Genomic DNA, 57671 nt, shown 5'->3' on the forward strand with positions numbered 1-57671 from the left:
TGTGGTTGACGAACTTGAAGCCCAGGTAGAGGACCAGGACCAGAACCACGCTGAAGTAGGTCATGGCCATGTGTGACCAGTTCAGGCTGAGCAGGGAGGGGATGTCCTGTCCGGCGATGACGATGACGCAGAGCACCATGGCCAGGACCGGGCCGAACGGATAGAGCTTGGAGTGGTACTTGAGTTCGCTCAGGTCGTGCCCCTGGAGTTTGAAAGCCCTCCGGAAGCGGAAGTGGCTCAGGGCGATGCCGATCCAGGCGATGAACCCGGTCAGTCCGGTGGCGGTCACCAGCCACATGTAGAAGGACTGGCCGAAGATGCTGGAGGCGAAGGTGGCCAGGGACATGCAGACCGTGGCTACCAGGGCCGCCAGGGGGATGCCCCTCTTGGTGGTCCTGGCGAAGATGGCCGGAGCATAGTGGTCCTTGGCCAGTCCGTAGAGCATGCGGCTGGAGGCGTAGGCCCCGGTGTTGACGGCCGAGAGGATGGATGTCAGCACCACCGCGTTCATGACGCTGGCCGCCGAGGCCAGGCCGGCCCGCTGGAAGACAAGGGTGAAGGGCGACATGGCGATGTTCCCGTCGGAGGCTCCCAAAAGGTTGGGGCTGGTGTAGGGGATCAGGGCGGCGATGACGAAGATGGAGAGCACATAGAAGAGCAGGATCCGCCAGAAGACGTCATTGATGGCCTTGGGAACCGCCTTGCCGGGGTTCTCGGACTCGCCGGCGGTCACGCCCACCACCTCGGTGCCTTGGAAGGAGTAGCCGGCGATCAGAAAGACGCTCATGATGGCCGGGAATCCTCCCACGAAGGGGGCGTCCTTGTAGGTGAAGTTCTTCAGGCCGACCGCTGGCTGGAACATGATTCCGCAGATCATGGCCATGCCGATGACCAGGAAGACAATGATGGTGGCCACCTTGATCAGGGAGAGCCAGAATTCCGTCTCGCCGAATGCGGAGACCGTCAGGGCGTTGATCAGGAAGACGATGACCAGGACCAGCAGGCTCCAGATCCATCCTGGGGTATGGGGCAGCCAGTACTGGATCAGCAGTGCGGCGGTGGAGATGTCCACGGCACCCGAGATGGTCCAGTTCAGCCAGTAGTCCCAGCCCATGGCGAATCCCAGGGCCGGATCCACGTAGCGGGCGCTGTAGGCGGCGAAGGATCCCGACACCGGAAGGTGCGTGGCCAGCTCGCCCAGACTGGTCATCAGAAAGTAGACCATGACGCCCATGGCGATGTAGGCCAGGAGTCCTCCGCCGGGGCCGGCTGTGGAGATGGTGGAACCGGAGGTCATGAACAGTCCGGTGCCGATGCAGCCGCCCAGGGCGATCATGGAAATGTGGCGGGTCTTGAGGTTGCGCTTGACGCTGCCGCAGCCATGATGCTCTTGCCCGGCCCGGTCGGATTGATTGGTGTTCGACGCTGCATTGCTGGTGTTCCGCGTCATGATCCTCCTCCTTTTGGCTGGGCGACGCACCGGGGAGTCCGGGGTCGTACTGAAATTGCGATTCCTGATATGCCGGCTGGATGCCGGAACAGATTCATATGGCCGGGTCCTTGAGCCGGTCCTCGAACGCTTAGGGAGTCTATGCCATTGATATGGCCTTTCGGCTCCCGTGGTCACAATGTGTCATGTTAGCTGGCAAATCTTTCATGGCGATTCCGGGTCCCCGCTCAAATCCATGGTCTCCAGGGGCACGATCCGGGTATGGTAGTGGATCTTGTAGCCCAGATAGAGCGCAAGTACCAGGGGCACGCTGATGTAGGTGACGCCGATCTCCTGCCAGTTCCAGTTGACGAAGGCCTCGAAGTTCTGCCCGCCGATGACGATGACGCATAGGACCAGAGCCAGGATGGGCCCCAGGGGGAAGAGCTTGGCATGGTAGCGCAGCTCCTCAACCCGGTGGCCCTGGACCACCCAGGCGCGGCGGAAGCGATAGTGGCTGAGGGCGATGCCGATCCAAACGATGAATCCGGTCAGCCCCGAGGCGGCCACCAGCCACATGTAGATACGCTGACCGAAGATGCTGGCGGCGAAGGTGGCCAGGGAGACCACCAGAGTGGCGACCAGCGAGGCCATGGGGATGCCATGGCGGGTGGTGTGCCCGAAGAAGGCGGGGGCGTAATGGTCCTTGGCAAGGGCGTAGAGCATTCGGGTGGAGGCGTAGACCCCTGAGTTGGCGGACGAGAGGACCGAGGTCAGGATGATGGCGTTCATGACGCTGGCCGCCGAGGCCAGGCCCGCCCGCTGGAAGACCAGGGTGAAGGGCGACATGGCGATGTCCCCCTGGGCGGAGCTGAGCAGGTTGGGGCTGGTGTAGGGGATCAGCGCGGCGATGACGAAGATGGACAGAATATAGAAGAGCAGGATTCGCCAGAAGACGTCGTTGATGGCCTTGGGAACGGCCTTGCCCGGGTTTTCGGACTCGCCGGCCGTGACCCCGATCAGCTCGGTGCCCTGGAAGGAGAAGCCTGCTATCAGAAAGACGTTGAGAATGGCGGGGAATCCGCCCACGAAGGGAGCGTCCTTGTAGGTGAAGTTGCCCAGGCCCACGGCCGGGCGGAACATGATTCCGCAGATCATGGCCAGACCGATGACCAGGAAGACGATCACCGTCACCACCTTGATCAGGGAGAGCCAGAACTCGGTCTCGCCAAAGGTGGACACGGTCAGGGCGTTGATCAGGAAGATGACCACCAGGACCAGGAGGCTCCAGACCCAGCCTGGGGTGTGGGGCAGCCAGTACTGGATCAGCAGGGCTGCGGTGGAGATGTCCACAGCCACGGTGATGGCCCAGTTCAGCCAGTAGTTCCAACCCATGGCAAATCCCAGGGCCGGATCCACATAGCGGGCGTTGTAGGCGGCAAAGGAGCCGGAGGTGGGTAGGTGGGTGGCCAGCTCGCCCAGGCTGGTCATCAGGAAGTAGACCATGAGGCCCATGGCCGCGTAGGCCACCAGCGCGCCTCCCGGTCCGGCCTTGGCGATGGTGGAGCCGGAGGTCATGAACAGTCCGGTGCCGATGCAGCCGCCCAGGGCGATCATGGTGACGTGGCGGGTCTTGAGGTTGCGTTGAACACGGTCGGTGGATGCGGAGGGACTGGCCTTTCCGCCCTGCCTGGTCGCCATGACTGCTCTTCTCCTCGAACTGACCTGAGAGCCCTATGACAACGGTTCCGGCCGGTTCCGCTCAGGCGGAATCCAGACGTATTGCCTGTCCGTGACACTGCACATAGCGCTCCGCAACATCGGGTTGCGACAGTCCCGGACTTCTTCAACCCGGACCCAACGAGCCGGCTATGCGGGGCCGGACCGTTTCGGCCGAACGTCCTTTCGCCGGGGATGGTCGACACCGCACTGTCTGACCCCGGGTACTGATAGGTTCGGCAACCTCTTCAGTGGCTTGCAATCATAGACTAGCCTAGAGTATTTCTCCGACAAGGACCGCCCGTGTTCCGCATTCAGGCCCGAAGCTTGTGGATGCCTCCGGTGGTGGTTGGATCGCAGGCGATAATAAACCGGCCATGGCGGAACATGTACGGTGATGGCCGGTCGGGTATCGGTTTTATCGGTGGGTGCCAAATCCGGCAATTGCGAATTTGGCACCCACCGATTTGCTTATTTTTCGGTTTTCTGGCCCCGTTCTATAGTCCTGGTGATGATGCGAACGAAGTCGTCCCAGAGCGCTTCCGGCAGTTCGTGAGCCATGCCCGGGTATATATGCAATTCGGAGTTCTTCAGGAGCGAGGCGATATGGATGCCGGCTTTCGGGCTGAAGAAGGGGTCTCGTCTCCCATGGAGGACGGCGACCGGCAGATCGAGCGCAGCCAGTTTGTCCTCATCGGCCATGAAGTCCGCGATGGCCGCCTGCTGTCTTCTCCAGCCGTCCGGACGGTAGCAGCGGTCATAGGTGAGGATCCCCTGTTCCCGCACTTTCTCTTCATTGAAGGGATAAGCCGAGGTCGTATGGCAGGCTCGCTCGCGGGTGACGAATAGATTGACGGCTTCTTCCCGTGATGAGGCCACATCCAATCCCACGTTGCCACCCTCGTCGGCCGCGGATTCCTTGGAAGTCAACCATTCGAGATGTTGGGAGGGGGCGGTGAACCCGATGATGGCCGAGGATATCCGTTGGGAATACTCGGCCAGAATCTGCTGGGTAATCATGCCTCCCATGGAAACACCCATGATGTTGAACCGTTCAAGGCCTTCGGCGTCGGCGATGGCCAGAACATCCTTGGCCATGTCGGTCACATCGTAGAGTTTGCCGGTCTGGTCCGGTGACCCGGTCTGGCTGGACAGTCCGACGTCGCGGTTGTCGAAGACTATGGTCCGGATTCCTTGTTGATTGAGAAGTCTGGTCAGGTCCTTATCCCAGCTGACTAGTTGGGAGGTATACCCGGCGACCAGGATAAGGGGTGCCCCGTCCTTGGGGCCTTCAGATTCGTAGTAAATGGTTATATTGCCGTTCTTTGCGTAGGGCATGACGGTATTTCCTTTCTCTGATTATGGTTAGTGGCGGCTTGTGCGGTGGTTACCTGACCGAGCGAATCAGCATGGTGAATACGCCTCCCAGGAATGACGTGAGAATCCCGAAGACGAAGACTGCTGCGTAGGTGCCGGTGGCGCTGATCAGCATGGATCCGACCAGGGGTGAGAGGGCGGCCGGTACGGAAGTCGCAACGGCCAGAATGCCCAGGTCCCTGCCCTCGTCGGCCTTGGAGGGAAGGACGAGGGACATGACGGCTATATCGACGGAGAAGAAGACCCCGCCGGCTGCACCATTGATGATGGCGTAGATGACCATGCCGATCCAGTTCGGCATGACCAGGGGTACTATAAAGGAGACCATGTAGACGATTGACGACATGGCCACGACCAACTTACGGCGGTCCAGCATGTCAGCGAGTTTTCCGAAGATTATGATGGCGATGATCTGGGCCACGGTCTGTATGGATGAAATGGTTGCCACCGCGGTCGTCGGGTTTTGCCCCGGGATGTTCTTTGTGCCGATGTAGTCGGTCAGCACGTAGAAGGTGAAGCTTGAAATGGCAAAGGCGGCAAAGTAGAAGGTGAATCGGGAGATGAAGGCCATGCTGAAATCCCAATGCAGGAAGGCTGAGAAGAAATGGCCTATTTCTTTGAAGTTGAAGGTCTTCCGCTTCTTCTCCTTCGGTTCCTGGGGCAGGCTCTCCAATGATGAAGGTTCGGGGGCAAATATGCAGAACACCACTGCTGCTACAAGGAGGAAGAGTCCGACCAGGAGGTATCCCCAGTGCTGACCTGTTCGGGAGGCGAGATTGACAAAGACGAGGATTCCCACGGGAACCCCCAGTCCGGTCACCGATGATGCCACCCCGCGCTTGTCTTCAGGGATCCTGTCCGGAATGACTGCATAGATAACACCTTGGAACCAGTTGGCGAACAACCAGACCAGGCCGGCCATGACGACCAGACCTGCGATGCCGGTCATGAAGCCCATGCCTATGCAGGCCAGGGCTGTTCCAAGTGCGGAGATAATGAGCCAGGGAGTCCTTCTGCCGAACCTGCTCCGTGTCCGGTCCGAAATAGCGGCACCCACAGGGAGGATGATGGTTCCGACCAGTGAATTCACAAAGGAAATCATGGCTGTATCATGCACCTTATTTGTGGGGTCGATGCTGACGATCTGGGCCGGCAGCAGTACTTGTCCTATGGCCTGATAGACTCCATATACACCGATGATGGTTGGGAAAAGCAGTATTAGTATTCGATTGACGCTGACCTTGTCTCTGGCCGGTTTCTGGGTAGTTTCATTCACGACGAGCTCCTTTGGCCGTACATGGTATGAAGTGTGGTAACGCGTGCTACTAACACGTGTTACCACGTAATAATATACTAATTGACAGATTTGTCAAATATACCTCCGGGAAGGAGCGAACCAGTGGCGAAGAAGAGGGTGGTTCGTAGCCAGGATGTGGCCGATCAAGCTGGTGTCTCGCGTACCACGGTCAGCCTCGTTCTCAATCATCATGACGCATCGATCCCTGAGAAGACCAGGCAGAAAGTCATCAAGGCAGCCGATGACTTGGGGTTTGTTCCTTCCGCGGCCGGGAGGGTACTGCAACGTGGCAGGGGCACCGTTGTCTTATGCCTTACCGTGGATTCCGAGCCCTCGCTCAAGGCCGATGAAGCAACGAATGTACTGAGCCGGAGTCTCTACGACCGAGGGCTGACCTGCCTCTTTTCGAAGACCGCAGGATCGACCACTCCGTTGAAGCAGCTCCTGGAAGAAATCACACCCAGCGTTGTGGTTCCCTTCTTCCAGCTATCTAATGAAGACAAGGACCTTCTGAAGAGGCTTCATATTCCTCTGGTCGAGTTCTTCCGGCCTTCCAGGAAAAAGCACAACGGCCTGCCTCCCGTAGAGCTGTTTGGTGATTTTCAGGAATCCGTTGGCGCTCAACAGGCCGGATACCTCGTGGACAAGGGCTGCGAGCGCATTGCCTATGTCGGTACCACAACCTCGAGCAACAGCGCCATTTGTGGGTCGAGGCTGGCAGGTGTACGACGAGGACTCGCTGCAGGGGGGCGGAATCTGGTACTGAATGCCAATATCTCATTGCATGACCACGGCCAGTCGGCAGACGCTCTGGTGAATTGCTTGGTCGAGAACAAATGCGATGGGGTCTGCGTCTACAATGATCAGCTGGCCTCGCTTCTGATCTCCAGGGTCAAGGACAAGGGCATCGAAATTCCCCGAGGCCTGCGCATCATCGGAGTCGATAATGACCCCATTGCTGCCTATCTGCAGCCATCATTGACAAGTATCGATTACGACAATGTTGTCTTTGCCTATATCGATGCCATTGTTGAAGCCAGCGGATGTGGGGACAATCTCGGCAAGACATTGAATCATACGCCACGCATATGGGTCGTTGAGAGACAGTCGGCCTGATTTGGGCCGGGCCCCTTAGTCGCGCCTGTGCCGCTGGGTCAGCTGGTAGGCCACCAGGAGGACGATCAGCCAGATGGGCCCGGCGATGACGGCCACCCGGTAGCTGGACGAGAAGCACATGAGCACCACGATCATGGCCAGGAAGGCCAGGACCGCCCAAGGGGTCACCCGGGCAAAGGGCAGCTTGAAGTGCAGGGCGTTCAGAGCGTTTTCGCCGGTCTTGCCCGCCAGGTCGCCGGGTCCCTCGCCGCGGGCAACGGCACGCCGGAAGAGCATCTCGGTCACCATGATCATTGACCAGTTGATGATGGCCGAGATTGTGGCGATGCTCATCAGGTAGTTGAAGGCGAACTGGGGCCAGAGGAAGACCACGACCACGGCCAGGGCGATGATGCAGGCCGAGGTCAGCACTCCTGCGTAGGGCACCCCTCCCTTGGACAGCTTCCCCAGATACTTGGGGGCATTGCCCTGCCGGGCCAGGGAGAAGAGCATGCGGGAGTTGGAGTAGAGGGCCGAGTTGTAGACGCTCATGACCGCAGTCAGGCAGACGAAGTTGAGGATGCCTGCGGCCGCGTGGACTCCAACCGAGTCGAAGATCTGGACGAAGGGGCTGACGACCATGCCCTGGGCGTTGGGCTTGCCGATGGCATTCCAGGGGACTACGGCCATGATCACCCCAAGCGTCAGGATGTAGAAGACCAGGATCCTCCAGATGATGGCGTTGGTGGCCTTGGGGATGGTCCGCCGGGGATCGGAGGCCTCCCCGGCGGTGATGCCGATGAGTTCCGTGCCGCCGAAGCTGAACATGACCACCGCCAGCGACATGAGCAGACCGGTCCACTGGCCATTGGCCCCGTGACGCATGAGTCCGTTGGGCAGGAACCCGCCGCCCACGGTGAACCAGTTGGCGAAGGAGGCCCGCAGTCCGTTGGCCGTGGGCAGGGCCATGACCACGACGGCCAAGCCGCCGATGATCATGGCGACGATGGCTGCGATCTTGATGATGGCGAACCAGAACTCGAACTCGCCGAACTTGCTGACTCCCATCAGATTGGCTGCCGTGATGACCACCAGGAAGAAGGCCGCGGAGACCCAGGCGGGGATTGCCGGGAACCAGAAGTTGACGAAGGTGCCCACCACGGACAGTTCGACCATGGATACCAGCACATAGTTCATCCAGTAGTTCCACCCCGAAACGAACCCTGCCCGCTTGGACCAGTAGCGGGTGGCGTAGTAGCTGAAAGCGCCGGACTTGGGGTCTTCCACGCTCATTTCGCTCATGGCCCTGACGATCATGAAGATGGCCAGACCGCCTATCAGATAGGCGATGATGATGGCCGGCCCAGCCAATGAGATGGATTCCCCGGACCCGTAGAAGAGTCCCGTTCCGATGGCGCCGCCCAGCGAGATGAGCTGGATATGCCTGTTCTTCAGGGTCTTGCGCAGGTTCTTGCCCTGCAACTCCTTGGGTTGATCCATGGGGATGTCATTCCTTAGGTGGTGGTAGTGGCCAGCTGAATGTTGCCGGCTGACAGGGCCAACACTATAGGAGCCGACCCGAGCCGGATGACCATGCCTTTACATTGTGGAATAAAGGCGTCCGCCATGTGAGACGGTAAATTCACCGAATGATGACCGCCGGGCCCTACCATGGGCGTCGGTGCCCGCCGTCTGCTCCCGGTTATCGACACCTCTGTGGTATTGCTGACCTACCGGCCTCGATGGGCATCCCTTCCTGGGCGGCGATGATCAATGGGTTGTAAAGGCAAGGAGGTGCAGTCGCATGAACCGTATGGGCAATGGCCCTTTGGCGCAGCAGAATCAAGGTGACGGCACCTCGGCAGGCGACGGCATGGAACGCGGTCTGAGCAATCGTCATGTGCAGTTCATCGCCATCGGCGGCACCATCGGCACCGGGCTTTTCCTGGGGTCGGGCAAGTCCATTGCCCTGACCGGGCCCTCCATAATCCTGGTCTACATCGGCGTCGGCGTGATCATGTACCTGCTCATGCGGGCCATTGGCGAGCTCATGTATCGCAGCCCCGTCCAGCACACCTTCATCGCTTTCATCAGCCGCTACCTGGGCCAGGGGTGGGGGTCTTTCGCCGGTTGGTCCTACTGGATCGTGCTCATCCTGATCGGCATGTCCGAGCTGACCGCCGTGGGCACCTACTTCGTCACCTTCTTCGGCACCTTCGGCATCGATCTGAGCGCCTGGCGGGGTCTGATCGAGCTCTGCTTCCTGACGGCCATGGTGTGCATCAACCTGATTGCCGTGAGGGTCTTCGGGGAGACCGAGTTCTGGTTCTCCATGATCAAGATCACCCTGATTCTGGCCATGATCGTCACGGCTGTGGTCATGGTCATCACGGGCTTCCACTATCCGGCCGTCCGTATGCCCGGACAGGATCGGATCAGCCCGGCCGGGCATGCCGGTCTGGACAACATCACCACCGGTCTGAGTCTGGCGCCCAACGGGTGGATGGCCTTCTTCATGAGCTTCCAGATGGTCTTCTTCGCCTACGAGATGATCGAATTCGTGGGGGTGACCGTCTCCGAGACCCAGAATCCCCGCAAGGTTTTGCCCAAGGCCATCAACCAGATCATCCTGAGGGTGCTGATCTTCTACGTGGGCGCCCTGGTCGCCATCATGCTGATCGTGCCCTGGCGCTCCTTCCGGCCCAACGCCGACGGCAGCTTCACCTCGCCCTTCGTCATGGTCTTCCGTTACGCCGGGGTGGATTGGGCGGCTGCGCTGGTCTTCTTCGTGGTCATCACGGCAGCCAGCTCCTCGCTGAACTCCCTGCTCTACTCCGCTGGCCGCAACCTCTTCCAACTGGCCGCCGCCGGCCACTCTCCGGTGATGCGCAGCCTGCATACGATTTCGCGCCGCGGCAAGGTTCCCGCCCGGGCCATCGTCCTGTCCGGGGTGCTGATCCTCCTATCTCCGGTGTTGCATCTGCTGCCCGGGTTCGAGGATACCTTCGTCCTGTTCACCTCCTGCTCCAGCGCGGTCATCATCTTCATCTACATCCTGACCCTGCTTGCCCACCGCCGCTACCGGACCAGCAAGGACTTCATGCCCGATGGGTTCATCATGCCTGCCTACCGGGTGACCGGGGCCGTTGCCATCGCCTTCTTCGTCCTGATCTACCTCTCGCTCTTCCTGGCTCCTGACACCCGCTATCCAGCCATACTGGGATTGGTCTGGCTGCTGGTATTCGGCGGCATCTGCCTGTGGAAGCATAAGGGTGAGCCGTTGGCGGTCGACTGACCATCTGCGGGCGCGGGCGCATTATATGGCTTCAAAACGGTATAAACAAGTCTGTTTTTCCACTTGTGCCTGAGCTAGATTGATTTTCGGTAGTTGTCAAATCGGCCTTCGTTTCTCGCAGGTTCGATTACGAGGGACTGACGAAGGAGATCATCGCCCATGGTTGCACAGGTCGGCAGGACACGAGTGGCCAGGACCGCTGGCTCCCTGCTCTCATGCCTGCTCTTGGCCCTGATATTCCTGGTCCTGCAGACCCCGCAGTCGGCCATGGCGGCGAGCGGAGCCACGGATTATGACAGCTGGGCCCAGGTGGCTGGCTCAGTATCCCATCAGTTGGATAGAGGGTGTGAGGACTATGCCCGGGGGGATCATGCCGGGGCGGCCTCGCAATTCATGGGGGCCTACAACGTAAGCTATGTGGGATCCGGATTCGTCTCGGTGGTCGAGTCGACCCTGGGGCAGGATAGGCGCAACGCTCTGGATGGGCAGTTCCAGGCCCTGCAGAATCAGGCCTATGCCCCGGATGCCGGGCAGGCCCTGACCCAGGGCAGTGAAAAGCTCAAGGCCGATCTGGCTGCTGCGGCCACCCAGCTGGATGCCACCCAAGGGCTGGCCAATCCCCGTGCCTACGCCAAGGCCCAGCAGGAGCAGATCAAGGCGGATCGTCGACGGCTGGACGCAGCCAAGAAGCATCGGAACACCGGCAAGGGCGACCGGACCTGGACCCAGGTGGCCCACGAGATGACGCCCATTCTGGATCAGGCGCTCGCGCAGGCATCCAAGGGGCAGGGCCAGGCGGGATCCGACCTGGTCAACAAGGCCTACTACCAGTATTACGAAAAGCTGGGCTTCGAGAAGAACGTCATGAACGCCATCAGTGGCAACAGGGTCTCCCAGGTGGAATACCAGTTCAAGGAGACCCGGATGGCCATGGTGGCGGGCAAGCCGGCCAAGACCCTGGTGAACGACCTGAAGAGCATGCTGGTCGAGGACGCAGCCACTCTGGACGGGGGCGCCGCAGACCAGGTCAATGGGTGGACGTCCTTCCTGACTTCCGCCTTCGGCCAGGCTTTCGTGGTTCTGCTGAGGGAGGGTCTGGAGGCCATCCTGGTGGTAGCGGCCATCATCGCCTACCTGGTCAAGGCCGGCCATAAAGACAAGATTCGGCACATCTACTGGGGCATTGCGGCAGGTCTGGTGGCCAGCGGGCTGGTGGCCCTGCTCTTCACCCTGCTCTTCAACGGGAACGGTCCCCAGCAGGAGATCCTGGAGGGCGTGGTGGCCCTGGTGGCCATGCTCATGCTGCTCTACACCAGCAACTGGATGTTGTCCAAGTCCTCTGTGGAATCCTGGAACCACTACATTCAAAGCCGGACGGTGGCGGCCATCTCGAAGGGCAGCGTGATCTCCCTGGCCCTGCTCTCCTTCCTGGCGGTCTTCCGGGAGGGGGCTGAGACGGTCATGTTCTACCAGGCCATCTTCGCCATGGCCCCCGGCGGCAGGCGGGAGATTTGGACCGGTTTTGCGGCTGCCGCCGTGGTCCTGGTCATCGTCTTCGTGCTCATCCGCTTCACCTCGGTCAAGATTCCCATCCGGCCCTTCTTCATCATCACCAGCCTGCTCATGGCGGTCATGGTGGTCATCTTCGCCGGGGGCGGTGTCCATGCCCTGATCGAGGGCGACCTGGTGCCGGCCACCTACCTGCCCGGTGTGCCCACCAGCGACTGGATCGGGCTGTATCCCTACACGCAGACCATCGGCGCCCAGATTCTGGCGGCCCTGGTCGTGGTCGTGCTGGCAATTGTGTCGACCCACCGCCTGCACAAGCAGGAGCGGTCACGGTCGAATCAGGACTCCGGCGGGTCGCCGTCGGCAACCGTCCATCGGACGGAAACCGAGCAGGCCGCCGAAGGGGCTGTGCCCTCTGAGGTCACGGCATCCATGCAAACACCAAAGAGCGAAGGATAATCATGAAGAAGAGACAATTGACCGCCCTGGTCGCGCTGGTGCTCTCAGGCACCCTGGCCCTGGCGGGGTGCGGCTCCGGCGGGTCAGGCACCCGTGAGGCCCAAGCGCCTGAGGCCTCCGGTGCCTCCCAGTCCTCGGCAGGCAAGGGAGCCGGGTTCGAGGAGATCCCCATCCCGCCCGACGATCAGCAGAAGGGCCCTCTGAACATCGGCACGGTCTTCTTCCAGCCCATCGACATGGAGCCCGCCTCCATGGGGTTGAAGGCAGCGGATGCCAGCCTGCATCTGGAGGCTGATATCCACGCCCTGCCCAACAACAACCTGGGCTATGCCAAGGGCGAGTTCGTTCCGGATCTGACCGTCAACTACACCATCCAGAACAAGGACGACCCCAACGACAAGCAGTCCGGCACCTTCATGCAGATGAACGCCTCGGATGGCCCGCATTACGGAGCTAACGTCAAGATGGAGAAGGCCGGATCCTACAAGCTGACCTATTCCATCGACTCTCCCGAGAAGAAGGGTTGGATGCTGCACGTCGACCCGGAGACCGGCGTGAAGGGGCACTTCTGGACCGAGCCCATCGTGGTCAGCTGGGACTGGGACTACACGCCCCACCAGTGGTAAGCTGCTATGCACCATGCTTGAGCAATTTGTCACGGTCTTGCCGGGGACGCTGGCCCCGGCCCTCCTGGTCATGGTTTTCAGCGTGCTTCTGGGGGTGGGCGAGGGCCGCGATCGGCCCCGTTCCTCCTCCTGGCGACTGATTGGCCTGGGGGTCGGCGTGCTGGGGGCGTTGATCTTCGCCCTCCTGCGCGCCACCGTGATCATCAACCGCCGGACCATGGTCAACTACCCGACCCTGGTAGCCTGCGTTCTGACCGATCTGGCGGCCATCGTGGTGGTGCTGGCCTCCGACCGGCTGGTCTCGGACTGGCATCGCCGCCCCTGGGCCATGGATCTGGCCAACGCCCTGGCGGCCCTGGCCATAGCCCTGACCACCTTCCGTGCCCTGCCTGATGTCATCCTGCAGCTTACGGCCTTTGTTGAACCGGGGGAGCCTGTGCTGACCTCGGCCATGCTCCTGCGGGCCCTGGGCTTCCTGCTCGGCCTTGCCGCCGCTGTGACGGTGGCCGCCATTCTGAGGACCATGCATACCTCCTGCCCCCGGATAGCCTTCCGCCTGGCCGCCCTGCTCATGGTGGTCCTGTTGCTGGTCCGGCACATCGTGGCCCTGGTGGCCCTGATGCAGACCACCGGCCTGGTTCTTCTGCACGGCTGGGCCTTCCGGGTCATGGCCCTGGGTTACAACGCCGACCTGACCTTGGTTCTTGCCCAGGTGCTGGTCTTCATCATTCCAGTCCTGGCCTGTCTGGTTGCAGGCTGGCGCATGCCGGTGACCGGAGCCTCCACAGCGGAAGACCGTAGCCACCGGGCCTTCCGCCGAAGGGCCCTGGCATCGGCGGTCTGGAGCCTGGTGGCCATGATCGGCGTCACCCTGGCCCTGACGGTGGGAACGGCCCAGGCCCACAAGGTTCCCGTGCTCTCACCTCCGGAGCGGTATTCCCTGACTGCCGATACGGCCACCATCCGCTTCTCCCAGGTGGAGGATGGCCACCTGCATCGATTCAGCTACCGGGCCAAGGACGGCACCGAGATGCGCTTTATCATCATCCGCAAGAATGGCGCAGCCTACGGAGTCGGGCTGGATGCCTGCGATAACTGCGGGGATGCAGGCTATTACGAAAAAGACGGCAAGATCATCTGCAAGAAGTGCGACGTAGCCATCAACCTGGCCACCATAGGGTTCAAGGGCGGCTGCAATCCCGTCCCTCTGCCCTATAAGACCGGTCGGGGCGCGATACTGATCAGCACCGCCGATCTGGATGCTCTGTCTTCGCACTTCAAGAGCTAAGAGAGGGAAGGAGCGGTTGGTATGTTCTTCATGCGAATGATGCTGCGGTCATTCAGCCGCCAGTTCGGGCGAAGAATGCTCATCGCCGTCACTGTCTGCCTGTCGGCCTGCGTGGCCACGGCCATGCTGGGTGTGGTCTTCGACGTGGGCGACAAGCTCAACGCGGAACTGTCCACCTATGGGTCCAACATCACGGTCCAGGCCAAGGCGGATGCCGTGGTCTCCGACCTCTACGGCGACCAGGAGGGCGGTCCCACAAGCGACGAGTCAACGCCGACCGCCTTCCTCAAGGAGTCCCAGGTGCCCAGGATCAAGACCATCTTCTGGGCCTACAACATCACCGACTTCGCTCCGCGCCTGGACCTTCGTGGCACCGTGGACCAGGTCGGCGCCCCCCTGGTGGGCACCTGGTTCGGCCGGACCGTCAAGGTCGACAGCGGCGAGAGCAGCACTGCAGGTCTGAAAGGCCTTCGGCCCTGGTGGAAGGTTCAAGGGCGCTGGCCCAAGGATGGGGCCGTATCCGGCGGCAAGTCTGAGGCCATGATGGGCAAGGAGCTGGCTGCACGACTGGGTGGCCGTCAGGTTGGCGACCAGGTCAAGGTTGGCCTGGGTAATCAGCAGCGGACCGTCACCATTGTGGGCATCTTCGATTCCGGTGATGCTGATGCTTCCTCCCTCTACCTGCCTACCAAGCCGTTGCAGGAGATGTCCGGCCTGACCGATCAGATCGACCAGGTGGAGGTCAAGGCCCTGACCACGCCCGAGAACGACCTGGCCCGCAAGGCTGCACGAAACCCTGCTGCCCTCTCTCAGGACGAATGGGAGACCTGGTACTGCACGGCTTATCCCTCCTCCATCGCCTACCAGATCGAGGAGGCCATCCCCGGGTCCATGGCCAAGCAGGTCAGACAGGTGGCAGCCCTGCAGGGCGATGTTCTGCAAAAGACCCAGGCGGTCATGATCCTGATGACTGTGCTCAGCCTGCTGGCGGCAGCCATCGCCGTGGCCAACCTGATGGCATCCTCCATATCCGAGAGGTCCTCGGAGTTTGCCCTGCTCAAGGCCTTGGGCGCCACTGACGGGGCCGTGTCCCGACTGGTGCTGGCCGAGACGGCGCTGATCGCCTTGGCTGGGGCTCTGGTCGGCGCCCTGCTGGGCTCCGGAGTGGCACAGATTGTGGGCAGGGTGGTCTTCGGCTCGGGCATCACCATGCGGCCCATGGTCTTCGTGCTGGTCTTCGTGCTGCTGGCCCTGACCGTGCTGCTGGCGTCCATCTCGTCCATCAGATCGATTCTGCGGCTTCGGCCGGCGGAGGTGCTTCATGGCCGCTGATCGCCATAAGAGCCATATGACCAACACCCGCATGTTCCTGACCATGCTCTTCGGGGCCGTCTTCCGTCGTCGCGGCCGGGCACTGATGGCCGTGGTGGCCTCCCTGGTGGGGGCGGCCACCCTCTTCTGCCTGGCGGCGGTCTGCATCGAGGCTCCCAGGCAGATCAACCAGGAGATGCGTTCCTACGGGGCCAACCTGGTCGTCTCGCCCGTCCAAGGCGGCAACAGGTCCGGCTCCGGCATCGAACAGGGCATGGTGGACCATACCACCCACATGGTGACCGCCAAGGCCCCGGCGCGGTACGCCACCTATCGATATGAGACGGTGCGGGTCAATGCCGGGGCCCGCGAGATGGCCGGCATCCACCCCAATCAGGTGCGTCAGCTCAATCGTCACTGGAGTGTGGAGGGTTCCTGGCCCCGGCCGGGTTCGGTCATGGTGGGGCGGGATCTGGCGGATTCGCTGGGGCTGACCACCGGCAAGCGGATGACCATCGGCTACCCGGCCAGCCAGGTCACCGGCACAGGCAAAGGCGGAGGCCAGGGGCGAGACTTTCGTGTGGGAGGCATCGTCGATACCGGAGGTCCCGAGGATCGGATAATCTACGCCGACCTGGCCGATCTGGAGCTCCTGACCGGGGCCAAGCGGGGCACCGATGTCATCGAATACTCGGTCAACACCATGACCTCGGGGCTGAAGACCATCGCCGCAGGCATCAACGACATGACCTCCATGGGGGTCAAGGCCCGGCCGGTCACCAGGATCACAGCGGGCGACAGCCATACCATCGCCATGCTCCAGTCGCTCTTCTGGCTGGTTTCGGTGGTGGTACTGGTCCTGACCTTTGTGGGCGTGGGGACCACCATGGCCTCCATCGTCTCCCAACGGCGCAGCGAGATCGGCCTGCGCAAGGCTCTGGGTGCCTCTTCGCAGGGGATAGCCATGGAGTTTCTGGCGGAGTCGGCCTGCTACGGATTGGCCGGAGGTCTGGTCGGCACCGCCCTGGGCTATGGCTTCGCCCGGCTGCTCTGCCTGTCCGTCTTCCAGCGTCCGCTGGGCTTCAACTGGTGGCTGGCCCTGGGCACGGTCCTGCTGAGCGTGGCCATATCCATGATCGCATCCATCCGGCCGGTCCTCCGGGCTTCGCGTATCGACCCGGCCCTGGTTTTGAGGGAGGAATGACAATGACGCAGGCAAAGGCGAGCGAGTTCCAGTCGGGCGGCGGCATGCTGCTGGACCTGGACCATGTTTCCAAGATCTACGGCGATCTGCACGCCCTGGACGACCTGAATCTGAGCGTCCCGCAGGGCCAGTGGCTGGCCGTGGTGGGGTCCTCCGGCTCAGGCAAGACCACGCTGATGAACATTCTGGGTTGCATGGACACCCCCAGCCGGGGCTCGGTCCGACTGCAGGGGCGGCCGCTGGAGGATCTGAGCCAGTCCCAGCTGGCCGATGTGCGTAAGAACGTAATCGGTCTGGTTTTCCAGAAGTTCTATCTGGTCCCGCATCTGACCGCCCTGGAGAATGTCATGGTGGCCCAGTACTACCACTCGGTGGTGGACGAGGACCAGGCCATGAAGGCCCTGGACCGTGTGGGTCTGGCGGATCGGGCCCGCCATCTGCCCAGTCAGCTTTCGGGCGGCGAGCAGCAGCGGGTCTGCGTGGCCCGGGCGCTGATCAACGAGCCCAAGCTGATTCTGGCTGACGAGCCCACTGGCAACCTGGACGAGGCCAACGAGCGGATCGTGCTGGATCTCTTCCGGCAATTGCATGACCAGGGAACCTCCCTGATTGTGGTCACGCATGATGCCCTGGTGGCCTCCTGCGCCCAGCGGGAGATCATGCTCAACCACGGTGTGCTGGCCGGCGAGCAGTGGAATGATGAGGAGGCCAAGCGGGCCTACCTGGCAGCCGGAGGCCGTCCGGCCTTCAGCGGGGCTCCTGTCGATTCAGGGGACCAGGATATTCCGGTGGGCTTCCATGACCCCACCAAGATGGCCAAGACCGGCGGCTCCCTGCCGGGATCGACCATTGATGCAGAAGGAGGGCGTTGAAATGGCCAAAAGCAAGTCCCGGGGACTGACCACGGCCTCGGCAACCCTGGCGACCCTGGTGGCGGTCGGCTCCCTCCTGGGCGGCTGCGGAAGCCAGGAGGCCAAGCCCATGGACGACGAGTTCGCCGGATCGGGCGCAGAGTCCAGCTCTGCACCAGAGTCGGGAGCCGGCTCTGCGGGCGAGGGCAATCCTACGGCCGTCTCCCGTGATGGACTGCCGACCGCTCCGGCTGACACGGGCAACTATCACGATGGTACCTACGCCCTGACGGGCAAGTACGGGCATGACGGGGCTGACAGCATCGATGTGGACCTGGACCTGTCGGGAGGCCAGGTGACCAGGGTCCAGGTCCAGGGGCATTCAGATTCGCCCATTTCGCGCGGCCACATGGAACGTTTCGCCCGGGCTGTGCCTGGTGCAGTCCAGGGACGCCCGCTCAAGGACCTCAAGGTGGACAAGGTGGCTGGGGCCAGCTGGACCTCGGACGCCTTCAACAAGGCCCTGGATTTGGCCCGGCTGGAGGCTTCGGCGGACCGGTCGTCCTGAGAGCCGGGCCGTACGAGTAGCAGGCTTTACGGGTGGCGGAAACAAAAAAGGGGCGAGGATTTGACTCCTCGCCCCTTTTCAGTCCTGTATACTACCGGTCCCACCAGGGCCGCAGCGGATAGGTGTCCGTGCCGGTCTCGGGATCAGGCTTGATGCACTGGAACTGGTGTATCTGAATGTTGTCGAGTTCGAAGTTGAGCCGCGCGCCGGCCATATACAGGCCCCAGAGCCGCGCCTTGGGCTCGCCCACCATGGGCTTGGCCTGGCCCCAATGCTCCTGGAGGTTCTCGGTCCAATGCTTGAGGGTCAGCGCATAGTGCTGACGCAGGTTCTCCTGGGTGATGACCTCGAAGCCGGTGTCCTGGATGGCCAGTTCGATCTCGGCCGGGCTGGCCAGCTCCCCGTCGGGGAAGATGTAGCGGTCGATGAAGCCGCCGGCCCGCTTGTGGTCGTGGGAGTTGGTGCGGGTGATCTGGTGGTTGAGCAGGATGCCGCCCGGACGCAGCTTGTCCATCATCTCCTTGAAGTAGGAGGGGTACTGCTTGTAGCCCACATGCTCCATCATGCCGATGGAGCAGATCCCGTCGAAGCCGGACTCGGGAACGTCGCGATAATCCATCAGCCGGACCTCGGCCAGATCCTGCAGACCCTCCTGGCGGATCCAGTTCTGGGCCCACTCGACCTGCTCCTCGGCCAGGGTCACGCCGATGACGTGGATGCCACGGCGGGCGGCCGCGATCTCCATGGAGCCCCAGCCGCAGCCCACGTCCAGCAGACGGTCGCCCTTGTTCAGGTGCATCTTGTCCAGGACCATGTTGAGCTTGTGCCACTGAGCGTCCTCCAGACTGTCGTCCGCCTTCTCGAAGACGGCGCAGGTGTAGGTCATGGAGGAGCCCAGGAAGAGTCTGTAGAAGTCGTTGGACTGGTCGTAATGGTAGCTGACGGTAGCTGCATCGCCCCGGCGGGTGTGGGGACGGATGCCTTCGGTCAGTCGCTTGGCCAGGGAGGGCCCTTCGATGGCCGGCGGCTCGGGCACGCGCACACCGTGAGAGAAAACGGCTCCGGCCGCCCGGGCCAGCTCCATCTTGCTGGGGTGCTTGACGAAGTGCTTGAGGCCCATCAGCTCCTTGAGGACCTGGTAGGGGTTGCCTGGCAGCAGCTCGGGAGAATCCAGATCACCCTGCAGGTAGGCGCGGGCCAGACCCAGGTCGTTGGGATTTTCCGTGATGTAGTACATGGCACGGGAATTCTTGACTTCCAGATGCAGCGGCGCTTGGTCCTGCCCGAAGACCGACCCATCGAAGGCGGTCACCTGTACAGGCGCGTCGGGGGTGAGGAAGAGCCCGATCATCTCGGCTACAGTCATCTTGCTTTTGGCCATGAAGCCCCCTTGTGTGACCCGGACATGACCGAACATGGCGGGTCTGGTAGTTAGTGGATACAAGTACTGTCTTCACCCTACCCCTGACACTGGTCCCCGTTGGGTCCATGTTTGGTGAATTATTCCGCATGGGAAACCTTGCCTGGGTACAGACTCTTTGGTAAGGCTAAACATGGAGGCGATCAGGCAATGACCAGCAGCGGATCAGCGTCGGTCGGGGCAGATGAGGCCTGGACCCAGGACACTCTTGCAAGATTGGGGCATTCGCGCTTCCGGGCCGGCTTTTCCCTGTCGTCCAAGGACCGCGCCTATGCCCGCGCCAAGGGCAAGGAAACCATTGACCGCCACGCTCATGAGATGCTGGCCAAGCGTGTGGGGCCTGCCCACCCTTTGAAGGATGGCAAGCAGACCCCCTACCGCGGGCATCCGGTCTTCACGGCCCAGCATGCCACAGCCACCTGTTGCCGGGGGTGCATCGAACGCTGGCATCATATACCGCGAGGCCGGGCTCTGACCGATGCGGAGGTTGATGCCCTGGCCAGGCTGGTCATGGCCTGGATCGAGCGGGATTTGGTGAATCACCCGGTCCGTTCGGCCTGACAGCGCCTGCTACTTCTTGTTCCTGGTGCCTGTGTGGGAAAGGCCCAGAAGCTTGCGTGTCTCGGCAGCCAGCTTTTTCGGTGTCTTGCGCACGCCACTCTCTTCGGCATCCTTGATGATGGTCTTCACATCCAGGTCGGGATTACGGTCCTGGGTGGCCACCAGGTCGCGTGCCTCCTGCCGGTTGAGCACGGTGGGCAGGGTGCCGGGCATGGGGCGCCGGGCGGTCTCCGCCAGGAAGAGCACGGTAATCAGACCGCAGGTCGAGGTGAACATGATCCAGTAGGCGGGTGCCAGGGACTTGCCGGTCGCTGTTACCAACCCTTCCATGATGACAGGCGCGGTGCCGCCGAAGACGGCCACAGCCAGGTTGTATGACAGTCCCATGCCGCCGTAACGGGAAGCGGTGGGGAAGAGGGCCGGCAGGGTGGAGGCCAGGTTGGCCACGAAGAAGATGACCGGGATGGCCAGCAGGACCAGTCCGCCGAAGACGGCACCCGTGGTCTCATGCTCCAGCAGTCGGAAGGCCGGCAAGGACAGGCACAATCCGGTGAATGCTCCCATGAACAGCACCTTCTTACGTCCGAAGCGGTCGGAGAGGGCTCCGGTAATGGGGATGCAGCAGGCCACCATGAGCAGGACCGGCAGGGAGAGCAGGTTGGCCTGGGCCGTGTTGTAGTGCAGGGTGCCCGACAGGTAGGTGGGCATGTAGGCGGTCAGCGTGTAGCTCAGGGTGTTGGCCGCAGCCACCAGGATGAAGGCCATGAGCAGCTCCCGCCAGTAGCCGCGGATCAGGTCCAGCAGGCTCTTGTGCTGGCTCTTGGTCTTTTCGGCGCTGGCATCCTGGGCCTGGCGGAAGGCAGGGGTGTCCTGGACCTTGGCCCGGAAGTAGACCGCAATGGCAGCCAGCGGCAGGGCGATGATGAAGGGGATACGCCAGCCCCAGGCCAGCATGGCTTCCGGGGAGATGGAGAACTCCAGCAAGGAGACCAAGGCTGCTCCGAAGGCGTAGCCGAGGTAGGATCCCACGTCCAGCAAGGAGGCGAAGAAGCCACGATGCCTGTCCGGTGAGTATTCGGTGACCATGGTCGAGGCGCCTGCATACTCGCCGCCTGTGGAGAAGCCCTGGATCAGCTTGAGCAGGATAAGCAGGATGGGCGCCAGCGGGCCGACGGCCGCATAGCTGGGCAGAAGGCCGATCAGCAGGGTGGCTGCGGACATGCTCAGCAGGGTGAAGGCCAGAATGCGCTGGCGGCCGACCTTGTCGCCCAGCTGGCCCAGGACCACGCCGCCCAGCGGTCGGGCAACGAAAGTCACAGCGAAAACACCCAGGGAGAAGAGCCGCTGTACGGCATCGGATGCGTCGGACAGGAAGACGCGGCCAATGGTCACCGCCAGGTAGCCGTAGACCCCCACGTCGTACCATTCCATGAAGTTGCCGACCACGGTGCCTGCGATGGCCCGCTTGAGGGTGGACCTGTCCACCACGTTGATGTCGGTCAGATGCAGGCGCTCGCTCCAGCCCCGGTGCGGTCTGGGGTTCTGCTTGCGGGCCTTGCGTTTTGCTGCGGCCTGCTGCTTCTTGATTTGCTTGGCTGTCTGCCTATTGCGCCGTTCCTGCTCATGCTGGCCGCTGTCCGCGGCCGAAATTTCATCGTCCTCTGCCATTGTTCCTTCTCCGGCCACTAGGCCGTTGTTCGTCTTTTCCGCCTCTGTGATTTCCCTATCTGCCTCTTCCTTTAGCGGTTTTCACAAAAATGCCATAAATATACAGCTTACCACGCCCCCTGTTGTGAGCCGTGAAAGGCCATGCTTCAGCCTTACGGCCCACTTAGCAGGATTCGATTCAGGCCTCGAGGAATCCGAGATTCCGGTAGCAGGAATCGGAAGAGTGGCAGAAGCTCTGATCGGGCTCTTCTCCAAGCTCGTCCAGGAGGGGATTTGGTTTGAGGATTGTTGCCCTGCGTCGGCAGAGGATGCTGTAGATGGTCCGAGGGAGTCCTTGGATGCGCCCATAAGCGGCATCAGGATTGTGCCGACTGCATAGTCAGACTTCAGACTGCGGTCCTATGCCGCTGGATGGGGACCATGCCAATCTGCCGGGCAAACGAAACAATTCGACTGTAGATGTTCGAATCCCGCTCGATTAGTGTCATGCTGTCAGCTATGTCCCGCAGCCAGATTCAGTTGGCGGAATGTATGTTTGGGAATTTACTGGGTCGGCCAGTGTCAGGTGCCCAAGTCGAAGCGCGGTTTGGAAATCGATTTCGATTGAGAAAGCTGTGTGAAAAGCGGACCCGCCCATTGGGGGAGGCGCGTCACGACGCGGTCCCCTGCAATGGGCGGGCTCTATTGCTAGAAGAGCTGTCCTGTCAGGCCTTCAGGAAGTCAGGATCAGCAAAGGCGGGGTTGGGATAGGTGTAGAACCCTTCTCCCGAATCCTTGCCGGTCTTGCCCTCATCCATCATCTTCTGGATCTTATCCATGAAGGGCTTGAAGTCAGGGTTGTCGCCCTGCTGCTCCTTGGTGATGTTGAAGGCCGTCCGCAGCCCCACAACGTCGAAGATGGCAAAGGGCCCCATCGGGGCGCCCGTGCCGATCATCCAAGTCTTGTCCACCGTCTCCGGGTCTGCGATGTCGTGTCCCCAGAGGTGGGCGGCGGCGTTGAGCAGGGGGATGAGAAGGGTGTTCAGGACGTATCCCGGCTGCTCCTTCTTCAGGACGATGGGGACCATGCCGATTTCCTTGGCATAGTCCACGATCTCGTTGAAGACCTTGGGGTCGGTCTGCTCGGAGCCCATGATCTCTGCGGTGTTGTTCAGCCAGACCTGGTTGGCGAAGTGCATGTTCAGGAACTTGTCCGGCCTGCCCGTGTCGGGTGCGAAGGTGCTGGGCACGTAGGTGGAGGAGTTGCTGGTGAAGATGGTGTCCTCGGGTGCCAGCTTGGCCAGGCTCTGGTAGAAGTCGTGCTTGATGGAGGGCTTCTCGGGGACAGCTTCGATGACCAGGTCAGCGTTCTTGACAGCCTCGGCCATGTCGGCGGTAAAGGACATGTTGTTCAGTCCGGCATCGAACTGCTCATCAGTGGCGTTGATGTCGTGCTTGTAAGAATCGCGCAGGCTCTTGACACGCTCCTCTGCGGCCGCCACCGCCTGATCGTTGATGTCGTAGATCGTCACTTTCTTGCCTTTGAAGGCTGATTGATAGGCGATCTGGCTGCCAAGCACCCCACCGCCGGCAACCGTGACATTATGAATGTTCGTCATAGAAACCTCTTTCATTCGTGGTATCCATCCTTGGATACGCTCTTCCATAGTAGAGCCAGGTCTTGGACGGGACCTGACTCACAGATGTAGCAGACAGACGATCAGGCCTTGAGAAAGTCCTCATCCTTGTAACGCGGATTCGGATAATCATAGAATCCGTGGCCTGCGTCACTGCCGGTCTTCCCTTCGTCGAGCATCTTCTTGACCTTCTCCAGGAAGGGCTTGAAGTCAGGGTCGTCACCTTTCTGTTCCTCGATGATGTTGTAGATGGTCCGCAGGCCGACCGCATCATAGGCGCCGAAGGGGCCGACGGGCGAGCCAGTGCCGATCATCCAGGTCTTGTCGATGGTTTCAGGGTCTGCTATGTCGTTGCCCCAGAGGTAGCCGGCATCCTCCAGGAAGGGGACCAGCAGGCTGTTGAGGATGTACCCGGGCTGTTCTTTGTGGAGCGGGATGGGGACCATGCCGATTTCCTTGGCGTAGTCCACGATCTCGTTGAAGATGTCGGGGTCGGTCTGGTCGGAACCCATAATCTCGGCGGTGTTCATGCGCCATACGTGATTGGCGAAGTGAAGGCAGAGGAACTTGGCCGGACGGCCGGTGTCTGCAGCATAGGTGCTGGGCACGTAGGTGGAGGAGTTGCTGGCGAAGATGGTCTTCTCAGGGGCTACCTTGGCCAGGCTCTGGTAGAAGTTGTGCTTGATGGAGGGCTTCTCGGGGACGGCTTCGATGACCAGGTCGGCGTCCTTGACGGCTTCGGCCAGGTCTGCGCTGTAGCTCAGGTTATTCAGGCCAGCATCGAACTGCTCGTCGGTAGCATTGATGTCATGCTTGTAGAGGTCGCGACGGTTCTTGATCCGCTGCTCCGCCGCTGCAATGGCCTCATCATTGATATCGTAGATTGTGACTTTCTTGCCTTTGAAGGCTGATTGGAAGGCGATCTGGCTGCCCAGCACCCCGCCGCCGGCCACCGTGACATGCTCAATGTTCGTCATGAGAAACTTCTTTCGTTATCGGGCGCCCCGCATTGGACGCAATGCTCATTTTAGTGGAGAAATACGGGTCGAATGGAGAGGGGTTTTGTGCCAGGAACGGCTATTTTCCAAGACAATTCGGGTGGATTCAGTTCTTTGCCGGTTACAGATAAATGTGTCTCATTACTCACATGGAATTGCCCGTATGGAGCTGTCCTGCCCGAGCGGATGGCGTTCAGAGAATCTGGCAGAACTCGATGGTCTCCTGGTTTGGTCCGATGACGTTGAAATAGCGGATTCCGCGCTGCCAGAAGGTGGGAATGGATTGGATCGAGTCCTCTCTGATCTTCAATCCCATCTCCAGGGCATGCTCGTAAGCGGCATCGATGTCCGGCGTGTCCAACGCCCAGTGGTTGATGGCTCCGGTGCGCATGGGCGCAGGTTCACCCTCCCAGGTCTCGATGGTCAGATGGCCCAGGCGCAGGAAGGCGCAGCGGTTCGCTCCGTTGGGGTAGATGCCGACCAGCTCGAACCCGAGTTTGTTGGTGTAGAAGTCGATGGTCTCGTCCAGATCGCGGGCGATCATGCCCGAGTGCTGCAGATCCTTGGCATAGTCCGACATTGGTCTCATGATGGCCGCTCCTTTGGTACCTTGATGCTGCGATGCTTTCTTACACCTACTCTAGGCGGTGATGCGTCTGGAGATGTGGGCGAGATAGAAAGTGGAACAGGCTTTGTCGTCTGAATCTTCAGAAGCCTCCAACGTCCTGCATGAAAGTGAATAGGCTCTCAGTGTTAACCGAGAGCTGGGAGGCGACGGTCGGAATCTTAGGATGTCTCCACGGGCGATCCGATTCAGCTTGGGGTTGCTCGAAAGTGACGATGGTGGCATCGTAAGACTTGGCTGTAGCAATCAACCAGGGGTCGGCGACATGTTTGACAGCCCATTCACGTATTGCTGAGGGTTGATAACCGTTTTCAGGGCGGGCAATCTGGTTGAGCACTGTACCATACGCTTCTACAATGCCGTCCTCTTTCTCGCAGGCGACCATAATGCTTTTTACTGCGTCCAACCAGGCATCGACTTCCGGGCAGTTGTGACCATATACCTCGTCGCGAACTTTGTCGATGATCGCCACTTGGCCCTCGTTGACCAGATCATGTAGATGATTCCAGAACGGTTTCGACAAAGCAAACCGAGGGCTGTAGTACCGGTTGTATGGTTCGATCAGGCAGTTTGCATCAATAAGAAAGGGCGAATCCATGAACGATGGCTGTGTCATGAGACGGCTCTTTTCATGAGCTTGGTGAAGGTGTCGCCTGTGATACCCGTGAGGCGATAGGCATCTAAATATGTGGTTCCCCCTTTGGCCACGCTGCTTGCTAGTCGTTCCAGGAATCGGGAATCGAATCTGCTCAGTTCGGTGTTATAAAAGGTTGGGGAACCTTGCTTATTTCCAGTTTCTTCTGACCAAGTTTGGGCGACCTGGTTGCATTTCTGGAAGGTTTCCTGGCTGATCAGCTTATGCTTCAGGGCGCGAAGGGCCAAAGCGGTGTGGGAAACAGGGAAGCACTCCTTCAGTTCTTTCATCCGTTCGTCCAATGTGGTGTCGTCAGGAATGCTCCGCCATGCTTCCAGAAAGTCTCCGTCTGGCAACAATATGGCCGCCGCTACTTCATTGCAGACCTGTTCAAGCCTGGTGACTCCGGTGGGTAGGGCGGTGTCATTGTATAATTCATCAGCTCCCAGCCAAACATGTGCCAGCTCATGCACCAGGGAGAAGAGGCGAGCGGTTTCGGGCTCGTCAGTCTTGTTGATAAATATCAATGGGGCGTATGGATCGATGAGTGCAAAAGCCCGAAATTCTTTGGGGTCGAGTGGTCTGCTGGCGTTGTTGCCGACCACTCCGTTCTGCATGATGAGAATCCCGGTGCCCTCAGTGCGCTCGCGCAGTAGTTTGAAAGCCTTAGCTGGTTTATGCAGGTCGGATTTGCGATACCAATGTTCATCAATCTTCAGAGCTCGACGAATATCCTCGGCGATAAGGTTGCTGTCGTCATTGATGGTCCGGGAACCCACCTGTTCCAGTCGGGTGCCTTCATTATCGATACGGTCTTGCCTCGCCCAGTCCTGAATGGCAGTCATCTGGTCAATGGTGTCCACAAGATCTCGGGAAGGATGTCCTTGTGGCTGCTGGCTGCCGACAGTGCGTTTGGCATAGACGGGTGGCGTATCATCAATGGGCTCATCCATGAAGAAGTAGCCGAATGGCACGTGCAACTTGTCACTGATGTCATGTAGCTGAGAGACAGTAGGCCGTTTGGTGCCCTGTTTCCATGCGTCAATATTCTGACGTTGTTCTTCACCTAGACGGTCTTCAGCGCCTATGGATATGACCCAATCGAGGATGGTGCGGGGAACATTGACGCGTACTGTTTGAGCCATCGTTCCCCTTTCTGTATCTCGAATCCTATCTGGCCATAGGTACGGCTATTGCGTGCTAGTTAGTCATTTTCGCAGAGCACTTTGGACATCATTATTCGCTCTTTGAGGGTTATGAGCAAGCCTATCAGGGGCTCCGGTGCCAGTTGCTGACCAGGCCGGTTGGAATTGATGCTGGCAGAAATCGTGGTCATCGGCATCCGTTTATTGGCCTATTGCTCCATTTATCGTTTACGTTACAACCGGCTTCCAGAAGATGGGCTCTTTATGGTTCGTCACTCGGTGATTCGCTACCCGATGACTTGGCAAACTCCCTGAGTGAACGTTGCGCAGGGTTGAATATGAGCATGAAAGTTAAACGAGACTGGGAACGGTATGAATCGTGTCTTGATTGACTAAGAAGTCGGGTCAGGGCGAGCGGTCCTGACCCGATGCGAATGACGATGAACATCCGTGACCGTGTGACGGATGTATCAGAGTATGCCCAGCAGCTCGTGGTTCCTGCTGTCCCTGGCGAATACCGGCAGGGTATCCAACGGGGCTTCTGCAGTGATCGTCTGGCCTCCGTTGTACATGGCCCCGTCGCGAAGATCCTGCCACTGTGTAGTCGCATCCCCAGGCAGGTAGACCTGTCGAGATCTGGCTCCTTCCTCCACCACAGGGGCTACCAGCAGATCAGGTCCGAGCATATACTCGTCGGCGATATCGGAGGCAGCGTCGTCATGGGGGAATTCGTAGAACAGCCCCCTGATGAGCGGCTGCCCATCCTCATGCGCTTGTGCAAATAGCTCACGCAGATAAGGGCGAAGATGCTCTCGGATCTTGATGAACTTGACATAGATGTCTTCGACGGACTTTCCGTAGCTCCATGGTTCATTGCTCGCTCCGGACGGTAGTCGCCGTTCGCCTTGCGCTGTAGTGATGGCGGTCTTGGTGGTCCCGTCGGGGTGATGCTGGCTACGGTCACCGTGATTGCGCATGACGGGCGAGAAGCAGGAGAATTGCGCCCATCTCAACAACAGTTCACGGAAGGTGGGATCGTCGATATCGCCATCGTGGAAGCCACCCAGGTCGGTGGTGAACCAAGGAATGCCGGCCATGCCCATATGGATAGCGCAGGTGATTTGTGCTCTGAACGCCTCGAAGGTGGATGCTACATCGCCCGACCATACAAGAGCCCCATATTGCTGGGAGCCGGCCCATGCGCATCTGGTGAGGTTAACGATCTGCCCCTGGCGTCCGTAGGCCAGCTGCCCCTCGTAGAACCCCTTGTTGTATTCCCGTGGATACAGATTGGCTGTCTGCTGAGCAGGTCCAGCCCAGTAGCGGTAATTGCTGAAATCGTAAGTGCCGTACTCTGGTTCGGCTTCATCCAGCCAGAAGGCATCGACGCCGACATCGGCGTAGTGCTCACGGCATTTCTCCCATATATATTGGCGGGCTCTAGGGTTGGTAGCGTCGTAGAACTGGCTGGGCCCCTCGAACATCATGCCGAGGTCTTCGCCGTGGTCTGCTCGCACCAGCAGATTCTTGGCCTTCATCTCTGGATAGTTTTCAGAAGTCAGTGCTATCTGCGGCCAGACTGACACCATGAGTCGGATCCCCATCTTGTGCAATTCGTCGCTCATGCTGACGGGATCTGGCCAGAATTCGTCCTCGAACCTGAAATCACCCATGTGAGGCCAATGGAAGAAGTCGATGACAATGAGGTCCAGAGGGATGTTGCGCTTTTTGAACTCTCTGGCAACCTCCAGCAATTGATCCTGGTTCCAATAGCGAAGCTTGCTCTGCCAAAATCCAAGACCCCATTCAGGCATCTGAGGAGCATGGCCGGTAGCGTCTGCGTAATGGGCCATGATAGAGCGGTAATCGGCGCCGGCTGTAACCCAGTAATCAATCTGTCGAGTGCTGTCCGCCGACCATTGAGTCTTGTTTTTCCCAAAACTGACGGAACCGACGGCTGGGTTGTTCCAGAGGAATCCGTATCCACAGCTGGAGACGACGAAGGGTATGGAGATTTGCGAGTTCCTATGGGCCAGTTCGAGCGTGCAGCCTTTCAGATCCATGATGTTCTGTTGATATTCACCCATGCCGTATAGACGTTCGTTTTCCGGAGGCACGAATGTCACCTTGACCTGGTGGTCGCCTCCTACGATGGGAGCGAAAGAGCGCGCTCGTAAATTCAGGGAGCCGCCATCACTCATCTCGCTGAAGAGCAGCGTACCGTCGGTGCGCCAAAAGCTGAGCAGGCACTTGTCGGTATAGCCGTTACCTGTGTCAATGCCGCCCGAAGCCTGCGCCTTGACCATGAGAGACCCGTTGATTATGGTGGCCTGTCCCTGCTGGTCATCGATGCTTATGTTCACCGCATCGGCAGGCTCGTGGTGGTCTCGTAAAAGCGCCCAGTCCGGGTCTTCGGGTTCGTGCATCTGCGAGGATCGGACGCGTATCGAATCTGATCCCCAGGGCTCGATGCGAAGGTATTCACCGTTGCCTGTCCACTTCAGGGCTTGGCCGTCGGTGGTAAATGTTGAATGTTGCATTGATTCGGTACCCTTTCACTTGGTTGATTCACCTTTGAGATCAGTCCTTTATCGCACCTGCTGTAACTTCCGCAACGATACGTTTCTGTGCGGCCATGAGCAGTATTGCGGTTGGCACCGAAGTCAGAACAGTTGCAGCCATCAATGGCCCCATTCCGGATTCTGTGCCCTATGAAATTATAGGGACCATCGTGATGGGACGCATGCGGACCCGTCGGAATCCAGCGTTGACGAAATCATGAAGTCAGACCATGCCAAACAATGAGAACAGCGAGGTCGTCACGATGGTTGTGAATATACGCCAATGTGAAGCAGCATAACGGCGAATGGTACAGCTGCTGTGGAATCCGCAGTAATCGGACCGGGGATGCACGCCAAAAGGCCGAGACGGGGCCATGACCATGACCGCAGACCTTGATGATTGGCACGGCAGTCGGAGGACCTGGGGACGTTCAGCTTGAGTAAGAGCAAGGCCTAGGACAATCACAGCCTTCCGACCGGTCTCGTGCCTTGGCCGCTCAGTCGATCAGGCCTTCCAGCTGGCGGCGGTTGATCAGGGAGGGGATGACGCCTTCGTGGGCGACGCTGAAGCCCGCGGCCAGATTGGCGATGTGGGCGGCTTTGTCCAGGGAGCATCCGTTGCACAGATAGGCGGCCAGGGCGCTGATGAAGGCATCGCTGGCGCCGGTGTCGTCGATTGCTCGAGTCTCGTGGGCCGGGAAGTCCTTGTGTCCGCTGGCTGTGACCAGGGTGCAGCCGTACTCGCCCAGGGTGATGATGACCTTGCCCACCCCGCCGTCGATGAACCGTTTCGCCTTGTCCACCACGGATTCTGGTCCGGGTATCAGGGTGTTCAGCTCGTTGAGATTCGGGATCAGGATGTCGATCGAAGCCAGCAGGTCTTCAGGCAGGTGGTCGCAGGACGACGGTTTGACGATGGTGGCGGCCTGGTGGCGCTTGGCTGTTCTGCAGGCCTCGGCGACGGTGTCCATGGGGATCTCTGTCTGGATCAGGCAGTAGCCGGTGTTTCTGAAGATCTGGTCGCGCTGGGTGATGTCGTCCGGTGTCAGGGACTCGTTGGCACCCGCCACCAGGGAGATCATCGATTCGCCCTTGCTGTCGACGAAGATATAGGCTTTGCCTGTGTCCGCTCCGGTGACCCTGCGCACGCCAGTGGCATCCACATGGGCTTGCCTCATCGTTTTGTAAATGTAGTCCGCGGCCGGATCGCTGCCGACATTGCCGATCAGGGAAACCTGATGTTGCAGCCTGGCCACGCCCACCGCCTGGTTGGTGGCCTTGCCCCCCGGCGTGGAGGCGAAGTTCCTGGTCGTGGTGGTCATACCCGCCTTGGGCAGGCTGGGGGCGGTCAGGTAGGTGTCCACGTTGATGCTGCCGACCACCACGATTTTCTTGCATTGCTGGTCCGGGGGCCGGCCGACGGTCTTCTCGCCGTCCAGGGTGAAGACGTGCTCGAAAGTCTCGCTTGGATCGGACTCATGCTCGATGGAGCGGATGATTCGTCGGCACAGGTAGGCGCCGAAATCGGCATTGCGCATCACGTAGGACGATATCTCCGGGCTGCCCGGGTAGCGCAGATGCACGTTGGTGTCGTTCATCAGGGAGACCAGGGAGAGGTCCTGGGGCAGGCGGTAATGCATGGATTCGGCGAATTGAAGGAATTCCAGGGCGTGGTGGTAGTGGGATGCCACGACTCCGGTGACCTGCCGGTTCTCCAGGACCCGGGTCAGGTCCTCACCGATGGTTTCCAGGACCATGTCGGTGTGGTACTGGAGGTTGTGGTCGAACAAGCAGCGTCGATAGCCATGCAGGAAGCTCTGGGTCCGTCTGCCCGGCGAGAGCAGGCAGGCGATGCTGGTGTGGTGCCGCTTGATCAGCTCTTCGGTGAGACTGTACGCAGCCTCCTCGTAGGGCATGAGCGCGGTTCGGTCGTCTCCCAGGGGTCCAATGGTGAGTTCGGGGATCCCTCCTGCCTCAATCCTGCTTTTCAAGGCCAGGCTTGTCTGGTCGATCGGCTCCCAGACCATGCCATCCACCCGATGCTCCAGAGCGGACAGAATGTTGCGCTCCTCCTGGTCATGATCGCCGTAACTGTTGAAGACCAGGGTGCCGTACCCCGATTTCTGTGCCTGCTGGATGATCCCGTCCAAGGTGGAGTCCATGGAGATGGATGACCTCAACAGGACCCCGATTCTCCAGGTGGTGGTGTTGGGCTTGGAGGATCCGTAGGGCGTGTAGTGGTACTTCCTGACCAGTTCGAGGACCCTGTCGCGCGTGGCGGCTGTGATGCTCGCGTCCTTGTGATTCACAATCTTGGAGACCGTCGATGTGGATACGCCGGCAAGCTGAGCAATGTCCTTGATGTTCATGGGGTTTCCTGTCCTCCTCATCTCTGAAGCTCCGGCGAACGGCTTTGTCGACCTGCTGGATCTAGCGAATCAAGCTTACCTGAGGGATCGTCGTCGGAGGTTTCGCATTTGACACCCCATGCGGCTGTTGATAGTCTCTGTCAATGAAAGTTGTTTACTAAAGTGGTTTCTCAAAGCGGTGATGCGGATCTGGCTGTGAGCGACGGCCATCTGCAGAAATCGACATTCAAGGACCAAAGGCGGTACGGATTATGAGCGCGCAATCGTTGTGGAGAGGAATCACTGCGCAGTTCTCGACAAAATCCTTGGTGCTGATACCCATCGCGGTGGGTATCAACCTCATCGGCGGTACCCTGAGCTCCACCCTCAAACTGCCGCTCTTCCTGGATATGATCGGCACCACGGTCATCGCCTGCCTGTCCGGCCCCTGGGTGGCTGCCCTGTGCGGACTGCTGACCAACGTCTTCCTCGCCTTGGTGGCCAATCCGGTCTATTTGCCCTATGCGCTCTCCAGCGTCCTGTGCGGCCTGGTGATCGGCTACATGGTCAAGGCCGGGCTCTTCAGACGGATATGGGGAGTCGTTCTGGTCTGGCTTGCCTGCGCACTGGTCAACACGGTCACCGCCTCTCTGATCACCGTCTTCGTCTACGGGGGCGCCACCGGAGTCAACGGCACCTCGGTCCTCACGGCTGCACTGGTGGTGGCTGTCAAGAACATCGTCATCTCGGTGCTCTCCTCCTCCATGCTGGAGAATCTGATTGACAAGGGAATCACCGTCCTGATCGCTTATGTGATCGTGCGTCGAATCCCCAAACGCTTCCTGAGCCAGTACGCTCTGGATGGCAGCGAGGACCAGGCCGATCTGGACGATTTGGATGACCTGGATGAGGACGAAGACGAGGACGAACGCGAAGCGACTGGGGCGTCCAGTCGGGAGAGTTCGGCACGGCCGGGGAAGATCGACGGCGCGATGGAATCTGAGTGGGACCCATCGACAGGCGACCCAGCGGACTTGGCCTGTGAACGTACCCAAAGGTCTGAACGCTGATGCCTGGCCCTGCTTCGAACCGGATTCCTGATTCTCCACTGGCCCGCATGCATCCCATGGCCAAAATCGCCGGTGTGTGCTCCTTGGGCCTGGCGACCTTGGCCTGGCCGGACTTCACGCTGGGTCTAGGGATCATCGTTATGCTCTTTATTGCAGCTGCTCTGGCTCGGGTGCTCCGGCCCTTCTCCGGCGTGATGCTGGGGTTCGGCATTCCCGTTACGCTCATGTTGCTGTTCATCCAGGGGTGCTACAGCCCGAGGAATACCAGGGTCATTCTTGACCTGGGATTCGCCCAACTGGGCCTCGAAGGCAGCCTTTATGCGGCCAAAATCGTAGTGACGCTTCTGGTCTTCCTGGGGTCTTTCTACCTGACCAATAAAACTACCTACATGGGTCGTCTGGTTGCTGCTCTGACGCAGATCGGCGTGCCATCGAAGATTGGCTACCTGATCCTGGCCAGCCTCAATGTGGTCCCGCAGATGCAGCGCAGGATTGCGGTCATTGAGCAGTCCCAGCATGCACGTGGCCTGGAGACCGGCGGCAGCCTGATTTCCCGGGTGCGGGCCTTCCTGCCCTTGCTTGGGCCGGTTGTCCTTTCTTCCCTGACGGATTCGCAGGAGCGCGGGATGACCCTGGAGACCCGGGGATTCGGCATCCGGGGGGTGCGGCAGACCAGCTACCTTGAGGTGGTCTGGCGGCGCAGTGACACCGTGGTGACCATCCTGTTCACCGTGTTTTTGGTACTGGCCCTGGTGCTCGGTTGCCTCTCGCGCACTGGGCTGATCGCCCTGGCTATCCAGTGGGGAGGTCGGGCATGACCGAGGTCATACGAGTGGACGACTTCTCCTTCAGATACCGTGACGCCGATCGGACCACCTTGAAGCGGGTGAGTTTCAGCGTTGAGCAGGGCAGCTTCTTCTGTATCGTCGGAGCCAACGGGTCGGGCAAATCGACCCTGTGCAACGCCCTGGTCGGTCTGATTCCGCACTATTTCGTAGGCAAATCCAAGGGAAGCGTCAGCATCGAAGACAAGGACGTAGCCACTTCGACCATCGCCGATCTGTCCAGACAGGTGGGCCTGGTCTTTCAGAATCCCTTCAATCAGCTCTCTTATACGGCAGGGACCGTGGCCGAGGAACTGGCCTTCGGACTGGGCAATCATGGGGTTTCACGTGAAACCATGCATGCCAAGGTGGCCCGGATGGCTGCTCTTATGCATATCGAGGACCTGCTCGACAAGAACCCTCTGGAGCTTTCCGGTGGACAGGTGCAGAGGGTAGCCCTGGGCTCGACCTTGATCATGGAACCGGACATCCTGGTTCTGGACGAATGCACGGCCCAGCTGGACCCGCTTGGCAGCGAGGAAATCTTCGACATTGTCAAGCGGCTCAACCAGGAGGGGATCACCGTAGTCATGGTCGATCACGATATGGAGCGGGTCGCCAGATGCGCTGATCAGGTCATGGTCCTGGGGGCAGGCCGGGTCCGCGCTTTGGGTACACCCGAGGAGGTCTTCACTGATCCCGAGGTGGAGAAGTGGGGGATTGACATTCCGGATTATGTCAAGCTTGCCAGGGGTCTGGAGGACGCAGGATTCGATCTGGCAGGTCTGCCCGTACGCGAGGACCAGGCGGTACGCATGATTCGGGAGGCGCTGCGATGAGGATTGACCTGGAGCATCTGGAGTACGTCTACCCGCATGGCCATCGTGCCCTGGACGGAGTGGATCTGGCTCTCGAAGGTGATCGGCCCGTGGCGCTGATCGGTCAGAACGGTGCTGGCAAGACCACCCTGGCCAAGCATCTGAACGGCATCATTAGACCGACCGGCGGACGGGTTTTGATTGACGGCGTCGATCTGGCCACGGCGGACACGGCCCAGTGGGCCCGGAAGGTGGGGTACGTCTTTCAGAACCCCGACGATCAGCTCTTTCTGGACAGCGTGCGCAAGGAATTCGAGTTCGGTCCCCGGCAGCTTGGGTTCGACCAGGATCTGATAGAGCGACGCATGGAGCAGGTGGCTGGGTTGGTGGGCCTGGCGGACCGGCTGGACGATCATCCTTTCGACCTGAGCCCCACCGAGAAGAAGTTCTGTGCCATCGGCTCCGTCCTGATGATGGATACGGGTGCTGTGGTTTTCGATGAGCCCACATGCGGACAGGACAAGTTCGGCAATGATCGGCTGGCTGCCATCATCGCCCGTCTGCGGGATCAAGGCAAGCTCTGCATCACGATTTCCCATGACATGAAGTTCGTCACCCGCAACTTCCCCAGGGTTGTGCTCATGCAGCATGGCCGGGTCCTGTTGGATGGCAGTCGCGAGGAGGTCTTCGCCCGGGAGGATGTGCTCAAGCAGGCCTATGTGACACCTCCGCCCATCACCCGTGTGGCCCGGCAGGTCGGCCTGCATGGCCCGGTCTTCACCGTCTCTGCCTTTGTTGATGCAGCCCGGCGGGCCAGAGCAGGGGCAGGAATTTGAGTTTGGATACGACACGAGGAAAAGGAGTGAAGCAATGACCAAACCTCTGATCATCGACACAGACCCCGGCATCGATGATGCTGCGGCCATCACGATGCTGGTCGACGAGCCCGGCTTCGACATCAGACTGATAGCTTCGGTGTCAGGCAATGTGGGCATCGGGCACACCACCAACAATGCCCTGAAGCTGCTGACCTTCCTGGGCAGGCGTATTCCCGTGGCCCGAGGCGCTGCGGCCCCGCTCATGCGAGACAACAGGTTCGCCACCGAAGCCCACGGCAAGTCGGGGATGGGGTCATTCGTCTTTCCCGATCCGGACGACAGCCTGTTGACCGAGAACAATGCGGTCCTGGAGGAGCGGCGGGTGCTCCTGGAGAGCGATGAGCCAGTCACTATCCTGACCCTGGGTCCTCTGACCAACATCGCCCTGCTGTTGGCCACCTTCCCGGAGGTCAAGGACCACATTGATCGGATCGTCATGATGGGAGGCTCCACCGGACGCGGCAACATCGGGGTTTATGGCGAGTTCAACATTTCCGTCGATCCTGAGGCTGCCAAGATGGTCTTCCGCAGTGGGCTGCCTGTGACCATGGTCGGCTTGGACATCGGCCGCAAGGCCCATCTGGTGGCCGGCGACCTGGACGATCTGGACGCAGCCGGCGAAGTGGGCGGTATGGTCGCCTCCCTCTTCCGGTCCTACGATGGCGGACACATCGAGGAGGGGATCAAGATGTATGATCCCTCTGCCGCCATGATCCTGCTCCAGCCCGACCTGTTCACCATGCGCGAGGCCTTTGTGGATGTCGAGATCTCCAGCCCGCTCACCTTGGGCGCCACGGTGGTCGATTACGACGGCATCCTGGGGGGCAAGGCCAACGCCAGTGTCTGCGTGGACGTGGATGTGGACGGATTCCGCTCCGCCTTTGTCGACAGGGTCGGCCGGGTCAGCCGCCAGTAGCTTCCGCATTGAGAAGAACCGAAAGGAAACTAAGGAAAAAATGAGTGAGTCAACTGTCTCCGAGGAGCAGAAGAACGGCATACCCGTTCCCGAGGAGGGGACTCCCGAGTTCGCGAAAATGAACAAGATGGCCCGCGTGGCCATCCCGGTGGTCCTGATCATCTTCACCCTGGGCGTGCTCCAGCAGCAGGCCTTTGGCATGATCTACGTGAACATCGGCAAGCAGCTCAACCAGGCCAATCTGGCTCCGCTGATCACCTCCCTGCCGGGCATCATCCTGGGAATCGTCTGCGTCATCTACGGCTCCCTGGGCGATTTCGTCTCCCTGAAGAAGATGATGATCCTGGGCACGATCGTCTTCGTGCTGGGGTCGATTCTGGGGTGCTTCGGCACTTTCAGCATCTGGATCGTCATCGCGGCCCGCGTGGTGCAGTCGGCCGGCTGGCAGGTTTCCGGATCCATCTTCCTGGTTCTGGTCTCCAAGTATGTGGAGAAGAAGAAGCGCGTGCTCTGGTACGGCGTCTTCGTCGCGGTCTTCCGCTTCGCCGCCGCCCTGGGAGTCTTCCTGGCCGGCTACATGACCCTGCTCGACTGGCGCTGGCTCTTCGGCGTGGGCATCCTGGCCGTCTTCTTCATTCCCGTCCTGGCCAAGAACCTGCCCGACCAGCATGCCGCTGGCGTCAAGATCGACGGAATCGGCTTCACGCTGATCGGACTGTTCGCCGCTTCGGTGACCATGTTCTTCACCGACATCAACTGGGGCTGGGGCATTGCCTGCATCGTGACCCTGGTGGCCTTCCTGGTCTATGTCAACAAGGCCAGCAACCCCTTCATCACTCCGAAGATGCTGACCAACCCGGCCTTCGCCATGACCATGACCGTCATCTTCGTCGGCTACTTCTTCAGCTACACCCTGAACGCGGGCGTCAACGCCATTGGTCTGAACGTGTACGGCATCGACTCCTCCAAGGTCTCCAACCTGCTGGTCTGGTCCATCATCCTGGCCGGCATCATGGGATTCGCGGCCGGGCCGATCATCCAGAAGATCGGGCGCAAGGCTTCGGTCATCCTGGCTCTGGCCTGCATGGGCGGCGGCCTGATCGCCATCGCCTTCCTGATTCCCGCCGGCAAGATCTGGGCCCTGGCTGTGGCGCCCTGCATCTACTACTTCGGCACCTCCTTCTTCTACCAGCCCATCGTTGACACCGCGACCCTGACCGTGGCTCCTGAGGAGTCCGGCCGTGTGCTCGGCTTCAACGACCTCCTGCAGGCCATCACCGGCTCTGTCGGCGTCGCCCTCTTCGGTCAGCTCATGGCCAACGGATCCATGGGTTCGGGCAGCCTGGCCGGCACCGCGCAGGGCCTGGCTTCGACCTACGCCAATGTCTTCATGATCGGTGGCGTCATCATCCTGCTGGGCCTGGTGCTCTTCATCTGCTCCATGAAGATGATCTACAGCCACTCCCGCGTGGCTGAGGACGAGGACTGATCCTCCGAGCTGCTAATTGAAAGAACCGGGTCCGGGGTGTGCCCCTGGCCCGGTTCTTTTGATATGAAAATATGGGATGGAACTGCGAGCAGGCCTTTCGTGACATCGCGGATTGAGTTTCTGCTGCTCCACAGCGGCCCCGTCATCGTAGCCGGTCAGGACATCTCGCTGCGTCCCTGACGCCAATATCCCATGAAAGAGACGCTACGCCGGTCCATTCCCCGGTCTCTGACCAGCATGCGCCTCAGTTCGCGGACGGTGGCTGCCTCTCCGGCGATCCAGGCATACAGGTCGTCGACATGGATGGAGGCATCCGCCTGGGCGGCATCGGCAGTCTCCCAGAGCAGTTCTTTGTCGATATCGATCTCTGTGAATTCCTTGGAAGATTTAGCGGCCGTAGCCGATATAGACGAATGGATTGGCAGGTCCTCCAGGAGATTGCGCATGGCTTCGATAAGGGCATATCCATGTCCGGATTCGTCGCAGGTCGTCCAAATTACGCGGATTCCTTCGTGCTCGGGCAGCGGAAGACGATCCTCTTCGGTCGGGATCTCGATCACCGCCACCCCGTCGCCCTGCCAGTGGTCCCGGATCAGGCTGTCCATTATGGCGGCGATGGCCGGTACCGCCGTTTCGTCGCCCACCAGGAGAAGATGCCTGGATTGGCCTGGGTGAAAGTCCATCCCCGCGACCGGACCTCCTGCCTGTGCATTCGGGCCGATGATGATGGCCTGGTCGCCAGGCCTGGCAGCCTCTGCGAAGGCTCCAGCGGGCCCGGCATGATCGTGGATGACGAAGTCCACGTCGATTTGCTCGCTCCCGGGCCTGACCTTGCGAACTGTATAGGTGCGCAGAGGATTGCGGCTCTCTGCGGGCAGGGTCCTCCACTGTTGGTACCAGGCAAGCGGATCTTCAGGGGTCGCCTCGAAGAAGGAAGGGGGCGGCACGGATCCGTCGGGGAGGGGCAAGAGGATTTTGATTCGCTCATCGTAGCCCGCGTCTGCAAAAATCTTCAGATCCGGTCCCTGGAAGACGATCCGCTTGAAGTGGGGCGAGAGCGTTTCCGCTCTGGCTACGGAGACACGGAAGGGAATCAAGGGTACAGGATGATTGGTGGCTTGTTGTTCCATGGCTGGCTCTCTTTCGGTTGGGGTTTATGGGTTGACCGTGGTGTCGGGCTGTAGGCGCTCGGGTTGTGGTGGTTTGAGACTTTGTGGTTTGAGGTTTTGCGGTTCGGGAGGTCGGGGTTGGGGACGTTGGGGTAAGCGATGTGGGGAGCGGGACGAGAGGTTTTACATCATTGGGTTGTTCGGTGTCATCCTGCCGAGTCATCCCAGTGTACGTGTGCATTACAAGCCCCGCCAGAGTGGGCTTGGAGACTATGGAGGGGTGCCGGGGTCATCAAGGGGGCACCGGTGGATCCATCGGTCACCACAGTGGAAGCGATGTCGAATACCTCGCTGACCAGGTTCTCGGTCATGACCTCATCGGGGGCGCCCAGGGCGACCCTCCTGCCATCCTTGATGGCCAGGATCCAATCCGAGTATCTGGCGGCCATGTTCAGGTCGTGGAGAACCATGACCACTGTGACTCCCTCCTGCCTGTTCAGGGTGCTCAGCAGGTCAAGTACCTCAAGCTGGTAGGCGATGTCGAGATAAGTGGTCGGTTCGTCAAGAAGGAGTATGTCGGTCTGCTGGGCCAGGGTCAAGGCGATCCAGGCGCGCTGGCGTTGGCCTCCGGACAGACGGTCGATTGGGCATCCAGCCATATCGGTCAGTCCGGTCAGGGCAAGGGCCCGTTCCACCGCCTTTTCATCCTTGGTCGTCCACCGCTCGACGAAGTGGTGGTGGGGGTATCGGCCGCGAGCGACCAGGTCGGCGATGGTGATGCCGGTGGGGGCTGACGGGTTCTGCGGTAGCAGCCCCAGGATCGTCGCCACCTTGCGGGTGGGCATGCTGGTGATGGGTTCTCCGTCCAGCATGACGGCACCCGAGGCCGGTTTCAGTATCCTGGCCATGGCCTTGAGGAAGGTTGATTTTCCGCACCCGTTGGGTCCGATGATGGACCCCATCGTGTGTGGGGGTATATCCAGACTCAGGTCCTCGATGACCGTACGCCCGCCATAGGTGAGGCGAAGGTGCGAGGCGGTCAGCTTATGCGCGCTGCTCCAGGAGTCGTGTGCCAGGGGTGACGTCATGATGTTCAGAGCTCCTGTCTGCGGGTCATGAGGACCATGATCAGGATGAGGACGGGGCCGCCCACAATGCTGGTGATGATGCCGACCGGCACCTGGGTTGTGGGCAGATGTTGAGCGACGATGTCCGACCCCAGAACCAGGCAACCTCCCACCAGGCCCGACTGGATAAGGGCCGATGTTCCCCGACCAACCAGGACTGCGGCGATGGGGCCGGAGAGGAACGAAACAAAGGCGATGGGACCGGTGGTCGCCGTTGCGACAGCCAGGAGCAGCACACCCACGATAATCACCTCGAACTGGACACGGCTTACCCTGACTCCCAGTCCGGCGGCCATCTCCGGTCCCAGCTGCAGTGTGCTGACATTCCTGTCGAGTGCCAGCAGGAGCGCGGCGCCGACGAGGGTTGTTGTTGCCAGTATGGGTAGATCGGACCACTGGGCATCGGCCAGGCTGCCCGTCAGCCACCGGGTTGCTGCCTGGATGTCCCATTGGTTGCTGCGAACCATGAGCCAGGAACCCAGAGCATTGAACCCTGCGGCCACTCCGATTCCGATCAGTATCAGCCGGGTCGGGTCGAACGAACCGCGCCAGGCCAGGGCCATGACCAGGAGGGCTGTCAGGAGACCGCCTATGACCGCCAGGCAGGCCAAGGGCATGCCCGACAGGCCCAATACGACAATGCCGAAGATGGCGGCCGTGTTGGCTCCTGCCGTGATGCCGATGATATCCGGGCTGGCCATCATGTTGCGCAGGAGGTGTTGGAAACCAATTCCGGCCATGCCGAATGCGATGCCGGCGGCGCAGCCGATCAGTGCCCTGGGCATGCGGAGTTGGAGAATCAGGAATCCGGTCCCTTCGTCTCCCTGCCCCAGAAGCGCTCCAATCAGGTCGCTCATGGAGTATGTGCGGTGTCCCAGAGCCAGGTCGGACAGCGCGAGAGCAACCAGGAGTACCACAAGCAGGATGGTGACTGCCAGTGAACGAACGGTATGGGTCCGTCGTATCCGTTGCAGGTCGGTCATCGCATCGGGTCTATGCGAATCATGAAGGAGGCAAGCATCCATGCCTATACCTCCGCGGTTCTTCTGCGCCCGGCCAGAATCACGAATACGGGAGCCCCAATCAGTGCTGTGACGATGCCGACCTCCACGTCGGATGGGCGGGTGATCATCCTGCCCACCACGTCGGCGCCAACCACCAGAAGGGGGCCGATGAGGATGCTCAGAGCCATGATTCGTCTGTAGTCGGGTCCTATAAGCAGTCGTGCCACATGGGGGACCACCAATCCGACGAAGCCAATCGGACCCGCCAGTGCCGTACAGGAGGCGCAGAGGAGTATCGCCGCAAGCCAGGCCAGGCTGCGGACACGCCCGACGTGCATACCCAGTCCTTCGGCCATCTGATCACCCAGGGTCAAGGCGTTAATCCCGGGCGTCAGGCAGAAGGCGAGTATCAACCCAAGAGTGAGAAGAGGCAGGACCGGCATCATGAGATCGAACCGGGCGCCGGAGATTCCGCCCACCTGCCAGAAGCGATATGAGCTGATGACATTGATGCGCGGCAGAAGGATGGCGGAGGTAAGAGATCCCAGCACTGAACTGATCACGACACCGGCCAGGGTCAGCCGTAGCGGAGATGGACCGGATGGCCCCAGAGAGCCTATGGCCCAGACGACCAGTGCGGTCGTCGCACTGCCCAGCAGTCCCACCCAGACATACTGGGCCGGGGTCGATAGGGAGAAGAAGGCTATGGAGCAGACGATCGCCAGGGCCGCCCCCGTATTGAAACCCAGAATCGACGGGTCCGCCAGTGGATTGCGTGATATGCCCTGCATCAGGGTCCCGGCCACCCCGAGCCCGGCACCGACCAGGAGGCCGAGGACGGTGCGGGGGATTCTCAGGCGGATGGCCGAGACCGCGATGTCATCCGAGGAGGCGGACAGGGCGTGGAGGATGTCGGAAGGGCTGACGGAACGGGAGCCGAAAACCAGGGACAGGGCGCAGACCATGACCAGGCAGACCGCCAGAATCAGCCCGGACAGGACCATGGGTCCGTTTCCATTGCGATGCATGGTTGCTCGCCGACCGTATATATGCGCCACCTCTCCCTCTTTCATCCCCTCACCTGCGGCCTGATTAGACCTTGGCGGCAGCCTCGCCCAGAAGTTGGGCGTATGCGTCGGTCGTCTTCTGGATGGACAGGGCCGAGGGGTCAAGGGCATTGGCCATCTCGCTGTCATTGTCGATGACCACGACGGATCCGCGCTCAACTGCGGGAATCTTGGAGAGGAGGGGGTCCTTGCGCATCGCTTCAAGCAGGTCCGGGGTGCCGTAGGTAACGATGATGTCGACATCCTTGTACCTGTCGGCATGCTCGGAGGAGATCTCCTTGTAGAAGTTCTTGGTGCTCTTGGAGTCCTCCTTGATGGACTCCGGAGTCTCCATACCGAGGTCGTTCAGGAACTGAGGCCGGGCGTCGGAGGTGGTGTAGACGCTGAACTTAGAGAGCTTGGAAGCATCGAAATACATCACTGCCGCGGTCTTGCCCTTGATGGCCGGTTGGGTCTCTCCGGCCTTTGAGATGCGCTCCTCCAGGTCGGATATCAGCTGCTTGCCCTTTTCGGGTTCTCCGATGGCTTTGGCTGTGGACGTGATGACCTTGCGCCAGGGGTCGCCCCAGGCAACCTCTTGATAGGCGATTGTCGGCGCAATCTTGCTCAAGGTGTCATACTGCTTCTTGGTCATGCCGGAGAGCAGGCCGATGATTAGATCGGGCTTGGACGCGGCGATGGCCTCGACATCGATGCCGTCCGATTCGTCATGCAGCTTGGGCATATCCGCCTTGGCCACATGCATCTCATCCAGGGCATCCTTGGTCCAGGGCAGATACCCTCCATCCACGGTCTTGCCGAAGGAGTTCTTCTGGATGCTGACCGGCACGACCCCCAAGGCGATGAGGTTGTCGGGAGTGGCCCATCCGACGGTGGCGATGCGCTTGGGCTTGGAAGGGATCGAGGTGGTGCCGTAAACATGATCGATCTTGACGGGGAAGGAGCCTTGCCCTTTCGAGGTCTTTGACTGGTTGGACTGGTCTGCCTGCGAGCCCGATCCGCAGGCGCCCAGGAAGAAGAGGGCACTTGCCAGTACCAGGATTACTGCGATAGTGCGCTTGAATCGAGTGAGGGAAAGGAGTGGTCGAATGTGCATGTGGTTCCTTTGATCGTGCTGTCGAATTGGCATGGTGCACCAGAGCCAGGTACCAGATGTAGCATCGGCCCGGCGGGAAGAAAAGAGTTGATTTCCTTGGTTGCGTGTGTTAAAAGAAGCATATGCAAGGGAGATAAACAAAAGCCGACCACAGTGTCTTTCGTGATCAAGTCCGTGGGTAACCTATTGAATTCAGCGTTCTTTGCTGCTCCGCAAATGATCTCCAACCACTTCAGTGAGGCGTATATAAGTGCTGATGGATCCCACGGAGATTCCAAGCGAACATCCTTGAGAAAGGTGCTTGGCAGGAGGTGGATCATTCCTGCCGAGCACCGTCGCATATCAAGGTCTTTCAGAAAGGCAGGTACTGAATTTTGTCTCAGATCCCCAAAGCGTTCAAAGACGGATGCAAGCTTATCAATGTTTCTGCTCAAACAAGACCTCACCCTTGCTGGAAAGGCTGTATATGCGTGAGTGGCATGAAAGGCAAATGACTATCCAGTTCTGCCTCTGCCGCTGTTCCTTCGTCCGAATATCCGACATCGGCATCACTTCCGTGCGTCATATTTCTTTGAATACTTTTTTGAAGATAAGCTGTGTCATCACTTCATCGAGTTGTTTCGCTGTGCGCTCTGATTCGATCAGGGTTCCAAGTTCGATGTTTCCTTCTTGCCCGTGGTATGACAGATTTGCCGATGTTATAAAAGTCTGTTTCATGTCTGTAGAGATGACCTTGGCGTGTAGAGCAGCCATCTTGTCTTCCTTATTGCTGTAGTCGTAGATCTTGAGAAAGCGACCCTTGTACCGAAGCAATTGGTCTGCTTCTGGCTGTTTCGCGATATTGTTGATGAAGAACTTGACGAAAATTCCTTTCAGGCTTTTGCCAATAATGGTATCTGTAAGTTCCGAGAAATACGAAGAAAGCGCGTATCCGGTAATCAGAATGTTTCTTTTCGCGCCTTCGATCAATGATCGGACAACGGTCATCGTTGGTTTTGCATGAATTCTGAACGATGGCGGTGCTGTCACGACAAGAGAGACCTTGTCAGTGATTTGAGTGTTCAGAGCAGACTTGATTGTTTCAGCTATTTCCTCGCAATCTATCGGTGACAAGCTTGGATACTGTCTGCGCAGGAAGCCTGTGGCATTGTCGGTACCATTGGAGGCATCTGCCCTTATGGTATTCAAAAGTATTTCTCTTTTTACATCTCCACCTGGCATAGCTCATTCACCAACTCTCGAAAATACGAAGTCTCCTCACGTTCCGATAGAGGAACCACGAGTCCCCGGTCAAGCATGCGGTTCCCGTTCTCGCAAGCAGTTTCTGAAATCATGCAGCATGAATGGCATGTAGCTCCGTTTAAATTCTGTCCTGCTGGAAGCGTGTTCATGCACTCTGGATCGTTCGTGCATACCAAGGCTTCTTGGAATGCTTCCCGCATGAGGTTTGTCATCTGGTCTGCCGTACCGAGCTCCACAAGACCTCCCAGAGAGCCTTCCTTGTCGGAACTTCCCGTGTAGAGCAGAATGCCCGCCATCTTGTCGCCGAAGTATATTCTTTCCCTGATTGCCGAAGAGGAGTAGCCCGACGACATGGCCATCTGCTTGATGAGAAGATGGGAGAAGGTATGCATAAGGACATAAACGGCATTGCGATCCGTCGTTATCTTCCATCCCCTTGACTCACAGTATTTCCTGTAGGAGATGGTATATTTTTCTGAAATTTCTCTGACTTCTGGTTCACCAAGCCACTCCGCAAGCGTTTGCCTGTTGAATTCTATAAAGATTCCTTCACCGTTTACTTCCACTGCAGGAAGCCAGCGTTCATCTCCGCCTTTTGCCAGGTAGACGACATTCGGCTGTTCATCCGCATCAGGATCAGGAGCATCAACCCGAGTGAAGCCAAGAAGTACCTGCACTTCACGCAGTCTTGTTATGCGAATGATTCGGTTGAAGTAATGTTTGAAGTATTCGGGCAAAACATCTTCCTCGGCCTTGAAATGCTTCTTGTTGGACTGATAAGTCGGATCATTGTGATGCGTTATGGCCTCATACTCCATTCGCTTGATTTCTGTGAACTCTTTGATGTTATTCATGCGCCGCGCATAGGCTGCATCGAATTCCTCGCGCGAATAATCAGAGAAGTACTCTTCGTAAATCTGCTGAAGACCTTCTTCTTCGTTACCTTGGAGTCTTACAGCCATATTTTTTGCCTGTTCAATATCCCGAAGATGCTCGTCTATCAGGTTGTACAGGGGATTGATCCACGGCGGAATAGATATGGCACTTCTGGTCACAGCAAAGTACACATTCGATGCGCCTCGTTGTGATGGGATGACCGGTTTCTCGCACTGTTCGCTTCTGCTATGTGGCCGGAACGGGTGCATGCCGCAGCAAGACAGTCCCTCGAAGTTTCCGGCCTGCGTGGCTCCGCTCATGCTTCTGTTCATGCCGCAGGAGCACTTCACGCACATATCCGACAGCGTGGACGTATTTCCGGTGGAGTACATTCTCATTGTGCCTTCGCAATCAGTATCCCCGCGATGAACCCACCATTTCCACGGGAAATCTGATATGTGCCCGTTTTCGCAGATCGTTATGAAACGGGCAGGATAAACACGCCAGCCGCAGTCGGGACAGCTAGCACCATATCTTAGATATTTGTCAAGATCATTGTCGATACCCTCTCTTGCATCAAACAGCCTCCCACATTTGATGTTGGAGCAAACATGCCAGTAAGGAAAAGTAACGACAGGTATGTCATGTGCAGAGGTAGTTCTCGGCATATAGAAGGCATCAACGTTTAGGTAGGATGCAAGCCGACCGTCTATTATCTTCTTTCCTTTGTCTTTCCAGTACGGGATATCTAGAATAGTCACCGAGTCTTTGACCGCATCTACAACTGATCCCGGTCCAAAAGTTGTAATGATTTGATTCGGGTGCAGTTCGCCAAGTTTGTTGCTGTAGTATCCAGCCATATTATTCCTCCGTGTAGTAGTACATATTTGCTGCGCTCTCCACATCGCGCATCGATCGTAAAGTAGGCTTTTCACTTTCGATGTGAAGCTGTTCATATCCGTTCATAAGCCTGCTGTATTTTTCGGTTCCTAAAACGTAATAGCGAAGAGGCCTGTTATCCTGGGTTGCCTTTGACTTCCACCAATCGATGAATTGGTCAATCTCTTCATTCGTATCGACTCTCGCTGATGGCTTGACAATCCTAATCCGGTCAAGAATCATCTTCTTCACAACATTGATCTGATTCTGTGACAGAGAATTTATTGCCGCGGCATCCTTGTTGTCAGCCATTTCCGGGTATAGAAGTCTTATCGCTGAAATAACAAGTGCGTGTAGAACACGATCACGTGCTCTTGCAGAAAACGGAGTGGCAGTTGTCCCCTCGACGAACCTGTAAAGCTGCGTATGGTAGCCGGTGAAGTTTTCATAATGTGAAAGGTCGCGAGGACGATATGCGTTATATAGCGTCACGACGAGTCCTGGATGAGCGCGTCCTATGCGGCTTGTCGCTTGGATGTATTCGGAGTTCTGCTTCGGCTGACCCGTCACAACCATAAGTCCGAGACGATCCACATCCATGCCAGCAGCAATCATATTCGTTGCGAGAGCTGTGTCGATGCAATCCTTCGAGGTGTAGGGCAGTTCAAGCTGGTTGAGTTTTTCCGGTATTTTCCATGACGACATTCGGGATGTTATCTCGTCATTCTTATTTAGAAAACGGCGTTTCTTGCAATGGTAACGTTTTTGAATTCGTTTTATTCTGTCAGGAATATCGTCCTGCAGAAGGCGGACTGTGCCTCCAAGTTCTCGGATACTGTTGAAATACCCAATTAGGCTGTAGTACGGATCAATGACATCCTTATACTTTTCCTGCAGGGAGAATGTGTAAGCTGCCTGCAGAATGATGGCGTAAGTTCTCAGCAAGGCCGTCTTCATAGACTGCCCAGGAGCACAAATACCGACATATTTCCGAAATGGATCTTCTCCAACTGGGATTTCGCGTATAAAGAAGCTGTCGCCAATCTCGAAGCCATTCGGAGGGAATTGTTTCGTTGTATTTCTGGCGTACAAGCTTTTCGCCTGATTGTCCGCGTTTTTTATTGTTGCCGTGGAGACCACATACTTTGGTTTGATTCCATCGTGCGTGCACATGTTTTCAATAATTGTTTCATAAGCACCATAGACAGTTCCAAGAGGCCCCGTAATTAGATGAAGCTCGTCTTGGATAATCAACTCCGGAGAAAGAAACGGTTTCACCGGCGTAATCTCTGCAGCAGGAAGACTTGCTGTCCTCCTGTGTTTCGCATGTTTTGCACCAATCGCAATATATCCGTGGCGGCTGCACTTGCGGTTAACTCTTCCGAATAGAGCGTTCGTGTTTACGTCCCACGGCAGCCTTGCGAACTTGTCGACTGTTGACAAAATAATAGTCGGACATTTTGCGTAGATTTCCTCATCAACCAGGTATACCGGAATCGGGGTGCGCTCTTCATTCTTTGAATATTTATAGAACTTGCAGTTCTTGTCCGAGCAATATATTTCTACAGATTTCTCGTCCGGCGAGATATAAAAATCGTCCTTTGTGAGAGGTCTGCCACAGAGTGGGCAAGTAAGAAGCTGCTTATAAAGCAGTTTTTTCTGGCTTCGTGTCTCGTAAGATTTTTCTGGCTTTTCTTTCAAGTCCTCGAATTTGTTTGGAGTCACTCCACCTCCGACCCAGAAACCGATGCTTATTGGCTCAGATCCGTAACAGGGATAGCTTTTCTGCCTGACAAGCTCTGCGGCGACAACCATCCTTGTGATACGGTCACGCTGCTGCGTCGTTAGCAGTCTGAGCGTGTAACGCAAAATGATGGTCACACCGCCGTCATGATTGTATTTGTCAGCATCTGAAGCTCTCAGACGTCTGTTGGCGATAGTGAAGGCCATAAGTCCAAGGTAGGCCTCCGTCTTTCCGCCGCCAGTCGGGAAGTAGAGCAGGTCGACGATCCCCCGCTCGGGATCTTCCTGATGTACGATGCCCTTGAGATTCATAAGGATAAAGGCAATCTGGAACGGTCTCCAGGCGAACTCGTTCTTCGGGTTATTTGGATTGAGAAACTCTTCGAAATTGCATTCGATGCCTTTTCCATGCTTTTTCGCGTAGTTCTTGATGCTGTTTTGCATGAAAATCACGCTGTTCATGAAGCTGAACGCCTCAAAGGAGATTTCGTCGGTCTCAATGATCTGGATGCCGGCCCGGATTCTGCGCAGTGCATCCCGGCAGTGGTCGATGACGAGATTCCCGACCTGCTCCTGGAATCCCTGATCATTCATCCTTGGGTTGCTTTCCAGTGTTTCTTTAATCCAATTCTCATATGAGTCGGCAAGCGTTTTCAGCTTGTGTAGCGTATCCGCTTTTTTGCCTTTGGCCGCCATCTGCCATGTCGAAAAATATTTAGCCGAGAAGCCCTTGAGTGCAGCACTGACTCCGGGGTACTCGTATTCTGGAATGAATGCGGATTCAACATAATTAGTTCGGCCATGTTCAGTATTTCCCCATACGGCCGCGCAACCTCTACCACGTCCCATGATTGGTCGCTGTTCGAAGTAGAACTCATCAGTCGCAAGAACATTCCTGCAGATATGCTCGGCGATAAACACCGCCGAACCGTCCTCCGCATGAGCTTTGATTCCTACCTGGAACATCAGTCCCTCAACGTCGCTGGACGGATTGCTCCTCTTATTCACAACATAGGCAGTAATGAGAGAATACCTGTCCTTTAGCGGGATACGCGACACATGGACATGTACATTTGAATCCTGCACAAGCGGGTAGTCCTTTGTACGCGCGAAGTCACTGAACTTTACTTGGACGGTTTCCTCCTCCGGAATCCTCTTATAAATCGCGTGGCTGTGTTCCTTTCCATCCTTGTCGATGTTCTTTTCGGTCGATTTTGTATAGTCTCCCCACGTCACATCCAGACAGATGCAGTCGAGGCTGCTTTCCACATAGAAGCTGATGCCAATGGATGACGGTAGCTCGAATTTCGTGGTGGATATCGGCTCGTTGTCGTCATCCTTACCCGAAGTAAAGTCCTCGCCTTTGTCGTGATCAATGTCGGCTTCGATTTCTTGCTCGTTCTCGTCTGGTGCATTCTCATCACGTTGCGGTTCGAGCTTGCCGACAAGGTATGCGTAGCGAGGATTCTCATCCAGCTTTTCCTTCGAAGAACATGGGCCAATCAGGTCGGTTCGGATTGCATCTATGATTTTCTGCCGTACCTCGGCATATTTGAATCTGTCAGGCATTAGTCCTCCTTTATGGAATGTGCTGTTCCGAGGGTATATTTGTTGTTGTTCCCGGGGTAAATGTTGTCGGGGGGGGGGGATCAGTCGGTACTTCTATGTTGTTTGTCCTGATCGGCTGTTGCTGCGAAGCTGTGCCACTGGACGCTTTCACACGTCTTGGAAGCAGTCTTCTTGTTATTGAGTTCGTTAAGTGCTCTGGCCTCGATCGTGTATTTCCCGGTCGTGATTGCCAAGAGAGAGCCGGGGCCGTACCGCGCTGACGGGCTTTCCAGAACAAGCCAAGCTGATTCAACGGTGGCGTAATCAAGCCGAACACGTCTGGATTTTCCTCAAGAATGATGGAGAACAATCTCTCTGTTCTGGGTGTGCAATGGGTGTTGGAATAAAAAGCGCGTAATTGTGACCAAGTGAGAACTGTTTAGAATCATTGTTGCTTTTATTGATTGATCTCCAAGCAACGGTAATCATGAAACATGGTCTTGCAAAGATCTCATCCATAAGAACCCTTAAGTTAGAAGACATCATTATCATCCAAGGAAATCCAGATGCTTCCATCGTCTGCTAACAATTCATGCAATAGAGCAAGACAATATTGCATCATAAATAACCAAATAATATGATACATCATTATCGTATTGTTTGAATAGGAAACCTTGCTGCAGGGCGGGTCAATGAAAAATGCATTTAACCGTCCAGCATAGTCCTGCTGCCATACTTATTGGAGCTTGGCCAGGTTGTCACCGTGGCCCAGCATGTTCTCGCTGTCTGGGTCACCGTCGGTTTGCTCCGTATCTTTCATAAGAAGGCGCGGTTCGACAAGTTTCTTCTCATAGTATTTACCGACTCAAGTCAGCTTAAACCTTTCGCTTTCCTGCGTGACCGTATCTCCTAAAACTTCAGTATGATGCTGATCAGAAGAATGGGATTGTCAATCTCAAGGTCCTTGTTGAACTCTGCTATTTCCCGTTCGCCTTCGGATCTGAACTGGCTGTCCCGTTCATGGAACGAAGTGTGGAACTCCTCGAGCTTTTTCTCCTTCTGCTTCGTCTTTTTTATGATGTCCATCTTTTCGTAAATATTGTTTGAGGCCCTCTCCTCATCGCGGAGGGCCTCAACTTCCGCGCTCTTTTCCTGGTACTCCACAGCGAGCTGTTCACTCTGGATGCGAATCCAGTTTTCGATTTTGTGTCTGTTGTATTCCCGCACAGGTTCCGTCTGCTCTTCGAGCCTATTCAGCATCTCAGTGACGAGATTCTCGTGTGCGCTCTGGAGTATTTCGTTTTCCTCATTGGTCGGTTTAAAATAATGGATAGCAGAATTGTTGATCTTTTCCAGTTCCGGCACGAGATCATCCTCATCAAAGTCAATGTATTTCCCATCATGGTCGCACAGGAGCAGTGCCGGAAAGAGGATGTCGGTGTTATTGCACATCGCTCCGAGAAACAGGTAGCCGTGCGCGCCGAATACCTGTTGGCCCCAGCCGTCGACTTTCCAGTACTGAGTGTCCTTGAATAATACTTTGGGCTTGGGAACCTTGCCCCAGTAGTTGACTTCCCGAAGATATCTGTCGATGTCTTTCTTTGTTCCTTCGAGCGCCTGCTTCTTTGCACCGTTGCTTTCCGTGATCAGGATGTCGCGGAGCTTGCGCGTCTTTTTGTTGCGCTTCGCGTTCAGCTTCTCGTCAAGCTTATCGAACGCTTTCTTGAATTCAGCTGTTGTGTTGCAATGCTGGTAGATGTCCAGTACAGTTTTCTCAAAGCTTGTGCCGGATTCCAGTGCCCCGAGTGCAATGTCAGAGGCACCGAACACGCCTTCGAACAGTTCAAACTTCTTTGACAGTATCTCGTAGACGCGCCTATCCGCCTCGTTCTGTGTGTTTAGTAGGTTGATGGCGACCACATCGTTCTGCTGTCCGTAGCGGTGGCAGCGGCCAATCCGCTGTTCTATCTTCATTGGGTTCCATGGCAGATCATAGTTGATGACCATATTGCAGAACTGCAAGTTCAGGCCTTCGGAACCGGCATCGGTGCTAATCAATATCTTCGCGTTCCCTTTGAAATAGTCAACGATGGCGTGTTTGTATTCGACGCTCCTGCCATAGTTCGCGTTCCTGTAGTTCTTCGCCTGCCATGCCCGGTAGATTTTCTTGGTCAGAGCATCGTCGAAATCGCCGTTGAACTGGAGGATGTCTTCCTCGCTGTATCCGGATCTGCGCAGCTCAGCAGCGATGTATTTCTGTGTCCGCTTTGACTCCGTGAACACGACAGCCTTTTGTGCTATGCCATGAGCCCTTTGATACGAGAAACCGATTTTAAGTGCCTGTTTCAGAGCGGTGACTTTGGAATTCGTCTTGATACGTTTCGCCACATCGATGATTGCGCTGACCTCGTCCATTTCATTCTGAATGCATGCCTTCTGTGCGGCGGTGTCTTCATCTTCGACTTCTTCAAAGCCGGATTCATCGATCTCGTCCTCGACAAAGCTCCAGAAGAGGTCAAAGCCCTCCTGCGCGTCAGCTGACTTCGTGCCCTCATACAGCTTTTCGAGTCGCTTTTTCAGTACCTCGAATGTCTCAATCAAGGCGAAGCTTGATGAAGCCATGAGCTTACGGATAACAAGGATGACCAGTCCGTGATTGGAGGACGGTATGGAATACAGGTTATCCCTCTTGAGGAACTGATTGACCCGCTCATACAGCTCGATCTCGTCCCGCGACAGTTCAAAATCCACGGTCTTGCAGATTCTCTTCGCGAAGTGCATATAATCTGCAACGTCTTTCCGGAGGGTTCTGTATAGCACCGGCGCAAGTTCGCGCTTAAGGTCGTCGTAATTCTCGTTCTTCATGTACCGCTGTCGGAACACCTGCTCTGAGCCGAAGATTTTTGGATCGATGAAGGAGATCAGCCCGTACAGATCCATGAGGGAGTTCTGCAGCGGAGTCGCGGTCAGAAGTATCTTCGGAATACCGACAGAACGACTATATAGTCTCTTCGCGCGCTTCGTGCCGTTCAGGTTGCGCAGATTGTGTGCCTCATCGATAATAAGGAAATCCCATTTCACATCAGGGAACCGCTTCATCAACTTCGACGAGTAGTCGTAGGAGGTAATCACGATCTGGAAGTTCTGCTTGTTAGCAAGCCTCTCGTGCCAGTTTTCCGCGTCATGTTCTAACGTGAGCCTGTCCAGAATCACGGACTTCAGATCGAATTTGTCTTCAAGTTCCAGCTCCCATTGCTTGCGGAGGGAAGCGGGGAGCACTATCAGAATTTTTTTCGCTCCAGATTCCCGCATGTAGCGCAGGACGAGTCCCGCTTCAATTGTCTTTCCGAGTCCAACCTCGTCGGCAAGCACTATGCCGCCCGTTTTTATCGCGTCGATGGCAGCACAGAAGGCATTGAACTGGTGAGGGTTCGGATCAATATGGGACTCGTTGGCAAGAAGAAAGTGAAAAGGTGATTTTTTCAGCTCCATGCGCTTGAACCTGCCGTACTGCTGAAGGATCAGGTTTCCGTTTTCATTGCTGTCCATTAGTGTCCTCCCCCTGAAGCTGTGTAAAAATGCCCTCTGCGATGCCTCTTGCCATCAAAGGAGGCACGGCGTTGCCGATTTGCACAAACTGCGATGTTCGCGGCCCTTCGAAGTAATAGCTGTCAGGGAATGACTGTATGCGTGCCGCTTCCCGCACAGTGATGGACCGATGCTGGTTAATATCCGGGTGAATGAAGTAATGACCGTCCTTGGAAAGGTGCGCCAGTATTGTGTGGCAGAAGTGCTCGTCTCCCTCAACAATCTTGAAGCGGTCGATGAAGGAGTGCCGGTTCTTGTGTGTCTTTAGCTCCTCTGGCAGGTCGTTGTAGTTGAGACGTTTATGCCCGTCGTTCCACAGCTCTATGACCTTCTTGTATATCCTTACGTCCCGCTCGATGTTCGGTCGGCAGTTCTGCAGGGTCAGGATGTCGTCCTTTGTCCGGATGCCGGTCTCAGTCACGTATCTGCTCGGCATTTTTTTCGAGTAGTTGTTATTGCTTTCGCCAGGATGGAGTTTCGGAAGATCCGTGAACAGATCGTTCACCACAGCATCCGACTTTTTTCCTACAAAGTCAGGATATGCCAGGCCGCTGTTCTTAAGCCAGCCGACAATGATCATTCTCCGTCGATTCTGAAGCACACCGAAGTTTTGCGCGTTCTGCTCCCGGCATTCGATCTCGTATCCGACGCGCTTGAGGTACTTTTGCAGGTTCTTCCATATGGTGCCGCCTTGGGCTGACTCGATGCCGGTCACGTTCTCGAAAACAAACATGCGCGGTTGGTATTTCTTGAGGAATCGAGCATACAGCTTGTACAGGTAGTTGCGCGGATCGTCCTCCATCGGGGTCCCCATGTGGCTGCTCTGTGCTCTGCCGACAATGGAGTAAGCCTGGCATGGCGGACCGCCAACAATCACGTCTATATTATTGATGCCGCGCATCTTTATAACGCTATCGATGGTCTTGAAGACGGAGGGAAGTGTCTCGTCCGACAATGTCTGGTTGATGACCGTCTTTGTCACAGATGCAGGGATCTGCCTCATGAACTCGTTACGGTTGATTTCCTTGGATAGATATTTTTTGTAAAGAGCGAGATTGCCTGTGTTCCTCAGATAGTAGTATGCGCTGCGGGTTTCAAGCGTCTTTGCAGCGTATTTATCCATCTCGACATGCGCAATCGGCCTGAAGCCTGCCTGGAGGAATCCCTCGGACAGGCCTCCAGCCCCTGCGAAGAGATCTATGAAATTGCAGTTACTCTGCTTATCCGCCCGTGGCATGCATTTTCCTTACAATCTTTGTTTCAGTTACCGTACGGTATGGACAGGACTTGTATGTTCAAATGAGACCGTCGGTCATGCTTCTTCCCGCATCGCGCCTTATCCCGAGGAAATCCTCCTTTTCTTACATCTTATTAACACGGATATTGCTGACCAGGGCAGTTCTGCCCAGCAGTTCCGAGACCGCTTGGGGCGTAAAGAGCTCAGCGACGGATTTGCCTGCCTAAGAAGCGTATATGTCCATTGCGATTCATAAGCATCAGTAAAGTTGCCCATCTGAGTATTGTCATCGAACCATCGCTAGGTGTCGCCAATAGCGCGAAGCAGGCTACGGAGATTCTTGTTGCGGTTGGTCACGGTTGAGCCAAGTTTGTTGCTGTTGACGTTTAAGCCGTCGAAATGCCCTTTAAAGTTATCTTCACCAGCTGTCCAACGGCGGATCCATCAGTATTTTTGAATATCCTTTCCAGAGACTCGCTCAGAATTTCATCGAGAGAAGCATTAGTCCGTACATCGACAAACAGATCAGAAAGGTGGATTTGAGCCCCTTTTTCTGCCACCTTGTTCCTACGCCGCAGCGCTGCCTGCCTGACAGGCAGCTGCAGATAGTCAAAATAGCTATTGCCTGCTGCGTGCTCGGCTATTAGGAAGTCTGTCAGATGTTCTGATACGAGCTGGTTGAAGAGCAGCCCAAGAATGTAGGGCCTGAAATTCCGGCAGTCCATAGAACCTCGTAACTCATTGGCTGCTCTCCAGATGGTCTTGTGCAGTTCTGCCACTTTGGCTCTCCTTGGTATGTGGTATTCCTTGCACTCTAGGTGCTCCTATGCACGGGACATTCAACAGACAGATGGGGGCGCTGGCCAAACTGTATTTATCTGCAATCTCAGTATTTGTTTATTGATCTGGACAAAGAACAATCAAATCAATCTGTCTGGTAAAGCCGGCAGGAATAAAATTACTGCGTTGACTTACTGATGGCGTGAGAATCCATTCCGGCTTCTTTATCTTTCTTTATTTTCGCTCTTTAGTCTGGCTCCTGCTATACGGAAACGAATAGGAGCTGACCATGCGTTACATATTGCAGACCGAGGGTCTGACCAAGGTCTTCGGCCACAGACAGCGGGCCGTCGACCAAGTGTCCCTGCATGTTCCTGAGGGCGGAGTCTACGGGCTCCTGGGCCCAAACGGGGCCGGTAAGTCCACCACACTGAAAATGGTCACAGGCATGCTGCACCCCACTGGCGGATCCATGATTCTGGACGGGCACCCCTGGTCGCGCCGGGACCTCTACGACATCGGCGCCCTGATCGAGCAGCCGCCCGTCTACCCCAACCTGACGGCCCGCCAGAACCTCAAGGTGCGCACAACCCTGTTTGGTCTGCCCGATGAGCGGATCGACCAGGCGCTCTCCATTGCCGGACTGAGCGATACGGGCTCCAAGAAGGCTGGACAGTTTTCCCTGGGCATGAAGCAGCGCCTGGGGATAGCCAACGCCATCCTGACCAGACCCCGTCTGCTGATCCTGGACGAGCCCACCAACGGGCTGGATCCGCTGGGCATCGAGGAGTTGAGGGGGATGATCCGCAGCTTCCCGCAGCAGGGGATGAGCGTGATCGTCTCCAGCCATATCCTCTCCGAGGTGTCAATCCTGGCGGATCATATCGGCATCATCGCCGACGGCCGCCTGGCCTACGAGAATGAACTGCACGCCGGAGAGGACCTGGAGGGGCTGTTCATGGACGTGCTTAGGAGGTCGCGATGAACGAGCGGAATGCCAACGAACTCGTCCAGCAGGATACGGCTACTTCAGACGACCGAGTTGTGACAAAGGCTAGAACGCGGGGAGGAGGCATCTCCTTTGGCAGGGTTCTGGCGGCGGAGATCATGAAGGGCAGGTCGGCCGCACCTAGGCGGATGGCTTTGGCCTTCCCTCTGGTGCTCATTGTCATCGTGGCTTGCTTCGCGTTCGGGCTGCATGTCTGGATGCCCTCCTGGGTCAACTACTGGTATGTCCTGCTCCTCCCAGCCATGACTGCTCTGATAAGCGTTGCCGTGGCCAACATCGACGGGAAGCAGCGGTGGAGGACCACTCTGGCTCTGCCTGCCGCGCCTGTTCTGGTCTGGTGGGCCAAGATCGTCTACTGCCTGCTTCTGATCGGCATCGCCACCCTGCTGGCTCTGGGTCTTTCGGCGCTCATGGTCGCCGTCTCCGGGGTCGGGGGACCGTCTGTAGTCGACTTCGTAGTCAGCGCCCTGATGCTGGTCTTGGCCTGTTCCTGGATGATACCGGCGGGATTGGCGCTGACCGCCCGGTTCGGCGTTCTGATTGGGTTCGGCCTGCCTTACATGGCGGACCTGCTGGTCTCGATCACCTTCTGGGGAAACCAACGGCTATGGCCCTTCCTGCCGCCCGCCGCCATGATCAACCTGCCGGTGCCCTTCATGAAGGTCATGCCTGATGGCGTGCCCTTGGAGACCGAAGACAACAGCCCGATCAAGGCTGCCTTGTCTGTCTTCGGTGGGCAGAGCCTGACGGCCTTGGTGGCCTGTCTGGTCTGGTTCCTGCTCCTGTCCGTCCTGACGGGAATCTGGTTCTCGCGGAAGGAGACCAACTGACATGACTAGGATGACAGTCGGCCGGGTTGTGGCCTCGGAAATCGTACGGTTGCACGGATCGGTGCTTATCGCTATCCATGTCATCTGTGGCCTGGCGGCCGGGCTCGCCTGCGGCGCTTACTTCGCCGCAGCCCCCTATGATCCTGGTCTGGAGACTGATGCCTTCTTTCAGGTCTTGGGTGCCCTCATGCCCCTGATGGTCGCCATTGTCGTTGCCATGAACATCGAAACCGAGCGGGAGGCCGGCGACATGGCCAACCTTCTGGGGGTTCCCAGCCGCCGACTGGGTCTGGCAGCCAAGATCCTGGTGCTTTGGCTTCTGGGCCTGCTGGCTCTGGCCCTGGCGGCTCTGGCTTTTTGCCTGCCCATGGCTATGGTCGGCGGACTGGATGCGCCAATCTCGGCCCTAGCGCTCGCCACCCTGGGCATGGCCGGTGGTTCCCTCTGCCTCTACCTTTTCTCCATGGCCCTGGCCCTGCGCTTCGGTAGAAACACGACTATCGCTATTGGGGTCCTCGGCACCGGAATATCCATCAGTTCCCTTGGCGGCCTCTTCAATGGTCTGTACAGCCATACCCTGTCAGGTGTTGGCAGCACCCCCGGAATCACCCGGTGGATACCATTCACTTGGCCTACCAGGTTCGGCTCCCTAGGAATCGAGCAGGTACTGGCCTTGACCATGCCGGGAGGTGAGGGTCTGCGTGCTTCAATCGGCGTGACGGCTCTGGATAATCTGATTCCCTGTCTGGTCTTCACCCTGACCCTGGGCTTGGCCCTCCTGCTCTGGATCGGCAGGTTCGAGGATCGTCGCAAGGTCAGCGATTAGACTGGGTCGCAGGGCATCCGGTCCGCAAGAAATCAGGCTTGCAAGAATCCCGGCCCACAAGGCGTTCATTCTCAAAAGTGGCTGGGCCGAGTCGGCAAGCGCAGAAAAGGA

General features: G+C 57.9%; 43 protein-coding genes, 1 pseudogene and 1 riboswitch (1 of these 45 cut by a window edge). Of the genes and pseudogenes, 19 read left to right on the plus strand and 25 right to left on the minus strand.

Translation table 11 applies throughout. From position 1 onward, the window contains the following. The 4 genes from H3U90_RS03830 to H3U90_RS03845 form a co-directional block, all read right to left on the minus strand. Positions 1-1450, minus strand: the 5' portion of a protein-coding gene (locus H3U90_RS03830; protein ID WP_198177113.1) for an amino acid permease. It extends 56 nt beyond the left edge of the window; the window shows 1450 of its 1506 coding nt (coding positions 1-1450); the start codon lies at positions 1448-1450; its stop codon lies off the left edge, out of view. Between the two features lie 204 nt (positions 1451-1654). Next, on the minus strand, positions 1655-3046 hold the full coding sequence (locus H3U90_RS03835; protein WP_415873755.1) for an amino acid permease: 1392 nt from the start codon (positions 3044-3046) through the stop codon (positions 1655-1657). Between the two features lie 180 nt (positions 3047-3226). Beyond that, a riboswitch (Lysine riboswitch) is annotated at positions 3227-3405 on the minus strand. Between the two features lie 214 nt (positions 3406-3619). After that, the gene (locus H3U90_RS03840; RefSeq protein ID WP_198177115.1) at positions 3620-4486 is read right to left on the minus strand and encodes an alpha/beta fold hydrolase; all 867 of its coding nucleotides are present in this window, start codon (positions 4484-4486) and stop codon (positions 3620-3622) included. 49 nt (positions 4487-4535) lie between these two features. Beyond that, the gene (locus H3U90_RS03845) at positions 4536-5801 is read right to left on the minus strand and encodes an MFS transporter (RefSeq protein WP_198177116.1); all 1266 of its coding nucleotides are present in this window, start codon (positions 5799-5801) and stop codon (positions 4536-4538) included. Positions 5802-5924: 123 nt separating this feature from the next. On the opposite strand from H3U90_RS03845, the gene H3U90_RS03850 reads away from it, so the two are divergent. Then, positions 5925-6938, plus strand: coding sequence for a LacI family DNA-binding transcriptional regulator (locus H3U90_RS03850; RefSeq protein WP_198177117.1), 1014 nt, complete (start codon positions 5925-5927; stop codon positions 6936-6938). Positions 6939-6953: 15 nt separating this feature from the next. On the opposite strand, the gene H3U90_RS03855 is transcribed toward H3U90_RS03850, so the two are convergent. Then, a complete protein-coding gene (locus H3U90_RS03855) occupies positions 6954-8417 on the minus strand; it encodes an amino acid permease (RefSeq protein ID WP_198177118.1) in 1464 nt (487 codons plus the stop codon). Between the two features lie 328 nt (positions 8418-8745). Here H3U90_RS03855 and H3U90_RS03860 point away from each other — a divergent pair, with 328 nt between their 5' ends. The 8 genes from H3U90_RS03860 to H3U90_RS03895 all read left to right on the plus strand — a co-directional run bounded on the left by H3U90_RS03860 (position 8746) and on the right by H3U90_RS03895 (position 18028). After that, positions 8746-10212 (plus strand): amino acid permease, encoded by a 1467-nt coding sequence (locus tag H3U90_RS03860; protein WP_373564713.1) that lies wholly within the window; start codon positions 8746-8748, stop codon positions 10210-10212. Positions 10213-10371: 159 nt separating this feature from the next. Further along, positions 10372-12180 carry an FTR1 family iron permease gene (locus H3U90_RS03865; RefSeq protein WP_198177120.1) on the plus strand — a complete coding sequence of 603 codons (1809 nt, stop codon included), beginning with the start codon at positions 10372-10374 and terminating at the stop codon, positions 12178-12180. A 2-nt stretch (positions 12181-12182) separates the two neighbouring features. Beyond that, positions 12183-12806 carry an iron transporter gene (locus H3U90_RS03870; RefSeq protein WP_198177121.1) on the plus strand — a complete coding sequence of 208 codons (624 nt, stop codon included), beginning with the start codon at positions 12183-12185 and terminating at the stop codon, positions 12804-12806. Between the two features lie 13 nt (positions 12807-12819). Further along, positions 12820-14094 (plus strand): DUF2318 domain-containing protein, encoded by a 1275-nt coding sequence (locus H3U90_RS03875; protein ID WP_198177122.1) that lies wholly within the window; start codon positions 12820-12822, stop codon positions 14092-14094. Between the two features lie 21 nt (positions 14095-14115). After that, positions 14116-15426, plus strand: a complete 1311-nt coding sequence (locus H3U90_RS03880) for an ABC transporter permease (protein WP_198177123.1) — start codon at positions 14116-14118, stop codon at positions 15424-15426. Between the two features lie 16 nt (positions 15427-15442). Continuing rightward, positions 15443-16609 (plus strand): ABC transporter permease, encoded by a 1167-nt coding sequence (locus tag H3U90_RS03885; protein ID WP_198177602.1) that lies wholly within the window; start codon positions 15443-15445, stop codon positions 16607-16609. Between the two features lie 44 nt (positions 16610-16653). Further along, on the plus strand, positions 16654-17481 hold the full coding sequence (locus H3U90_RS03890; RefSeq protein WP_198177603.1) for an ABC transporter ATP-binding protein: 828 nt from the start codon (positions 16654-16656) through the stop codon (positions 17479-17481). 1 nt (position 17482) lies between these two features. Next, positions 17483-18028, plus strand: a complete 546-nt coding sequence (locus H3U90_RS03895; RefSeq protein ID WP_198177124.1) for an FMN-binding protein — start codon at positions 17483-17485, stop codon at positions 18026-18028. Positions 18029-18119: 91 nt separating this feature from the next. Here H3U90_RS03895 and H3U90_RS03900 read toward each other — a convergent pair whose 3' ends face one another. Beyond that, positions 18120-19409 (minus strand): class I SAM-dependent methyltransferase, encoded by a 1290-nt coding sequence (locus H3U90_RS03900; RefSeq protein WP_198177125.1) that lies wholly within the window; start codon positions 19407-19409, stop codon positions 18120-18122. 189 nt (positions 19410-19598) lie between these two features. Between H3U90_RS03900 and H3U90_RS03905 the strand changes: the two genes are divergently transcribed. Further along, positions 19599-20009 carry a DUF4186 domain-containing protein gene (locus H3U90_RS03905; protein WP_198177126.1) on the plus strand — a complete coding sequence of 137 codons (411 nt, stop codon included), beginning with the start codon at positions 19599-19601 and terminating at the stop codon, positions 20007-20009. 9 nt (positions 20010-20018) lie between these two features. Here the strand turns inward: H3U90_RS03905 and H3U90_RS03910 are convergent, their stop codons facing one another. The 8 genes from H3U90_RS03910 to H3U90_RS03945 form a co-directional block, all read right to left on the minus strand. Beyond that, positions 20019-21677, minus strand: coding sequence for an MFS transporter (locus H3U90_RS03910; protein WP_198177127.1), 1659 nt, complete (start codon positions 21675-21677; stop codon positions 20019-20021). 704 nt (positions 21678-22381) lie between these two features. Further along, a complete protein-coding gene (locus tag H3U90_RS03915; RefSeq protein ID WP_198177128.1) occupies positions 22382-23275 on the minus strand; it encodes a 3-hydroxyacyl-CoA dehydrogenase in 894 nt (297 codons plus the stop codon). Positions 23276-23376: 101 nt separating this feature from the next. Further along, positions 23377-24270 carry a 3-hydroxyacyl-CoA dehydrogenase gene (locus H3U90_RS03920; protein WP_198177129.1) on the minus strand — a complete coding sequence of 298 codons (894 nt, stop codon included), beginning with the start codon at positions 24268-24270 and terminating at the stop codon, positions 23377-23379. Between the two features lie 214 nt (positions 24271-24484). Beyond that, on the minus strand, positions 24485-24880 hold the full coding sequence (locus tag H3U90_RS03925) for a VOC family protein (RefSeq protein ID WP_232340489.1): 396 nt from the start codon (positions 24878-24880) through the stop codon (positions 24485-24487). 118 nt (positions 24881-24998) lie between these two features. Then, the gene (locus H3U90_RS03930; protein WP_198177130.1) at positions 24999-25532 is read right to left on the minus strand and encodes a DUF4411 family protein; all 534 of its coding nucleotides are present in this window, start codon (positions 25530-25532) and stop codon (positions 24999-25001) included. Further along, positions 25529-26695 (minus strand): ImmA/IrrE family metallo-endopeptidase, encoded by a 1167-nt coding sequence (locus tag H3U90_RS03935; RefSeq protein ID WP_198177131.1) that lies wholly within the window; start codon positions 26693-26695, stop codon positions 25529-25531. The genes H3U90_RS03930 and H3U90_RS03935 overlap by 4 nt, the downstream gene beginning before the upstream one ends. 470 nt (positions 26696-27165) lie before the next feature. After that, positions 27166-29235, minus strand: coding sequence for a glycoside hydrolase family 31 protein (locus H3U90_RS03940; protein ID WP_198177132.1), 2070 nt, complete (start codon positions 29233-29235; stop codon positions 27166-27168). Positions 29236-29753: 518 nt separating this feature from the next. Further along, a complete protein-coding gene (locus H3U90_RS03945; protein WP_198177133.1) occupies positions 29754-31625 on the minus strand; it encodes a PfkB family carbohydrate kinase in 1872 nt (623 codons plus the stop codon). Between the two features lie 251 nt (positions 31626-31876). On the opposite strand from H3U90_RS03945, the pseudogene H3U90_RS03950 reads away from it, so the two are divergent. From H3U90_RS03950 to H3U90_RS03975, 6 genes and pseudogenes are all read left to right on the plus strand, one after another. Further along, positions 31877-32527, plus strand: a pseudogene (locus H3U90_RS03950) (ECF transporter S component); the annotation flags it as partial. Positions 32528-32673: 146 nt separating this feature from the next. Further along, complete coding sequence (locus H3U90_RS03955; RefSeq protein ID WP_198177135.1) at positions 32674-33492, plus strand: energy-coupling factor transporter transmembrane component T; 819 nt, start codon at positions 32674-32676, stop codon at positions 33490-33492. Beyond that, positions 33489-34337 carry an energy-coupling factor ABC transporter ATP-binding protein gene (locus tag H3U90_RS03960; RefSeq protein WP_198177136.1) on the plus strand — a complete coding sequence of 283 codons (849 nt, stop codon included), beginning with the start codon at positions 33489-33491 and terminating at the stop codon, positions 34335-34337. Before H3U90_RS03955 ends, H3U90_RS03960 begins: the two co-directional genes overlap by 4 nt. Continuing rightward, a complete protein-coding gene (locus H3U90_RS03965) occupies positions 34334-35152 on the plus strand; it encodes an energy-coupling factor ABC transporter ATP-binding protein (protein WP_198177137.1) in 819 nt (272 codons plus the stop codon). Before H3U90_RS03960 ends, H3U90_RS03965 begins: the two co-directional genes overlap by 4 nt. A 34-nt stretch (positions 35153-35186) precedes the next feature. Beyond that, on the plus strand, positions 35187-36110 hold the full coding sequence (locus H3U90_RS03970) for a nucleoside hydrolase (protein WP_198177138.1): 924 nt from the start codon (positions 35187-35189) through the stop codon (positions 36108-36110). 40 nt (positions 36111-36150) lie between these two features. Beyond that, on the plus strand, positions 36151-37599 hold the full coding sequence (locus H3U90_RS03975) for an MFS transporter (protein WP_015022602.1): 1449 nt from the start codon (positions 36151-36153) through the stop codon (positions 37597-37599). A gap of 155 nt (positions 37600-37754) precedes the next feature. On the opposite strand, the gene H3U90_RS03980 is transcribed toward H3U90_RS03975, so the two are convergent. From H3U90_RS03980 to H3U90_RS04030, 11 genes are all read right to left on the minus strand, one after another. Further along, positions 37755-38729 carry a siderophore-interacting protein gene (locus H3U90_RS03980; protein ID WP_198177139.1) on the minus strand — a complete coding sequence of 325 codons (975 nt, stop codon included), beginning with the start codon at positions 38727-38729 and terminating at the stop codon, positions 37755-37757. 185 nt (positions 38730-38914) lie between these two features. Continuing rightward, positions 38915-39796: an ABC transporter ATP-binding protein gene (locus H3U90_RS03985; RefSeq protein ID WP_198177140.1), complete on the minus strand. Its 882-nt coding sequence runs from the start codon at positions 39794-39796 to the stop codon at positions 38915-38917. 5 nt (positions 39797-39801) lie between these two features. Beyond that, positions 39802-40818, minus strand: coding sequence for a FecCD family ABC transporter permease (locus H3U90_RS03990; protein WP_198177141.1), 1017 nt, complete (start codon positions 40816-40818; stop codon positions 39802-39804). Between the two features lie 44 nt (positions 40819-40862). Beyond that, complete coding sequence (locus tag H3U90_RS03995; protein WP_198177142.1) at positions 40863-41912, minus strand: FecCD family ABC transporter permease; 1050 nt, start codon at positions 41910-41912, stop codon at positions 40863-40865. A gap of 19 nt (positions 41913-41931) precedes the next feature. Further along, positions 41932-43002, minus strand: a complete 1071-nt coding sequence (locus H3U90_RS04000; RefSeq protein ID WP_198177143.1) for an iron-siderophore ABC transporter substrate-binding protein — start codon at positions 43000-43002, stop codon at positions 41932-41934. Positions 43003-43563: 561 nt separating this feature from the next. Further along, on the minus strand, positions 43564-44223 hold the full coding sequence (locus H3U90_RS04005) for a phospholipase D-like domain-containing protein (protein WP_198177144.1): 660 nt from the start codon (positions 44221-44223) through the stop codon (positions 43564-43566). Continuing rightward, positions 44205-45980 carry a DUF1998 domain-containing protein gene (gene drmB, locus H3U90_RS04010; RefSeq protein WP_198177145.1) on the minus strand — a complete coding sequence of 592 codons (1776 nt, stop codon included), beginning with the start codon at positions 45978-45980 and terminating at the stop codon, positions 44205-44207. Before drmB ends, H3U90_RS04005 begins: the two co-directional genes overlap by 19 nt. A 1-nt stretch (position 45981) precedes the next feature. Then, positions 45982-49311: a DISARM system helicase DrmA gene (gene drmA, locus H3U90_RS04015; protein WP_232340487.1), complete on the minus strand. Its 3330-nt coding sequence runs from the start codon at positions 49309-49311 to the stop codon at positions 45982-45984. An 888-nt stretch (positions 49312-50199) separates the two neighbouring features. Continuing rightward, complete coding sequence (gene drmD, locus H3U90_RS04020; RefSeq protein WP_198177146.1) at positions 50200-52839, minus strand: DISARM system SNF2-like helicase DrmD; 2640 nt, start codon at positions 52837-52839, stop codon at positions 50200-50202. Beyond that, positions 52826-54115, minus strand: a complete 1290-nt coding sequence (locus H3U90_RS04025) for a DNA cytosine methyltransferase (RefSeq protein WP_198177147.1) — start codon at positions 54113-54115, stop codon at positions 52826-52828. The genes drmD and H3U90_RS04025 overlap by 14 nt, the downstream gene beginning before the upstream one ends. Positions 54116-54501: 386 nt before the next feature. Continuing rightward, positions 54502-54894: a type I restriction-modification system subunit M N-terminal domain-containing protein gene (locus H3U90_RS04030; RefSeq protein WP_198177148.1), complete on the minus strand. Its 393-nt coding sequence runs from the start codon at positions 54892-54894 to the stop codon at positions 54502-54504. Positions 54895-55184: 290 nt separating this feature from the next. Here H3U90_RS04030 and H3U90_RS04035 point away from each other — a divergent pair, with 290 nt between their 5' ends. From H3U90_RS04035 to H3U90_RS04045, 3 genes are read left to right on the plus strand one after another with little or no spacing between them, the layout of a single operon-like run. Beyond that, positions 55185-55880 (plus strand): lantibiotic protection ABC transporter ATP-binding protein, encoded by a 696-nt coding sequence (locus tag H3U90_RS04035; RefSeq protein WP_198177149.1) that lies wholly within the window; start codon positions 55185-55187, stop codon positions 55878-55880. Continuing rightward, on the plus strand, positions 55877-56734 hold the full coding sequence (locus H3U90_RS04040; protein ID WP_198177150.1) for a hypothetical protein: 858 nt from the start codon (positions 55877-55879) through the stop codon (positions 56732-56734). Before H3U90_RS04035 ends, H3U90_RS04040 begins: the two co-directional genes overlap by 4 nt. Before the next feature lies 1 nt (position 56735). Continuing rightward, a complete protein-coding gene (locus tag H3U90_RS04045) occupies positions 56736-57560 on the plus strand; it encodes an ABC transporter permease (protein ID WP_121914934.1) in 825 nt (274 codons plus the stop codon). The last annotated feature ends 111 nt before the right edge of the window (positions 57561-57671 follow it).

Origin of the sequence: Bifidobacterium sp. W8103 (genome assembly GCF_016100775.1) — a bacterium.
Lineage (GTDB): Bacteria > Actinomycetota > Actinomycetes > Actinomycetales > Bifidobacteriaceae > Bombiscardovia > Bombiscardovia choladohabitans.

Bases quoted from the DNA above. Each gene is read 5' to 3' on its own strand.
- H3U90_RS03965 (WP_198177137.1), top strand. From the start codon at position 34,334: ATGAGGATTGACCTGGAGCATCTGGAGTACGTCTACCCGCATGGCCAT.
- H3U90_RS03895 (WP_198177124.1), top strand. From the start codon at position 17,483: ATGGCCAAAAGCAAGTCCCGGGGACTGACCACGGCCTCGGCAACCCTG.
- H3U90_RS03975 (WP_015022602.1), top strand. From the start codon at position 36,151: ATGAGTGAGTCAACTGTCTCCGAGGAGCAGAAGAACGGCATACCCGTT.
- H3U90_RS03875 (WP_198177122.1), top strand. From the start codon at position 12,820: ATGCTTGAGCAATTTGTCACGGTCTTGCCGGGGACGCTGGCCCCGGCC.
- H3U90_RS03920 (WP_198177129.1), bottom strand. From the start codon at position 24,270: ATGACGAACATTGAGCATGTCACGGTGGCCGGCGGCGGGGTGCTGGGC.
- H3U90_RS03855 (WP_198177118.1), bottom strand. From the start codon at position 8,417: ATGGATCAACCCAAGGAGTTGCAGGGCAAGAACCTGCGCAAGACCCTG.
- H3U90_RS03970 (WP_198177138.1), top strand. From the start codon at position 35,187: ATGACCAAACCTCTGATCATCGACACAGACCCCGGCATCGATGATGCT.
- H3U90_RS03885 (WP_198177602.1), top strand. From the start codon at position 15,443: ATGACCAACACCCGCATGTTCCTGACCATGCTCTTCGGGGCCGTCTTC.
- H3U90_RS03910 (WP_198177127.1), bottom strand. From the start codon at position 21,677: ATGGCAGAGGACGATGAAATTTCGGCCGCGGACAGCGGCCAGCATGAG.
- H3U90_RS04000 (WP_198177143.1), bottom strand. From the start codon at position 43,002: ATGCACATTCGACCACTCCTTTCCCTCACTCGATTCAAGCGCACTATC.
- H3U90_RS04035 (WP_198177149.1), top strand. From the start codon at position 55,185: ATGCGTTACATATTGCAGACCGAGGGTCTGACCAAGGTCTTCGGCCAC.
- H3U90_RS03960 (WP_198177136.1), top strand. From the start codon at position 33,489: ATGACCGAGGTCATACGAGTGGACGACTTCTCCTTCAGATACCGTGAC.
- H3U90_RS03900 (WP_198177125.1), bottom strand. From the start codon at position 19,409: ATGGCCAAAAGCAAGATGACTGTAGCCGAGATGATCGGGCTCTTCCTC.
- drmA (WP_232340487.1), bottom strand. From the start codon at position 49,311: ATGCCTGACAGATTCAAATATGCCGAGGTACGGCAGAAAATCATAGAT.
- H3U90_RS04005 (WP_198177144.1), bottom strand. From the start codon at position 44,223: ATGCCAGGTGGAGATGTAAAAAGAGAAATACTTTTGAATACCATAAGG.
- drmB (WP_198177145.1), bottom strand. From the start codon at position 45,980: ATGGCTGGATACTACAGCAACAAACTTGGCGAACTGCACCCGAATCAA.
- H3U90_RS03955 (WP_198177135.1), top strand. From the start codon at position 32,674: ATGCCTGGCCCTGCTTCGAACCGGATTCCTGATTCTCCACTGGCCCGC.
- H3U90_RS04045 (WP_121914934.1), top strand. From the start codon at position 56,736: ATGACTAGGATGACAGTCGGCCGGGTTGTGGCCTCGGAAATCGTACGG.
- H3U90_RS03870 (WP_198177121.1), top strand. From the start codon at position 12,183: ATGAAGAAGAGACAATTGACCGCCCTGGTCGCGCTGGTGCTCTCAGGC.
- H3U90_RS04040 (WP_198177150.1), top strand. From the start codon at position 55,877: ATGAACGAGCGGAATGCCAACGAACTCGTCCAGCAGGATACGGCTACT.
- H3U90_RS03940 (WP_198177132.1), bottom strand. From the start codon at position 29,235: ATGCAACATTCAACATTTACCACCGACGGCCAAGCCCTGAAGTGGACA.
- H3U90_RS03915 (WP_198177128.1), bottom strand. From the start codon at position 23,275: ATGACGAACATTCATAATGTCACGGTTGCCGGCGGTGGGGTGCTTGGC.
- H3U90_RS03990 (WP_198177141.1), bottom strand. From the start codon at position 40,818: ATGACCGACCTGCAACGGATACGACGGACCCATACCGTTCGTTCACTG.
- H3U90_RS03985 (WP_198177140.1), bottom strand. From the start codon at position 39,796: ATGACGTCACCCCTGGCACACGACTCCTGGAGCAGCGCGCATAAGCTG.
- H3U90_RS03880 (WP_198177123.1), top strand. From the start codon at position 14,116: ATGTTCTTCATGCGAATGATGCTGCGGTCATTCAGCCGCCAGTTCGGG.
- H3U90_RS03980 (WP_198177139.1), bottom strand. From the start codon at position 38,729: ATGGAACAACAAGCCACCAATCATCCTGTACCCTTGATTCCCTTCCGT.
- H3U90_RS03835 (WP_415873755.1), bottom strand. From the start codon at position 3,046: ATGATCGCCCTGGGCGGCTGCATCGGCACCGGACTGTTCATGACCTCC.
- H3U90_RS03925 (WP_232340489.1), bottom strand. From the start codon at position 24,880: ATGAGACCAATGTCGGACTATGCCAAGGATCTGCAGCACTCGGGCATG.
- H3U90_RS03890 (WP_198177603.1), top strand. From the start codon at position 16,654: ATGCTGCTGGACCTGGACCATGTTTCCAAGATCTACGGCGATCTGCAC.
- H3U90_RS04025 (WP_198177147.1), bottom strand. From the start codon at position 54,115: ATGCCACGGGCGGATAAGCAGAGTAACTGCAATTTCATAGATCTCTTC.
- H3U90_RS03865 (WP_198177120.1), top strand. From the start codon at position 10,372: ATGGTTGCACAGGTCGGCAGGACACGAGTGGCCAGGACCGCTGGCTCC.
- H3U90_RS03930 (WP_198177130.1), bottom strand. From the start codon at position 25,532: ATGACACAGCCATCGTTCATGGATTCGCCCTTTCTTATTGATGCAAAC.
- H3U90_RS03905 (WP_198177126.1), top strand. From the start codon at position 19,599: ATGACCAGCAGCGGATCAGCGTCGGTCGGGGCAGATGAGGCCTGGACC.
- H3U90_RS03840 (WP_198177115.1), bottom strand. From the start codon at position 4,486: ATGCCCTACGCAAAGAACGGCAATATAACCATTTACTACGAATCTGAA.
- H3U90_RS03995 (WP_198177142.1), bottom strand. From the start codon at position 41,912: ATGAAAGAGGGAGAGGTGGCGCATATATACGGTCGGCGAGCAACCATG.
- drmD (WP_198177146.1), bottom strand. From the start codon at position 52,839: ATGGACAGCAATGAAAACGGAAACCTGATCCTTCAGCAGTACGGCAGG.
- H3U90_RS03945 (WP_198177133.1), bottom strand. From the start codon at position 31,625: ATGAACATCAAGGACATTGCTCAGCTTGCCGGCGTATCCACATCGACG.
- H3U90_RS03935 (WP_198177131.1), bottom strand. From the start codon at position 26,695: ATGGCTCAAACAGTACGCGTCAATGTTCCCCGCACCATCCTCGATTGG.